The 55,855-nt window shown below is 72.2% G+C and carries 54 protein-coding genes and 1 riboswitch (1 of these 55 cut by a window edge); of the genes, 33 read left to right on the top strand and 21 right to left on the bottom strand.

All coding sequences use genetic code 11. The features are described from left to right. The 5 genes from ACWD11_RS12305 to ACWD11_RS12285 form a co-directional block, all read left to right on the top strand. Positions 1 to 961, top strand: partial view of an amino acid permease gene (locus tag ACWD11_RS12305; RefSeq protein WP_389420675.1) — the 3' portion only. Its footprint begins 509 nt before the window's first position; the window shows 961 of its 1,470 coding nt (coding positions 510-1,470); the start codon falls outside the window, past its left edge; its stop codon occupies positions 959 to 961. A gap of 10 nt (positions 962 to 971) precedes the next feature. Next, the gene (locus tag ACWD11_RS12300) at positions 972 to 1,424 is read left to right on the top strand and encodes an Lrp/AsnC family transcriptional regulator (RefSeq protein ID WP_048581051.1); all 453 of its coding nucleotides are present in this window, start codon (positions 972 to 974) and stop codon (positions 1,422 to 1,424) included. 189 nt (positions 1,425 to 1,613) lie between these two features. Beyond that, on the top strand, positions 1,614 to 2,804 hold the full coding sequence (locus tag ACWD11_RS12295; RefSeq protein WP_389420674.1) for an MFS transporter: 1,191 nt from the start codon (positions 1,614 to 1,616) through the stop codon (positions 2,802 to 2,804). A gap of 152 nt (positions 2,805 to 2,956) precedes the next feature. Then, entirely contained in the window at positions 2,957 to 3,745 is a 789-nt protein-coding gene (locus ACWD11_RS12290; RefSeq protein ID WP_451282807.1) for a carbon-nitrogen hydrolase family protein, read from the top strand. A 47-nt stretch (positions 3,746 to 3,792) separates the two neighbouring features. Further along, on the top strand, positions 3,793 to 5,493 hold the full coding sequence (locus ACWD11_RS12285; protein WP_389420672.1) for a flavin monoamine oxidase family protein: 1,701 nt from the start codon (positions 3,793 to 3,795) through the stop codon (positions 5,491 to 5,493). Positions 5,494 to 5,519: 26 nt separating this feature from the next. Here ACWD11_RS12285 and ACWD11_RS12280 read toward each other — a convergent pair whose 3' ends face one another. After that, complete coding sequence (locus ACWD11_RS12280) at positions 5,520 to 6,206, bottom strand: DUF5995 family protein (RefSeq protein WP_451282805.1); 687 nt, start codon at positions 6,204 to 6,206, stop codon at positions 5,520 to 5,522. Positions 6,207 to 6,372: 166 nt separating this feature from the next. Between ACWD11_RS12280 and ACWD11_RS12275 the strand changes: the two genes are divergently transcribed. After that, on the top strand, positions 6,373 to 7,512 hold the full coding sequence (locus ACWD11_RS12275; RefSeq protein WP_389420701.1) for a glycoside hydrolase family 6 protein: 1,140 nt from the start codon (positions 6,373 to 6,375) through the stop codon (positions 7,510 to 7,512). Here ACWD11_RS12275 and ACWD11_RS12270 read toward each other — a convergent pair. Continuing rightward, positions 7,491 to 8,132: a Pr6Pr family membrane protein gene (locus ACWD11_RS12270; RefSeq protein ID WP_451282803.1), complete on the bottom strand. Its 642-nt coding sequence runs from the start codon at positions 8,130 to 8,132 to the stop codon at positions 7,491 to 7,493. The genes ACWD11_RS12275 and ACWD11_RS12270 overlap by 22 nt on opposite strands. A gap of 347 nt (positions 8,133 to 8,479) precedes the next feature. Here ACWD11_RS12270 and ACWD11_RS12265 point away from each other — a divergent pair, with 347 nt between their 5' ends. Continuing rightward, the gene (locus tag ACWD11_RS12265; RefSeq protein WP_451282802.1) at positions 8,480 to 8,908 is read left to right on the top strand and encodes a hypothetical protein; all 429 of its coding nucleotides are present in this window, start codon (positions 8,480 to 8,482) and stop codon (positions 8,906 to 8,908) included. 17 nt (positions 8,909 to 8,925) lie between these two features. Here the strand turns inward: ACWD11_RS12265 and ACWD11_RS12260 are convergent, their stop codons facing one another. Further along, positions 8,926 to 10,137 (bottom strand): MFS transporter, encoded by a 1,212-nt coding sequence (locus tag ACWD11_RS12260; RefSeq protein WP_451282800.1) that lies wholly within the window; start codon positions 10,135 to 10,137, stop codon positions 8,926 to 8,928. A gap of 116 nt (positions 10,138 to 10,253) precedes the next feature. Here ACWD11_RS12260 and ACWD11_RS12255 point away from each other — a divergent pair, with 116 nt between their 5' ends. After that, positions 10,254 to 11,444 (top strand): ROK family transcriptional regulator, encoded by a 1,191-nt coding sequence (locus ACWD11_RS12255; RefSeq protein WP_451282798.1) that lies wholly within the window; start codon positions 10,254 to 10,256, stop codon positions 11,442 to 11,444. Between the two features lie 88 nt (positions 11,445 to 11,532). On the opposite strand, the gene ACWD11_RS12250 is transcribed toward ACWD11_RS12255, so the two are convergent. Together ACWD11_RS12250 and ACWD11_RS12245 are read right to left on the bottom strand one after the other, a co-directional pair. Further along, positions 11,533 to 12,276, bottom strand: a complete 744-nt coding sequence (locus tag ACWD11_RS12250; RefSeq protein ID WP_451282796.1) for an SDR family oxidoreductase — start codon at positions 12,274 to 12,276, stop codon at positions 11,533 to 11,535. An 89-nt stretch (positions 12,277 to 12,365) separates the two neighbouring features. Then, complete coding sequence (locus ACWD11_RS12245) at positions 12,366 to 14,705, bottom strand: chitinase C-terminal domain-containing protein (protein WP_451282794.1); 2,340 nt, start codon at positions 14,703 to 14,705, stop codon at positions 12,366 to 12,368. A gap of 176 nt (positions 14,706 to 14,881) precedes the next feature. Then, positions 14,882 to 15,012: riboswitch (FMN riboswitch) on the top strand. Between the two features lie 151 nt (positions 15,013 to 15,163). Here ACWD11_RS12245 and ACWD11_RS12240 point away from each other — a divergent pair. From ACWD11_RS12240 to ACWD11_RS12200, 9 genes are all read left to right on the top strand, one after another. Beyond that, complete coding sequence (locus tag ACWD11_RS12240; protein ID WP_389420664.1) at positions 15,164 to 15,757, top strand: riboflavin synthase; 594 nt, start codon at positions 15,164 to 15,166, stop codon at positions 15,755 to 15,757. Next, positions 15,754 to 16,395, top strand: coding sequence for a nicotinamide mononucleotide transporter family protein (locus ACWD11_RS12235; RefSeq protein ID WP_389420663.1), 642 nt, complete (start codon positions 15,754 to 15,756; stop codon positions 16,393 to 16,395). Before ACWD11_RS12240 ends, ACWD11_RS12235 begins: the two co-directional genes overlap by 4 nt. Next, positions 16,392 to 17,681, top strand: coding sequence for a bifunctional 3,4-dihydroxy-2-butanone-4-phosphate synthase/GTP cyclohydrolase II (locus ACWD11_RS12230; RefSeq protein WP_451282792.1), 1,290 nt, complete (start codon positions 16,392 to 16,394; stop codon positions 17,679 to 17,681). Before ACWD11_RS12235 ends, ACWD11_RS12230 begins: the two co-directional genes overlap by 4 nt. 22 nt (positions 17,682 to 17,703) lie before the next feature. Then, entirely contained in the window at positions 17,704 to 18,189 is a 486-nt protein-coding gene (gene ribH, locus ACWD11_RS12225) for a 6,7-dimethyl-8-ribityllumazine synthase (protein WP_389420661.1), read from the top strand. 34 nt (positions 18,190 to 18,223) lie between these two features. Next, entirely contained in the window at positions 18,224 to 18,496 is a 273-nt protein-coding gene (locus tag ACWD11_RS12220) for a phosphoribosyl-ATP diphosphatase (protein WP_186285040.1), read from the top strand. Positions 18,497 to 18,543: 47 nt separating this feature from the next. Beyond that, positions 18,544 to 19,392, top strand: coding sequence for an ATP phosphoribosyltransferase (gene hisG, locus ACWD11_RS12215; RefSeq protein WP_389420660.1), 849 nt, complete (start codon positions 18,544 to 18,546; stop codon positions 19,390 to 19,392). A gap of 11 nt (positions 19,393 to 19,403) precedes the next feature. Continuing rightward, positions 19,404 to 19,847: a PH domain-containing protein gene (locus tag ACWD11_RS12210; RefSeq protein WP_389420659.1), complete on the top strand. Its 444-nt coding sequence runs from the start codon at positions 19,404 to 19,406 to the stop codon at positions 19,845 to 19,847. A gap of 153 nt (positions 19,848 to 20,000) precedes the next feature. Continuing rightward, positions 20,001 to 21,326, top strand: a complete 1,326-nt coding sequence (locus ACWD11_RS12205) for a hemolysin family protein (RefSeq protein WP_451282789.1) — start codon at positions 20,001 to 20,003, stop codon at positions 21,324 to 21,326. Next, positions 21,323 to 22,384 carry a hemolysin family protein gene (locus ACWD11_RS12200; protein ID WP_451282787.1) on the top strand — a complete coding sequence of 354 codons (1,062 nt, stop codon included), beginning with the start codon at positions 21,323 to 21,325 and terminating at the stop codon, positions 22,382 to 22,384. Before ACWD11_RS12205 ends, ACWD11_RS12200 begins: the two co-directional genes overlap by 4 nt. Before the next feature lie 31 nt (positions 22,385 to 22,415). On the opposite strand, the gene ACWD11_RS12195 is transcribed toward ACWD11_RS12200, so the two are convergent. Beyond that, positions 22,416 to 24,278, bottom strand: a complete 1,863-nt coding sequence (locus ACWD11_RS12195) for an AAA family ATPase (protein ID WP_389420656.1) — start codon at positions 24,276 to 24,278, stop codon at positions 22,416 to 22,418. A gap of 432 nt (positions 24,279 to 24,710) precedes the next feature. Next, the gene (locus ACWD11_RS12190; RefSeq protein ID WP_389420655.1) at positions 24,711 to 25,361 is read right to left on the bottom strand and encodes a uridine kinase family protein; all 651 of its coding nucleotides are present in this window, start codon (positions 25,359 to 25,361) and stop codon (positions 24,711 to 24,713) included. A 167-nt stretch (positions 25,362 to 25,528) separates the two neighbouring features. Here ACWD11_RS12190 and ACWD11_RS12185 point away from each other — a divergent pair, with 167 nt between their 5' ends. From ACWD11_RS12185 to ACWD11_RS12175, 3 genes are all read left to right on the top strand, one after another. Further along, positions 25,529 to 26,893 (top strand): peptidase C39 family protein, encoded by a 1,365-nt coding sequence (locus ACWD11_RS12185; protein ID WP_389420654.1) that lies wholly within the window; start codon positions 25,529 to 25,531, stop codon positions 26,891 to 26,893. A 95-nt stretch (positions 26,894 to 26,988) separates the two neighbouring features. Further along, entirely contained in the window at positions 26,989 to 27,129 is a 141-nt protein-coding gene (locus ACWD11_RS12180) for an SCO1431 family membrane protein (protein WP_389420653.1), read from the top strand. A 77-nt stretch (positions 27,130 to 27,206) separates the two neighbouring features. Further along, positions 27,207 to 27,866 carry a TetR/AcrR family transcriptional regulator gene (locus ACWD11_RS12175; RefSeq protein ID WP_389420652.1) on the top strand — a complete coding sequence of 220 codons (660 nt, stop codon included), beginning with the start codon at positions 27,207 to 27,209 and terminating at the stop codon, positions 27,864 to 27,866. 51 nt (positions 27,867 to 27,917) lie between these two features. On the opposite strand, the gene ACWD11_RS12170 is transcribed toward ACWD11_RS12175, so the two are convergent. Continuing rightward, on the bottom strand, positions 27,918 to 29,171 hold the full coding sequence (locus ACWD11_RS12170; protein WP_451282784.1) for a glycoside hydrolase family 18 protein: 1,254 nt from the start codon (positions 29,169 to 29,171) through the stop codon (positions 27,918 to 27,920). Positions 29,172 to 29,494: 323 nt separating this feature from the next. Here ACWD11_RS12170 and ACWD11_RS12165 point away from each other — a divergent pair, with 323 nt between their 5' ends. Next, complete coding sequence (locus tag ACWD11_RS12165; RefSeq protein WP_451282782.1) at positions 29,495 to 30,667, top strand: acyl-CoA dehydrogenase; 1,173 nt, start codon at positions 29,495 to 29,497, stop codon at positions 30,665 to 30,667. Here the strand turns inward: ACWD11_RS12165 and ACWD11_RS12160 are convergent. Then, positions 30,630 to 30,869, bottom strand: coding sequence for a hypothetical protein (locus ACWD11_RS12160; protein ID WP_389420649.1), 240 nt, complete (start codon positions 30,867 to 30,869; stop codon positions 30,630 to 30,632). The genes ACWD11_RS12165 and ACWD11_RS12160 overlap by 38 nt on opposite strands. 156 nt (positions 30,870 to 31,025) lie before the next feature. Next, the gene (locus ACWD11_RS12155; RefSeq protein WP_389420648.1) at positions 31,026 to 31,466 is read right to left on the bottom strand and encodes a hypothetical protein; all 441 of its coding nucleotides are present in this window, start codon (positions 31,464 to 31,466) and stop codon (positions 31,026 to 31,028) included. Positions 31,467 to 31,735: 269 nt separating this feature from the next. On the opposite strand from ACWD11_RS12155, the gene ACWD11_RS12150 reads away from it, so the two are divergent. The 4 genes from ACWD11_RS12150 to fxsA all read left to right on the top strand — a co-directional run bounded on the left by ACWD11_RS12150 (position 31,736) and on the right by fxsA (position 35,811). Continuing rightward, positions 31,736 to 32,176, top strand: a complete 441-nt coding sequence (locus ACWD11_RS12150) for an Lrp/AsnC family transcriptional regulator (protein ID WP_125508282.1) — start codon at positions 31,736 to 31,738, stop codon at positions 32,174 to 32,176. Positions 32,177 to 32,224: 48 nt separating this feature from the next. Continuing rightward, entirely contained in the window at positions 32,225 to 33,823 is a 1,599-nt protein-coding gene (locus ACWD11_RS12145) for an amidohydrolase (protein ID WP_451282779.1), read from the top strand. A 548-nt stretch (positions 33,824 to 34,371) separates the two neighbouring features. Further along, the gene (locus ACWD11_RS12140) at positions 34,372 to 35,181 is read left to right on the top strand and encodes a polyprenol monophosphomannose synthase (protein WP_451282777.1); all 810 of its coding nucleotides are present in this window, start codon (positions 34,372 to 34,374) and stop codon (positions 35,179 to 35,181) included. Positions 35,182 to 35,253: 72 nt separating this feature from the next. After that, complete coding sequence (gene fxsA / locus ACWD11_RS12135; protein ID WP_451282775.1) at positions 35,254 to 35,811, top strand: FxsA family membrane protein; 558 nt, start codon at positions 35,254 to 35,256, stop codon at positions 35,809 to 35,811. Positions 35,812 to 35,912: 101 nt separating this feature from the next. On the opposite strand, the gene ACWD11_RS12130 is transcribed toward fxsA, so the two are convergent. From ACWD11_RS12130 to yczE, 4 genes are all read right to left on the bottom strand, one after another. After that, complete coding sequence (locus ACWD11_RS12130; RefSeq protein WP_003977404.1) at positions 35,913 to 36,287, bottom strand: RNA polymerase-binding protein RbpA; 375 nt, start codon at positions 36,285 to 36,287, stop codon at positions 35,913 to 35,915. 256 nt (positions 36,288 to 36,543) lie between these two features. Further along, positions 36,544 to 37,893 (bottom strand): MFS transporter, encoded by a 1,350-nt coding sequence (locus tag ACWD11_RS12125; protein WP_389420644.1) that lies wholly within the window; start codon positions 37,891 to 37,893, stop codon positions 36,544 to 36,546. Positions 37,894 to 37,936: 43 nt separating this feature from the next. Beyond that, complete coding sequence (locus tag ACWD11_RS12120) at positions 37,937 to 38,704, bottom strand: glycerophosphodiester phosphodiesterase (RefSeq protein WP_389420643.1); 768 nt, start codon at positions 38,702 to 38,704, stop codon at positions 37,937 to 37,939. After that, positions 38,701 to 39,354, bottom strand: a complete 654-nt coding sequence (gene yczE / locus ACWD11_RS12115) for a membrane protein YczE (protein ID WP_389420642.1) — start codon at positions 39,352 to 39,354, stop codon at positions 38,701 to 38,703. The genes ACWD11_RS12120 and yczE overlap by 4 nt, the downstream gene beginning before the upstream one ends. 99 nt (positions 39,355 to 39,453) lie before the next feature. Between yczE and ACWD11_RS12110 the strand changes: the two genes are divergently transcribed. Beyond that, a complete protein-coding gene (locus ACWD11_RS12110; RefSeq protein ID WP_389420641.1) occupies positions 39,454 to 40,953 on the top strand; it encodes an SCO1417 family MocR-like transcription factor in 1,500 nt (499 codons plus the stop codon). Between the two features lie 13 nt (positions 40,954 to 40,966). Here ACWD11_RS12110 and ACWD11_RS12105 read toward each other — a convergent pair whose 3' ends face one another. Together ACWD11_RS12105 and ACWD11_RS12100 are read right to left on the bottom strand one after the other, a co-directional pair. Then, positions 40,967 to 42,892, bottom strand: coding sequence for a hypothetical protein (locus ACWD11_RS12105; protein ID WP_451282772.1), 1,926 nt, complete (start codon positions 42,890 to 42,892; stop codon positions 40,967 to 40,969). A gap of 40 nt (positions 42,893 to 42,932) precedes the next feature. Beyond that, positions 42,933 to 43,127 (bottom strand): hypothetical protein, encoded by a 195-nt coding sequence (locus tag ACWD11_RS12100; protein WP_015661880.1) that lies wholly within the window; start codon positions 43,125 to 43,127, stop codon positions 42,933 to 42,935. A gap of 262 nt (positions 43,128 to 43,389) precedes the next feature. On the opposite strand from ACWD11_RS12100, the gene ACWD11_RS12095 reads away from it, so the two are divergent. The 5 genes from ACWD11_RS12095 to ACWD11_RS12075 all read left to right on the top strand — a co-directional run bounded on the left by ACWD11_RS12095 (position 43,390) and on the right by ACWD11_RS12075 (position 48,777). Further along, complete coding sequence (locus ACWD11_RS12095; RefSeq protein WP_389420639.1) at positions 43,390 to 43,782, top strand: ankyrin repeat domain-containing protein; 393 nt, start codon at positions 43,390 to 43,392, stop codon at positions 43,780 to 43,782. A 298-nt stretch (positions 43,783 to 44,080) separates the two neighbouring features. Then, entirely contained in the window at positions 44,081 to 45,499 is a 1,419-nt protein-coding gene (locus ACWD11_RS12090; protein ID WP_389420638.1) for a HEAT repeat domain-containing protein, read from the top strand. 139 nt (positions 45,500 to 45,638) lie between these two features. Beyond that, positions 45,639 to 46,772, top strand: coding sequence for a glycosyltransferase family 4 protein (locus ACWD11_RS12085; protein ID WP_451282770.1), 1,134 nt, complete (start codon positions 45,639 to 45,641; stop codon positions 46,770 to 46,772). After that, positions 46,769 to 47,929, top strand: a complete 1,161-nt coding sequence (locus ACWD11_RS12080; RefSeq protein ID WP_451282768.1) for a glycosyltransferase — start codon at positions 46,769 to 46,771, stop codon at positions 47,927 to 47,929. Before ACWD11_RS12085 ends, ACWD11_RS12080 begins: the two co-directional genes overlap by 4 nt. Beyond that, entirely contained in the window at positions 47,926 to 48,777 is an 852-nt protein-coding gene (locus ACWD11_RS12075; RefSeq protein ID WP_451282766.1) for an SGNH/GDSL hydrolase family protein, read from the top strand. Before ACWD11_RS12080 ends, ACWD11_RS12075 begins: the two co-directional genes overlap by 4 nt. A gap of 49 nt (positions 48,778 to 48,826) precedes the next feature. Here ACWD11_RS12075 and ACWD11_RS12070 read toward each other — a convergent pair whose 3' ends face one another. Genes ACWD11_RS12070 through ACWD11_RS12050 form a run of 5 tightly spaced genes read right to left on the bottom strand, consistent with a single transcriptional unit; the run spans position 48,827 to position 53,246 of the window. Further along, positions 48,827 to 49,705 carry a 5-oxoprolinase subunit C family protein gene (locus ACWD11_RS12070; RefSeq protein WP_451282764.1) on the bottom strand — a complete coding sequence of 293 codons (879 nt, stop codon included), beginning with the start codon at positions 49,703 to 49,705 and terminating at the stop codon, positions 48,827 to 48,829. Beyond that, the gene (gene pxpB, locus ACWD11_RS12065) at positions 49,702 to 50,364 is read right to left on the bottom strand and encodes a 5-oxoprolinase subunit PxpB (RefSeq protein WP_451282762.1); all 663 of its coding nucleotides are present in this window, start codon (positions 50,362 to 50,364) and stop codon (positions 49,702 to 49,704) included. Before pxpB ends, ACWD11_RS12070 begins: the two co-directional genes overlap by 4 nt. After that, positions 50,361 to 51,119 (bottom strand): LamB/YcsF family protein, encoded by a 759-nt coding sequence (locus ACWD11_RS12060; protein ID WP_451282760.1) that lies wholly within the window; start codon positions 51,117 to 51,119, stop codon positions 50,361 to 50,363. The genes pxpB and ACWD11_RS12060 overlap by 4 nt, the downstream gene beginning before the upstream one ends. A gap of 10 nt (positions 51,120 to 51,129) precedes the next feature. Further along, positions 51,130 to 51,960 (bottom strand): putative hydro-lyase, encoded by an 831-nt coding sequence (locus ACWD11_RS12055; protein ID WP_389420631.1) that lies wholly within the window; start codon positions 51,958 to 51,960, stop codon positions 51,130 to 51,132. After that, the gene (locus ACWD11_RS12050; RefSeq protein ID WP_389420630.1) at positions 51,957 to 53,246 is read right to left on the bottom strand and encodes an MFS transporter; all 1,290 of its coding nucleotides are present in this window, start codon (positions 53,244 to 53,246) and stop codon (positions 51,957 to 51,959) included. Before ACWD11_RS12050 ends, ACWD11_RS12055 begins: the two co-directional genes overlap by 4 nt. Before the next feature lie 173 nt (positions 53,247 to 53,419). On the opposite strand from ACWD11_RS12050, the gene ACWD11_RS12045 reads away from it, so the two are divergent. Further along, positions 53,420 to 54,127, top strand: coding sequence for a GntR family transcriptional regulator (locus ACWD11_RS12045; protein ID WP_389420629.1), 708 nt, complete (start codon positions 53,420 to 53,422; stop codon positions 54,125 to 54,127). 88 nt (positions 54,128 to 54,215) lie between these two features. Then, a complete protein-coding gene (locus ACWD11_RS12040) occupies positions 54,216 to 55,742 on the top strand; it encodes a hypothetical protein (RefSeq protein ID WP_389420628.1) in 1,527 nt (508 codons plus the stop codon). Positions 55,743 to 55,855: the final 113 nt, after the last annotated feature.

Here is a 55,855-nt window from a genome sequence, read left to right as displayed (position 1 = left end):
CTCGGCGCCCGGCGAGGGCGGCATCATCAACCTGCCCGGGCTGCTCGTCGTCGTGCTGGCGATGGTCTTCCTGCTCGGTGGCGTCCGGGAGTCGGCCCGCGCCAACACGATCATGGTCGCGGTGAAGATCGCCGCACTGGTGCTGTTCTGCGCGGTCGGCTTCATCGGCTTCAAGTCCGGCAACTACGAGGACTTCATGCCGCTCGGCATGGCGGGCGTCAGCGCCGCCGGTGCCACCCTGTTCTTCTCCTACATCGGCTTCGACGCCGCCTCCACCGCCGGTGAGGAGGCCAAGAACCCCAAGAAGGACCTGCCGCGCGCGATCATGCTCTCGCTGATCATCGTCACCGCGCTGTACGTCCTGGTCGCCGCCGTCGCCGTCGGCGCCTGGAACTGGACCAAGTTCGAGGGCTCCGAGGCCTCCCTCGCGGCGATCATGAACGACGTCAGCGGCCAGTCCTACTGGGGCACCCTGCTCGCGCTCGGCGCGGTCATCTCCATCGCGTCGGTGGTCCTCACCGTGCTGTACGGCCAGACCCGCATCCTCTTCGCGATGTCCCGCGACGGCCTGGTGCCCAAGGCGCTCGGCAAGGTGGACCGCAAGACCGGCACCCCTCGTCTGAACACGGTCCTTGTCTCGCTGTTCTGCGGTGTCCTCGCCGCGCTGATCCCGCTCGGCAAGCTCGTCGACGCCACCAGCATCGGCACGCTGTTCGCCTTCGCGCTGGTCAACATCGCGGTGATCGTGCTGCGCTACCGGCGCCCGGAGCTGGAGCGGACCTTCAAGGTGCCGTTCGGTCCGGTGTTCCCCGTCCTGGGCTTCGCGTTCTGCGCGTACAACATGTTCAGCCTCGACACCGTGACCTGGGTGGTCTTCGGGTGCTGGATGGCGGCCGGTCTCGTGTTCTACTTCCTGTACGGCTACCGCCGGTCCCGTCTTGCCGTGTCAGAAGTGAAGTGAACCACCCGCAGTGCTGAACGATCTCGACGAACGCATCGTGCACGCCCTCGCCGAGGACGCCCGTCGCTCCTACGCGGACATCGGGCAGCTCGTCGGCTTGTCCGCGCCCGCCGTGAAGCGGCGCGTGGACCGGCTGCGCGCCACCGGAGCCATCACCGGATTCACGGTGCGGGTGGACCCGTCGGCGCTCGGCTGGGAGACCGAGGGGTTCGTCGAGATCTACTGCCGGCACAACACCTCGCCGGACACCATCCGGCGAGGGCTCGAGCGCTATCAGGAGGTCGTGGCCGCGTCCACCGTCACGGGTGACGCGGACGCGGTCGTGCAGGTCTTCGCCTCCGACATGCGCCACTTCGAGCGGGTGCTGGAGCGGATCGCCGGGGAGCCGTTCGTGGAGCGGACCAAGTCGGTGCTGGTGCTGTCACCACTGCTGAGGCGCTTCTCCTCGGGCTCGCCCACCTAGCCGGGGCGCCCTTCCGCGGCCTGTGGTGCGGCGGTGGCGTCCCTCCCGGAAATCTCCGTGCACGGGAGGACCGGACCGGCCTACTATCGAGCCATGACCTGGCGACATTGATCCATAACCCGTCGTGCCTCCCGAGGGCCGCCTCGGACGCCGTACCCCGCGTCCGATCCGCCCCTCAGGGAAGGCCTCATGACACTTTCACCCGCGCGCGTGCCCGCCACCGGCAGCCTTCGCCGGCTCACTCGCACGCTGTACGGTTACGCGTTCCTCGACGATCTCGTCCTGCTCTACCCGCTGTACGCCCTGCTCTTCGCCGACAGCGGGCTGTCGCTGTGGCAGATCTCCTCGCTGTTCGCCCTGTGGTCGCTCACCGGCGTCGTCCTGGAGGTGCCCTCCGGCGCCTGGGCCGACGCCGTCTCCCGCCGGGCGCTGCTGTGGCTGGGCCCGCTGCTCAGCGCGGCCGGCTTCGCCCTGTGGGTGCTCGTCCCCTCGTACTGGGCCTTCGCGGCCGGCTTCGTCCTGTGGGGCATCAGCGGAGCGCTGGGCTCCGGTGCGCTGGAGGCCCTGGTCTACGACGAACTGGACCGGCTCGGCGCCGCCGACCGCTACGCGCGCGTCATGGGCCGGGCCCGGGCGGCGGGGCTGCTGGGCGTCATGGCCGCCATGGCGGCGGCCGGTCCGGTGTTCGCGCTCGGCGGCTACCAGGCCGTGGGCGCGGCCAGCGTCGCCGTCTGTCTGCTGGCCGCGCTGACGGCGAGCCGGTTCCCGGAGGACCCGGCCCGGTCCAGCGACGGCGAGGGCTGGGCGGCGACCCTGCGCACCGGCCTCACCACCGCCCGCCGGGACCGCTCGCTGCGCGGCGCGCTGCTGCTCGTCCCGGCCGTGGCCTGCGTGTGGAGTGCCCTGGACGAGTACTCACCGCTGCTGGTCCGCGAGACCGGCGTGCCCGACGGGTTCGTGCCCTACGCCCTGCTGCTGATCTGGGCCGCGGTCACCGCCGTCAGCCTGCTGGCGGGCCCCGCCGAACGGCTCGGCACGACCGGCTTCACCTGGTTGATCGCGGCCTCCGCCCTGGCCCTGGCGCTCGGCGCGCTCACCCGCACCCCGGCCGGCCTCGCGCTGATCGCCGTGGCCTTCGCGGGCTTCCAGCTGGCGACCGTCCTCGCCGACGCCCGCCTCCAGCACCGCATCGAGGAGGGCGGCCGAGCCACCCTCACGTCCGTCGCGGGCCTGGGCACGGAACTGCTGACGGTCCTGGTGTACGGCGCCTACGCGGCGGCCGGTGACCACGCCTCCCACGGCACGGTGTTCGCCCTGTTCGCGCTGCCGTACCTGGTGGGGGCGCTGATCCGAGGGGCGGCCGCCAAGGCCCGGCGCTGACCGGAGGCCGCGCAACGAATCGCCGCGCCCGGCCCGGAGCACGCAACGTTCCGCTCACGAGCGCGCAACGGCTCCTGCTTGTCCGGCCGAGCGCGGCGACCGTACCGTCTAGAGGACCCCTTGAACCCCCTTCCGCCCGGTGAGGATCACGCATGCGCACCGCCCTGCTCCAGAGCTCCGGCCGTCCCGGCTCGGTCGTCGAGAACCTCAAGGTGCTCGACGAGGCCGCGGGCCGTGCCGCCGCGGCGGGCGCCGGGCTGCTCATCACGCCGGAGATGTTCCTGACCGGGTACGCGATCGGCGAGGACATCGCGCGGCTCGCCGAGCCCGCCGACGGGGACAGCGCGGACGCCGTCGCGGAGATCGCCTCGCGGCACGGTCTCGCCCTCGCCTACGGCTACCCCGAGCGGGACGGCGAGACCGTGTACAACTCCGCGCAGCTGATCTCCGCCGACGGCACCCGGCAGGCCAACTACCGCAAGACCCACCTCTTCGGCTGCTTCGAGCGCGACCACTTCACGCCGGGGGAGCGGCAGGTGGTGCAGGCGGAGCTCAACGGCCTGCGCGTCGGCATCCTGATCTGCTACGACGTCGAGTTCCCGGAGAACGTGCGCGCCCACGCCCTGGCCGGCACCGACCTGCTGGTGGTGCCCACGGCGCAGATGCACCCCTTCCAGTTCGTCGCCGAGTCGATGATCCCGGTGCGCGCCTTCGAGAACCAGATGTACGTCGCCTACGTCAACCGGGCCGGGCAGGAAGGGGAGTTCGAGTTCATCGGCCTCTCCGCCCTGGCCGGTCCCGACGGTGTCGCCCGCGCCCGCGCCGGACGCGGTGAGGAGCTGGTGTTCGCCGACACCGACCCCGCGTTCCTCGCCGCCGCCCGCGAGGCCAACCCGTACCTGAAGGACCGCCGCCCCGGCCTCTACGGGTCCCTCGTCTGAACCTCCCCCTCCCAGCTTTCTCAGCTTTCGCAAGGAGTCCGTACCCCATGACGTCCACGGTGCCCACCGCCGTCCAGCACGCCGACGAGCAGCAGCCGCCGATCACCATGTTCGGGCCGGACTTCCCGTACGCGTACGACGACTTCCTCGCCCACCCCGCGGGCCTCGGCCAGATACCCGCGACCGAGCACGGCACCGAGGTCGCGGTGATCGGCGGCGGTCTGTCCGGCATCGTGGCCGCCTACGAGCTGATGAAGATGGGCCTGAAGCCCGTCGTCTACGAGGCCGACCAGATCGGTGGCCGGCTGCGCACCGTCGGCTTCGACGGCCCGGGCACGGAAGGCCTCACGGCCGAGATGGGCGCGATGCGCTTCCCGCCCTCCTCCACCGCCCTCCAGCACTACATCGACCTGGTGGGCCTGGAGACCCGGCCCTTCCCCAACCCCCTGGCCGAGTCCACCCCTTCGACGGTGGTCGACCTCAAGGGCGAGTCGCACTACGCCGAGACCGTCGACGACCTGCCCCAGGTGTACCGGGACGTCGCCGCGGCCTGGAACAAGTGCCTCGAAGAGGGCGCCGACTTCTCCGACATGAACCGCGCGATGCGCGAGCGGGACGTCCCGCGCATCCGCGAGATCTGGGCGCAGCTCGTCGAGAAGCTCGACAACCAGACCTTCTACGGCTTCCTCTGCGAGTCGGAGGCCTTCAAGTCCTTCCGGCACCGCGAGATCTTCGGCCAGGTCGGCTTCGGCACCGGCGGCTGGGACACCGACTTCCCCAACTCCATCCTGGAGATCCTGCGCGTCGTCTACACCGAGGCCGACGACCACCACCGCGGCATCGTCGGCGGCTCCCAGCAGCTGCCCCTGCGCCTGTGGGAGCGCGAGCCGGAGAAGATCGTGCACTGGCCCTACGGCACCTCGCTGGCGAGCCTGCACGACAACGGCGCGCCCCGCCCGGCGGTGACCCGCCTCAACCGCACCGCGGGCAACCGGATCACGGTGACCGACGCCAACGGCGACATCCGCACCTACCAGGCCGCGATCTTCACCGCGCAGTCCTGGATGCTGCTCTCCAAGATCGCCTGCGACGACTCGCTCTTCCCGATCGACCACTGGACCGCCATCGAGCGCACCCACTACATGGAGAGCTCCAAGCTGTTCGTGCCTGTGGACCGGCCGTTCTGGCTGGACAAGGACGAGGAGACGGGCCGGGACGTCATGTCGATGACGCTCACCGACCGGATGACGCGCGGGACGTACCTGCTCGACGACGGCCCGGACAAGCCGGCCGTCATCTGCCTCTCCTACACCTGGTGCGACGACAGCCTGAAGTGGCTGCCGCTGTCCGCGAACGAGCGGATGGAGGTCATGCTGAAGTCGCTCGGCGAGATCTACCCCAAGGTCGACATCCGCAAGCACATCATCGGCAACCCGGTGACCGTGTCCTGGGAGAACGAGCCCTACTTCATGGGCGCGTTCAAGGCCAACCTGCCCGGCCACTACCGCTACCAGCGGCGCCTGTTCACGCACTTCATGCAGGACCGGCTGCCCGAGGACAAGCGGGGCATCTTCCTCGCCGGTGACGACATCTCCTGGACGGCCGGCTGGGCCGAGGGAGCGATCCAGACCGCGCTGAACGCGGTGTGGGGCGTCATGCACCACTTCGGCGGCGAGACCGACGCCACCAACCCCGGGCCCGGCGACGTGTACGACGAGATCGCCCCGGTGGAGCTGCCGGAGGACTGACCTGCCGGAGGACTGACCGCCCGGGGTCAGTCCGGCAGGGGGGTGAGCAGCATGCGGCCCGCGAACCCCACCGCCGCGTCCAGCCGCTCGGTGAACTCCCCGGCCAGCTCGGGGAGTCGGCGCAGCGCCCACAGCGCCCGGGCCGCCGACCAGGTGGCGTCCCGGGCCCGCTCCAGGCTCCACGAGCCGAGCAGATGCGTCAGCGGATCGGCGATCTGGAGCAGGTCCGGGCCCGGCATCAGATCCTCGCGGATGCGCTCCTCCAGCGAGACGAGGAGATCGCCCACCCGATCGAACTCGTCCTCCAGATCGGTGGGTTCGCAGCCGAGGGTACGACAGGCGTCCACGACGGCGAGCGCAAGATCGTGACCGATGTGCGCATTGATGCCCGCCAGCGCGAACTGCAGCGGTCGTACGCCGGGATGGCGGCGGAACTGGAACAGCGGCCGCCAGCAGGCGGGCGGGCGGCGCTCGTCGGCGACCGTGCCGACCGCCGCGAGATAGTGCTCCGCGAACCGCACGTCCAGCGTGATCGCGGCCCCCGGATCCGCGAAGTGGCCCGCGTCGATCCGCCGGTCCACCGCCTCGGTCACCGCCAGGTAGACACGGTTGAAGACGGCCACGCCGTCCCGGGCGGGCAGGGCCGCGTCCAGGGCGCGCATCCGCGAGACGACCGCGTCTACGGGGGTGGTGAGTTGTTCGCATTGCGCCATGGGGGCAGAGTCGCAGCTTTAGGGTGACGGGAGGGTCTGCGGGCCGATCCTTCCCCAGAACGGGGGAACGCGCCCGCCACGGGGGGAGTGAGCAGTGGCAGGGCAACGTGCCCGGCGTCAGGCCGCGCGCAGGTCGGTGCGGCGACGGTCCGCACGGCGGGGAGCCATGGTCGTGGCGGCCTCCGTCGTGGTCGCCATCGCTACCGCGGCCGGGATGATCTCGGCGCTGGAGGAGGAGGGCGGCTCCGACGAGGCCCGCCCCGAGGTGACGCACTCGCCGCGCCTGCAGTCGCTGCCCGTGCGGCCGCCGGTGTCCGCGTCGCCCAGCGCGTCGCCCTCCGCCACACCCTCGCCGACGGAGAAGGCGAAGAAGAAGCGGGCGGCGAGCCCCACGCCCTCGCCCACGAGGACCGAGCCCGAGCGGCGCACGGCCGCCGTGTCCACCCGGCTGTACCGGCACCCCGAGTCCCAAGTGCTGGACTGGGTACGGGAGAACACCGGCGATCCGCGGCACGGCGTCATACAGTCCCGGATCGCCGCCCAGCCGGCCGCGGTGTGGTTCGCCGACTTCACCCCGGACACCATCACCGCCCGGGTCCGCGCGGTCACCTCCGGCGGCGCCGCCCTCGGCCGGGTGCCGGTCGTGGTGGCGTACGCGATACCGGACCGCGACTGCGGAGGGGCCAGCCAGGGCGGGGCGCCCGACCTCGACGCCTACGACGACTGGATCGACCGCTTCGCCGCGGGCCTCGGCTCCGGCGATGTCATCGTCGTCCTGGAACCCGACTCCGTCGCCCAGGCCGAATGCCTCTCGGGCGGCCAGCGAGCCGACCGCTTCGCCTCGCTGGCCCGTGCGGGGCGCGTCCTGAAGGAGGCCAACCCGAGAGCACGCGTCTACTACGACGCCGGCCACTCCGGCTGGCACGCCCCCGCCAAGCAGGCGGGCTGGCTGAAGCAGGCCGGAGCCGCCTCACCCGCCTCCTCCGACGGCATCTTCAGCAACGTCTCCAACTTCCACACCACGGCCGACGAGAGCGCCTACGACCGACAGGTCCTCGACGCCCTAGGCGGCCCCGCCTCGCTCGGCGCCGTGATCGACACCAGCCGCAACGGCAACGGCGCCCCGGCCGACGGCGAGTGGTGCGACCCGGCGGGACGGAGGATCGGCCGGGCGCCCACCCTGAGCACGGGAGAGGCACGGATCGACGCCTACCTGTGGGTCAAGCTGCCGGGGGAGTCCGACGGCTGCAAGGGGACGCCGGGGACGTTCAGCGCCTCGTACGCCTACGACTTGGCCTCGTCGTAGGAGGACGTGCCCTCGTCCAGCTCTTCAGGTGGGCCGGGCGAACGACCGAGGAGGCGGTCGATCCACCGCAGGGCCAGTGCGAGCACCGCGCCGATCGTCAGCACCACGGCGACGTTCCGCAACGCCACCGGGTAACCGAGGGCACCGACGTCGAGGAACGGGTACGGGTACCAGCCCGTCGTCGCGCCGCGCACCAGGGTGTATCCGATCCACCCCAGCGGCCAGGCGAACGACCACGCGAGCGTGCGCCCGTCCGTCTGCCCCCGTGGGCCGAACACCAGCCAGCCCAGGAACGTGGCCGGTGGTGCCACGTAATGGAATGCGATCGTGCACCACAGCGCGGCACCCGACAGGTGCACCTTGGACGCCAGCACGGTCACGAACACGAGCCCCGTGATCAGGATGGCGAGCAGCGAGGTCAGCCGCAGCGCCCGCCATACCCGCCCGTCCCGGTCCGGACCGAGTGCGAGTCCCACGCAGGCCATCGCGACCAGCACATTCGAGTCCACCGTGAAGAAGGAGAAGACCCGCACCAGACGCGAGGCGACACTGGACTGTGGGTCGACCCGGCCCGAGTTGGCGTCCGCTCCCCCCAGGACCAGGAGAACGATCTGAGTCACCAGCGCCGCAATGATCACCGCGGCCAGAGCGCCATGCCAGACCCGCGACGCCGTCAGATACCCAGAACTGGTCGCGCAGCCCGCGCGGTATGAAGCCCCACAGTGGCCGTCTGCTCCGGTTTGCCCCTTTGGTTCCACCAGGCAAGTACACCACTATCCCCGCCTGTGCCCCGATGGCAGCGCCATGGCCGGGGTGGTGAACGCAGCCGGTGCGCGCCCCCCTTCGTGCGCTCGCGCTATCCGGCTCGACCCTGACTCATCCACTAGCGGCACCCGACACCCGGCGCCCTCGGATGAGAGTGCGCCGCGGTCGATTCCGGTTCTGCACCACGGAAAGGGAACTCCGCATGCTCACTCGTCTTCGCGCTGTCCTCGGTGTGCTGGCGGCGGCTCTGCTGCTCGGCCTCACCGTGGGTGCGGCTCCCGTCCAGGCCGATCCCGCCAACGCCAACACCGCGACGGTGCAGGATCCGACCGGCACCTTCGGACTCAGCGTCACACCCGCCAGCGCCTCGGTGGGTGACACGGTGTACGTGACCCTCGACTACACGAACAAGGGGTCCGCCACGGTCCAGACGAACTTCGGCTACACCGGCTCCCCTGTGGGTTCCTACGCGATCGGGGCCCCCACCGGTGACACCGCGGTCTGCGGCGGCCCTCTGATCGTCGAGGGCGGCTGCACCTACCTGCTGGTTCCGGGCGGCGACTCCCGGCGCGCCACCTGGCCCGGCCAGTCGTTCTACTTCCTCCCGCCGCTGGTGCTCTGCGTCCACTGACGCGCAGCCAGTTGCTTTCAGGGCCGGGGGTCGGGCACGGCCGCGTCCGGGTGGCTGATCCGGGTGGACTTGCGCTCCGCGGTGCGCAGGACGCCCGCGAAGCCGGCGAGGCCGGTGGACAACAGCGTCACCAGGGCGAACGACACCACCAGGCTGGTCAGCTGGGCCAGCCCCCCGATCGCGCTGGGCGCGACCAGACCGGAGGTGTACGTGATGGTCGCGACGCCCGCGATGGCCTGACTGGGGTTGGGGCCGCTGCGGCCGGCCGCAGCGAAGCACAGCGGCACGACCACCGCGATGCCGAGCCCCATCAGCGCGAACCCGGTCATCGCCACGGCGGGATGGTCCGCCAGGACGATCAGCAGACCGCCGAAGGTGGCGAGGACACCGCCGGAGCGGACGGTGCGCACGGCGCCGTACCGGTCCACCACCTTGTCGCCCGCGATCCGGGCGATGGCCATGGTGAGCGTGAACCCCGTGGTGCACGCGGCGGCGAGCCCGGCCGAACTGCCCAGCTCGTCGCGGAGGTAGACGGCCGACCAGTCCAGGCTCGCCCCTTCCGCGAACACCGCGCAGAACCCGACCGCGCCGATGAGCAGCGCCGAGCGCGGCGGCAGCGCGAACCGGGGCGGCGGTTCCTCGTCCTGGGCGGGCTGGAGGTCGAGCACCCAGGTGCACGCGACTATTCCGGAGACGGTCAGGACTGCCGCCGCCAGCGCGTGGTGCACCCGGGCGTCCGTGCCGAGGTGCGCGGCGAGCGTGCCGCCGAGCGAGCCGAGGACCGCGCCCGCGCTCCACATGCCGTGCAGCCCGGACATGATCGACCGGCCCAGGCGGTTCTCCACCTCGACGCCGAGCGCGTTCATCGCCACGTCGGCCATGCCCGCCGTGGCGCCGAAGACGAACAGGGCGAGGCAGAGGGTGAGCAGGTTCGGGGCGAGGGACGGCAGCACCAGGGCGAGCGTCCACAGCGCCATCAGCGCGCGCAGGGCGGCGCGGGCGCCGAAGCGGTGGGTGATGCTGCCGGCGAGCGGCATCGCCACCGAGGCACCCAGCGCGGGGAAGGCCAGGGCCAGCCCCAACTGGCCCGCGCTCACCGACGCGTGGTCCTGGATCCACGGCACCCGGGTCGCGAACGACCCGGCCACGGCTCCGTGCACGGTGAAGACCGCGGCCACGGCATAGCGCGCCCGCTTCACCTCGCGTCCGTCGTAGACCCCGTCACTCATGCTCAGGCCCCTCCCTGTGGCTGCCGATGCCGTAAACTATCAGGAAGCCTGCCTGATAGATAGGGGATTACATGGCCGCGCCCCGCACGGCCCCGCCGATCTGGAAGGATCCCGGCATGTCCGCATCCCCCAGCACCGCCCGGGCCATCAACGACCGGCTCGCCCTGCGCCTGCTCCAGCAGGAGGGCCCCCTGACGGCGGGGCGGCTGAAAGAGCTGACCGGACTGTCCCGGCCGAGCGTCGCCGACCTCGTCGACCGCCTCATCGCGGCCGGACTGATCGAGGTCGTGGGGGAGTCGGGGGAGCAGCGCCGCGGCCCCAACGCCAAGGTGTACGGCATCGTCGCCGCCCGGGCCCATCTCGCGGCCCTCGACGTGCGCACCGAGGGCGTCGCGGTGGCCGTGTCCGACCTGGTCGGCGTGGTGCTGGCGGAGGCGTCGGCGCCGATCGACGGCGGCGTCGGCACGGGCCCCGCGGTCGAGCAGGCGGTGGCCCTGGTGGAGCGGGCGGTGAAGGAGGCCGGCGTGGACCGGCCGCACACGGTGGGCATCGGCACCCCGGGCCTGATCGACCCGGCGACGGGTGAACTGCGCCGCACCACAGGGCTGCCGGAGTGGCACCGGCGTCTGGTGGCGGCGCTTCAGGAGCGGCTGCCCGAGGCGCGGGTCAGTGTCGAGAACGAGACGAACATGGCGGCGCTGGCCGAGCAACGGGACGGCGCCGCGGCGGACCGCGACACCTTCGTCCTGCTCTGGCTCGGCATGGGCGTCGGCGCCGCCGTGGTGCTGGACGGCGTGCTGCGCCGGGGCGCCTCGGGCGGTACGGGCGAGATCGGCTTCCTGCCGGTGCCGGGCACCACGGGCCTGCCGTCCGCGACGGACTGCGACGGCGGCTTCCACTCGCTGGCGGGGGCGGCCTCGATCGCGGAACTGGCGGCGCGGCACGGAGTGACGGCGCCGGAGAGAGCGGGCGAACCGCATGCGGCGACGCTGGTCCGCACGGCGGTCCAGGCCGCGGACCCGGCTGCGCACGCAGGCTTCCTGGACATCCTCGCCGACCGCCTGGCCCTCGGCGCCGCGGCGGTCATCTCGGTCCTGGACCCCGGCTGCGTGGTCCTGGGGGGCGAGGTCGGCCGGGCGGGCGGGGCGGAGCTGGCCGCCCGGGTCCAGGACCGCCTGGTGCGCATGTCGCCGCTGCCCACGGAGGTGCGGGCGAGCACCCTGGGCGGGGCGGCGGTGCTGAGGGGCGCGCTGCTGACGGCACGGGACCGGGCCCAGGAGGAGCTGTTCGCTCCACCGGCCCGTTAAATCGACTCAGCGACTCAGCGACTCAGCGACTCAGCGGCTCGCGCGCAGCGGCTCAACGGCTCAGATCCGCTCATCGGCTCGGAACCCCTCAGCGCCCGAAGCGCACCGCCAGATACTCCTCGAAGGTCCCCGTCCCCACCGCCCGCTCCGGTGCCAGATGCCCGCCCGCCTTGAAGGCCCGGTACGCCTTGCCCGCCAGGGGGAGGTTCACCACCCGGCGCTTTCGGCCCGTGGCCTTCAGATAGGCGCGGGCCAGGGAGTCGAACGGCCGTACCTCCGGGCCCGCCATGTCCGGGACCCGGCCCGCGGGAGCGGCCAGTGCCAGTTCCACCAGACGGTCCGCCACCTCGGCCACGTCGACCGGCTGGTCCCGCACCCCGGCCGGCACCAGCATCACCGGAGGCTTGGCCAGGATCTCGAACACCCGCGCCAGCAAGTCGTGGAACTGGGTGGCCCGCAGGATCGTCCAGCCGAGGCCCGACTCCTCGATCAGCTTCTCCACCGCGAGCTTGCTCCGGTAGTAGCGGAACGGCACCCGGTCGACCCCGACGATCGAGATGTAGGCGAGGTGTCCCACCCCGGCCCTGCGCGCCGCCGCGATCAGCTGCGCCGCCGCCTTGTCGTCCCCACCGCCCGGCGTGCTCGCGCAGTGCACGATCGCGTCCACGCCCGACACGGCCGCGTCGAGCACGGGCCCGCCCTTGCGCAGGTCCACGGCGTACGGCTGAGCGTGCCTGCTGAGCACCCGCACCTCGTGCCCGTCCGCGAGCAGTCGCTCCGCGACGAGCCGGCCGAGGGTTCCGGTACCGCCGGTCACCAGGATCGTTGTCATGTCCGGCATCCTGCCAGAGCAGGAGGTTGAAGGCCCGGCGGCGGGCAAGGGCCGTCGTCACCGCCGCCGGGCCGGTCCGAGCGCGGGGCTCAGCAGGCGCCGAGGTCCTGCCACACACCCCATTCACCGGTGGTTCCGGGCTCCTCGCCCTTCGTCCACCACTTCGCCTTCCACGAGTGCCCCTTGTGCGCGACCTGACTACCGCCGCCGTACTCCGTGGCGGAGTTCCAGCCGGGCGCGGTGCAGGCACCGGGCGTCGGGGTCGGCGTGGGAGTCGGGTTCGTCGGGTCCGGGGCGGGCCCGGTGCCCGATCCCGGTTCCACCAGCGTGGTGCCGCGGGCCAGGTCGCCGGCGAGGGCGTACGTCGTCCCGTTGATGTTCACCGTCCAGTTCCACGGCGTGGACACCGGCAGGTAGTAGTTGAACGACAGCTCCACCGACGCGCCCGGCGCCACCGACTGCCAGCTCGGCAGCTTCAGCGAGACCCGGTGGAAGTCGCCCTTCAGCCCGCCCACGTTGGAGCCGGTGTGGTCGCTGCTGATCACCTTCGTGCCGAAGCCCGACTGGTCGGAGGCGTTGGCCGGAGCGGCGGTCGCGTAGTCGAACTGGAACTCCGTACCGCCCGGCAGCGTCGACTTGGTGCGGTTGGTGATCTTCACCTTGGGCGTGATCGGGTAGTTGGAGTCACCGAGCTTGAACTCCCCGAACTCCACGCCGATGTCGACGGCCTTCGCGGGCAGCGCCTTGTTCGAGACCCGCGCGCCGTACGGGGAAGCGGACTTGAACTTCTCGTACATCGCGGTCGTCAGCGTCGACCCCGGCTCGTACTGGCCCTTCGCCGCGTTCCAGCGGTAGTCCCCGGCCAGCTCCCACACCATCGTGCCGCCGATGCCGTTGCGGACGACGTAGTCGGCCTTGGCGTTCACCGACTGCTCGTCCTCGGTGGACAGGAACACCTTCTTCTCGGCGTTCCACAGCCACGGCGCGACCAGCGTGGAGTCGTACTTGCGGGCGTACGTGCCGGTCAGCTTCGTGTCGGCGGGGAAGCCGTACTTGGTGACGTAGTCGCCGACGACGCCCTTCTCCAGGTTCTTGGCGTGCCACATCGGGTTCGAACCCGCGGGCGACTCCTTGCCGTTGGTGTCGAGGTCGTGCCAGAGGTTGTCGATCCCGGTGGCCCCGTCACCGCACTTGGTCAGCCCGGACCCGGCGGGGCAGTTCGTGGACGTAGCCCTGCCCCACAGCCCGTCGGTCCCGCCGGTGACGTTCTTGAACCCCCGGGTGTAGTAGGGGAGTCCGATGTTGATGCGCCCGGCCGGCATCGAACCGCGGAAGTAGTGGTACGCCCAGTCGGTGTTGAGATACCCGATTCCGCCGTACTGGGAGGCCGAGTACACGCCCGCGGCGGCCAGTTCGGCGTCCTTGCCGTCGTCGAAGAGCGAGGCGTTCGGGCCGACGTACTCGTTCCAGGCGCCGTGCAGGTCGTACGACATGATGTTGACGTAGTCCAGGTACTTCTGGACCTGGAAGGTCTCCATGCCGCGCAGCAGGTAGCCGGAGGAGGGGGCCGCGACCGAGAGCAGATAGTGCTTGCCGTCCGCCGCGCCCGCCCGGTCGAGCTTCTCGCGCAGGGTCTTCATCAGGACCGCGTAGCCCTTGACCAGACCGGCCCTGCGGGCGTTGGCGAGGGACCAGTCGAGCGGGTTGCCCGCGTCCTTCATGGTCGTCGGGTACTCGTAGTCGATGTCGACGCCGTTGAAGCCGTACTTCCTGATGAAGTCGACGGCGGACGTCGCGAAGGTGTCGATGCCCGCCTGGTTGACCGAGCCGTCGGCGTTGGTGGCCATCGAGTAGAAGCCGCCCGAGTTCACCCGCGTGCCGTCGGCCGCGAAGTAGCCGCCGGTCTCGGCCCAGCCGCCCACCGAGATCAGCGTCTTGACGTTCGGGTGCTGCTTCTTGAACTTGTTCAGCAGGTTGAAGTGGCCCTTGTAGGAGAAACCGGGGTCCATCTCCGCCCCGCTCACCCCCGGCCAGGTCATCCCGGTCGCCGGGTTGGTCGCGCCGTCCGCGCCGACCGAGAGCTTGTTGGCGCCGTCGACGTGCGCGAACGCGTAGTTGAGGTGGGTGACCTTGCCCCACGGGATGTTTGGGGCGAGGTAGGCGGGGGTGCCGTCCTTGCCGGTGCGCCAGCCGGTGAAGTAGCCGATCACCCGGCGCTGGTGGTCGGCGCCCATCTTCTCCCGGCCCTCGGCGTCGTAGACCGAGCAGTAGGGGACGTCGACGCCGGGCGTCTTGTAGAGGCCGTCGGGGCGGCAGGACTCCTGGTCGGCGGCGTGCGAGGCGGTGGCCGGGAGCCCGGCGAGCACCAGGCCGGCGACCGTGGCCGCCGCGGCGAACAGGGCGGGTCTCGCTCGGTTGCGTGACAGCAAGTCGGTTCCTCTCCAAGGAAGTTGCGCAGACCCTAGGGAGGACTAGACCAATGCGTCAATAGGTATGGACCAATTAGGGTCGAGGAGACGTCCGGCCGGGCCGCCTGTGAGCCACCCCACAACCGTCACCCGCATGGACGTCGTCGCGGCGTGGCAGACTGGCCCTGTACCAGTAGCAGCGCACTCCGGGGTCGGTGAAAGTCCGAACCGGCGGTTACAGTCCGCGACCCGGTCGCCTCCAGCGACCGGTTGACCAGGTGAAATTCCTGGACCGACGGTTAAAGTCCGGATGGGAGGCAGTGCGCGGCGGGCGGGCATTCGTGCGCGCCGCCGATCTGAGCTCGTCCTTTGCGGACGGGTTTTTTCCGGCGTCGCTCCCGGTGTCGTCGTCCGCGGTCTCTGTCGTTCCGCGACAGCCCCCGGAGTCCGTGCCCCGATGTGGCAGGAGGACCCGGGACGTGTTCACCGGAATCGTCGAAGAGCTGGGCGAGATCACCGCCGTCGAGAACCTCGGCGACGCCTGTCGCTTCCGGCTGCGCGGCCCCGTCGTCACCGACGGCGCCCAGCACGGGGACTCCATCGCGGTCAACGGCGTCTGCCTCACGGTCGTGGACCACGAGGGCGACGAGTTCACCGCCGACGTGATGGCCGAGACCCTGAACCGCTCCAGCCTGGGCGCCCTCGGCGTCGGCTCCCGCGTCAACCTGGAGCGCCCCACCGCGGTCGGCGCCCGGCTCGGCGGGCACATCGTGCAGGGCCATGTCGACGGCACCGGCGAAGTGCTGGAGCGCAAGCCGTCCGAGCACTGGGAGATCATCAAGATCTCGCTCCCCGGTGACCTCGCCCGGTACGTCGTGGAGAAGGGCTCGATCACCGTCGACGGCATCAGCCTCACCGTCGTCGACGCGGGCCCCGACCACTTCACCGTCAGCCTCATCCCCACCACCCTCGCCCTGACCACGCTCGGCCACAAGCAGCCCGGCGACCCGGTCAACCTCGAGGTCGACGTCATCGCCAAGTACGTCGAGAGCCTCCTCGGAGCGGCCAAGTGAACTGGCTGAACTCCGAGGCGTTCGTCCTGTTCGGCCAGCACATCATCTGGTCGGACATGGTCGGCAACATCCTGGGCCTGATCACCCTCGCCCTCGGCTTCCGGCGCTCCCTGTGGACCTGGCCGGTGCAGTTCCTCTCCGGCCTCGTCCTCTTCGGCGCCTTCTACGGCCATCTGACCGGCAGCGCCGGCAAGCAGGTCGTCGTCATGGCCGTCGCGCTGTACGGCTGGTGGCAGTGGAACCGCGGCACCGCCCGGGCCGCGGACGGCAAGGTCGCCGTCCGCTTCGCCACCTGGACCGAGCGCGCCGTGATGGCCGCCGCGGCCGCCGCCGGCACCGTCGGGGTGGCCCTGCTCTTCAAGGCGTACCCGAGCCTGTCCTGGGACCCTTGGCCGGACGCCTACATCTTCGTCGGCACCATCGTCGCGATGTACGCCCAGGCCCGCGGCATGGTCGAGTTCTGGTTCGCCTGGCTCCTCGTCGACCTCGTCGGCGTCCCGCTGAACTTCGCGAACGGCTACGCCTTCTCCGGCTTCGTCTACGTCATCTACGGCGCACTCGTCCTGTGGGGCATGCGCGACTGGTGGCTGCGCTCCCGCAGGGACACGCGGCCCGTCCTGGAAGGAGCGCCCGCATGAGCAGGGTCCCTGTCCTGTACAGCAGCGACAACATCGAGAACTGGTCGCTCGACCCCATCGAGCAGGCCATCTCCGACATCGCGGCCGGCCGCCCGGTCGTGGTCGTCGACGACGAGGACCGGGAGAACGAGGGCGACCTCGTCATCGCCGCCGAGAAGGCGACCCCCGAGATCGTCGCGTTCATGATGAGCGAGTGCCGCGGTCTGGTCTGCGCCCCCATGGAGGGCGAGGAGCTGGACCGGCTGCGCATCCCCCAGATGGTCGAGAACAACACCGAGTCCATGAAGACCGCGTTCACCGTCTCCGTGGACGCCTCGGGCGCCCACGGGGTGACCACCGGCATCTCGGCCGCGGACCGCGCCACCACGCTCCAGCTGCTCGCGAGCGGTGAGGCGGCAGCCGACGACTTCGTGCGGCCCGGCCATGTCTTCCCGCTGCGTGCCAAGCCCGGCGGCGTCCTGGCCCGCAACGGCCACACCGAGGCCGCCGTCGACCTGGCCCGCCTCGCCGGTCTGCGCCCGGCCGGCGCCATCGTCGAGATCGCCGGCGAGGACGGCCGGATGCTCCGCCTGCCCGAGCTGATCCCCTTCGCCCGCAAGCACGGCCTGACGATCATCTCCATCGAGGACCTGATCGCCTACCGCCGCTCCGCCGAGCCCACCGTCCGCCGCGAGGCCGAGGTCCACCTGCCGACCTCGCACGGCACCTTCACGGCGTACGGCTACCGCTCCACCGTCGACGGCGTCGAGCACGTCGCCCTGGTGCACGGCGCGATCGGCGACGGCGAGGACGTGGTGGTCCGCGTCCACTCCGAGTGCCTCACCGGCGATGTCTTCGGCTCCCTGCGCTGCGACTGCGGCCCCCAGCTGGACGCGGCCATGGACCGCATCCAGAGCGAGGGCCGGGGCGTCGTGGTCTACCTGCGCGGCCACGAGGGACGCGGCATCGGCCTGCTGTCCAAGCTGCGCGCCTACGAGCTCCAGGAGCGCGGCCGCGACACCCTGGACGCCAACCTGGAACTCGGGCTGCCCGCCGACGCGCGGGACTACGCGGCCGGGGCTCAGATCCTGGCTGACCTGGGCGTGCGCAGCGTCCGCCTGATGACCAACAATCCCGACAAGACCGACGCGCTCGTCCGGCACGGCATCAAGGTCACCGACCGGGAGCCGATGCCCGTCACCGCGGGCGAGCACAACCTCCGGTACCTGCGCACCAAGCGGGACCGGATGGGACACGACCTGCCCTGGCTGGAGGCGGCCCCCGTCTCCGCGTGCGGCAACCAGTAAGCAAGGGACACCGAGGAGAGACGTGAGCGGCAAGGGTGCACCGGAACTGTCCGTACAGGGCGTGGGCGATCTGCGGGTCGCCGTCATCGCGGCGCAGTGGCACGAGAAGGTGATGGACGGCCTGGTGGACGGCGCCCTGCGCGCCCTGCACGACCTCGGCATCGACGAGCCGACCCTGCTCAGGGTCCCCGGCAGCTGGGAGCTCCCGGTCGTCGCCAAGGTCCTCGCGGGCCGCGGCTACGACGCCGTCGTCGCGCTCGGCGTCGTCATCCGGGGCGGCACCCCGCACTTCGAGTACGTCTGCCAGGGCGTTACCCAGGGCCTCACCCAGGTCTCCGTGGAGACCGGCGTCCCCATCGGCTTCGGCGTCCTCACCTGCGACACCGAGGAGCAGGCCCTGGACCGGGCCGGGCTGACCGGCTCCAGCGAGGACAAGGGGCACGAGGCGGTGACCGCGGCGGTCGCGACCGCGGCCACGCTGCGTTCAGTATCCGAACCCTGGCGCTGACGAACCGGGTGCGTGGCATAGGCTGAGCGTCACCATGTCCAAGAAGACGTTCGAGGAGCTCTTCACCGAGCTCCAGCACAAGGCCGCCAACGGCGATCCCGCCACGTCCCGCACCGCGGAACTGGTCGAAAAGGGTGTCCACGCCATCGGCAAGAAGGTCGTCGAAGAGGCCGCCGAGGTGTGGATGGCCGCCGAGTACGAGGGCAAGGACGCGGCCGCCGAGGAGATCTCGCAGCTGCTGTACCACGTCCAGGTGATGATGGTCGCGCGCGGGATCTCCCTCGACGACGTCTACGCCCACCTCTGAGCCGCTGCCGCACCCCCCGTACATCTCACGCAAAGGAAGCCGACCTCATGCTGCGCATCGCCGTCCCCAACAAGGGTTCCCTGTCAGGCCCTGCGGCGGAGATGCTGCATGAGGCCGGCTACCAGCAGCGCCGCGAGTCCAAGGAACTGCGCATCGTCGACCCGGAGAACGAGGTCGAGTTCTTCTACCTCCGCCCCCGCGACATCGCGATCTACGTCTCCTCGGGCCGCCTCGACATCGGCATCACCGGCCGTGACCTGCTGATCGACTCCGCCGCCGACGCCGAGGTGATCCTCCCGCTCGGCTTCGCCCGCTCCACCTTCCGCTTCGCCGCCAAGCCCGGCACCGCGCAGGACGTCCAGGACCTGAAGGGCAGGACCGTCGCCACCTCCTACGAGGGCATCGTCGAGGGATACCTCGCCGACCAGGGCGTCGACGCCTCCGTCGTCCACCTCGACGGCGCCGTCGAGACGGCCATCGAACTCGGCGTCGCCGAGGTCATCGCCGACGTCGTCGAGACCGGCACCTCGCTGCGCAACGCGGGCCTGGAGGTCTTCGGCGAACCGATCATGAAGTCCGAGGCCGTCGTGATCCGCCGTACCGGCGCCGACGCCGAGGACCCCAAGGTGCAGCAGTTCCTGCGCCGCCTCCAGGGCGTCCTGGTGGCCCGGACGTACGTGATGATGGACTACGACTGCCGAGTCGAGCAGCTGGAGAAGGCCGTCGCCCTCACGCCCGGCCTGGAGTCCCCGACCGTCTCCCCGCTGCACAACGAGGGCTGGGTCGCCGTCCGGGCGATGGTCCCCGCCAAGGAGGCCCAGCGGATCATGGACGACCTGTACGACATCGGCGCGCGGGCCATCCTCACCACGGCCATCCACGCCTGCCGCCTCTGAAAGCACACCAGATGTCCGACCTCCCCGCACTCCCCGTCACCTTCCGGCCCGGCCGCACCCGTGCGGTCCTGCTCACCGCCGGGGCCGCGATCTTCGTGGTGATCACCGCGGTGGCCCTGCTGCTGGAGAACCTCGGCCCGGGTGAGCGCCTCAGCTTCATCCTCACCGGGGCGCTCATGTTCGGCGTCCTGGCGCTGCTCGCCCGGGTCAGGGTCGTCGCCGACGACACCGGCGTCACCGTGGTGAACATCGCCGGCAGGCGCCGGCTGGAATGGGCCGAGATCATCCAGGTGAACCTCCGGCCCGGCGACCCCTGGGTCTTCCTCGACCTCAGCGACGGCACCAGCCTGCCCGCCCTCGGCATCCAGCCCGGCATCGCCAAGCAGCAGGCCATCGCCGACGCCCGCGCGCTGCGGGCGCTCGTGGAGGCCCGCGGCACGAGGGATCTGCCCTAGACGGCCCGGTCGTGATTAATCTGTTGGCGGAGGCGTTCTCGTGACGCCTCCGCCGCTGATGTTCCTGCTACCCGAGGAGTGACTCCCTCCAGCGATGGACGGATCGTCCTGTAGTACCTGCGCCGCCCCCTCCCGGGATACCGAGGCGGCGGCATGACCACCCCCCTGCTCCTGCTCGCTGCGGCCTTCCTGCTGATCCTCGCCAACGGCTTCTTCGTGGCCGCCGAGTTCGGCCTGGTGACGGTCCAACGCCCCGACGCCGAGAAGGCCGCCGCCGAGGGCGACCGCCGCGCCCGTACCGTCGTCGAGTCGCTGAAGGAACTCTCCTTCCAGCTCTCCGGCACCCAACTCGGCATCACCATCACCTCCCTCGTGGTCGGCATGCTCGCCGAACCGGCGCTCGCGGAACTGCTCAACGGCCCCGTCACCGCCGTCGGCATCCCCGACGCCGCCGTCTCCGGGGTCGCCGTGATCGTCGGCATGCTGCTGGCGTCGGCCGTGCAGATGGTGATCGGCGAACTCGTCCCCAAGAACTGGGCGGTCTCCCGCCCCTTGCAGGTCGCCCGGTTCGTCGCGGGCCCGCAGCACCTGTTCGCGCGGGTCTTCCGGCCGGTGATCGCCGCCCTGAACTCCGTGGCCAACCGGCTCGTCCGCGCGCTCGGCATCGAGCCCACCGAGGAGCTGGCCTCCGCCCGCACCCCCGGTGAACTCGTCTCCCTGGCCCGCCACTCCGCCCGGGCCGGCACCCTCGAACAGGACACGGCCGACCTCTTCGTACGGACCCTCTCGCTCGGCGGGCTCACCGCCCAGCATGTGATGACCCCCCGGGTGAAGGTCAGCGCCCTGCAGTCGTCGGCGACCGCCGAGGACGTGGTCAACCTGACCCGCGCCACCGGCCTGTCCCGCTTCCCCGTCTACCGGGACCGGATCGACGAGGTCGTCGGCATGGTCCACCTCAAGGACGCCCTCGCCGTCCCCGCGGCCGACCGGCTGCGCACCCCGGCCGGCCGGATCGCCCGGTCCGCCCTGCTGGTCCCCGAGACCCTGCCGGTCCGGCCGCTGCTCGCCCGGCTGCGCAGCGAACAGCCCATCGCCGTCGTCGTCGACGAGTACGGCGGCACCGCCGGGGTCGTCACCCTGGAGGACATCGTCGAGGAACTCGTCGGTGAGGTCCGCGACGAGCACGACGGCCAGGACATCCCCGAACTCGCCGCCGCCCCGGCCGAGGAGGGCCGGCCCGCCTGGGACGCCGAGGGCAGCTGCCGCGTCGACATCCTCCGGCGGATAGGACTCGACGTGCCCGAGGGCCCGTACGAGACCGTCGCCGGTCTGGTCGCCGACCTGCTCGGCCGGATCCCGGTCCCCGGTGACAGGGCCGAACTGCCCGGCTGGCGGCTCTCGGTGCGCCAGGTCGGTCACTACCGCGCCGAGCGGGTCCGCCTCGTGCGCACCGCCCCCGTGGCGGAGGCCGCCCGATGAGCGTGCTCCAACTCCTCTTCGCCGCACTGCTCGTGCTCGCCAACGGCTTCTTCGTCGGCGCCGAGTTCGCCCTGGTCTCCGTCCGCCGCAGCCAGATCGAACCGCTCGGCACGGCCCGCGCCCGGCAGGTGCTGTACGGCCTGGAACATCTGCCGCAGATGATGGCGGCGGCCCAGTTCGGCATCACCGTCTGCTCGCTGACCCTCGGCGCGGTCGCCGAACCGACGGTCGCCCACCTCCTGGAACCCTTCTTCGCGTGGGTCCATCTCCCGCACGCGATGATCCACCCGCTGGGGTACGTCATCGCCCTCGCGACCGTCGTCTTCTTCCACCTCGTCGTCGGCGAGATGCTCCCGAAGAACCTCGCGATGGCCGCGCCCGAGAAGGCCGCTCTCTGGCTCAGCCCGGGCCTGGTCGCCTTCGCCCGCCTGTGCCGGCCTCTCACCGCCGCCCTCGGCGCCTGCGCCCGGGGCATCCTGCGGCTCTTCCGGGTCGAGCCCAGGGACGAGGTCGAGGCCGTCTTCACCAGCGAACAGCTCAACCGGCTGGTGGAGGACGCGGGACAGGCGGGCCTGCTCGACCCCGAGGAGCAGGAACGCCTGGAGGACGCCCTGGAACTGGGCTCCCGCACGGTGACGGACGTCCTGCTGAGCCGCGAGTCCCTGATCACGGTGCCGCCCTCGGTCACCCCGGGCCGGATCGTCGGCCTGACCGCCCGCACCGGCTACTCCCGCTTCCCGGTGGTAGCGGACACGGGCGCCTTCATGGGCTACCTGCACGTGAAGGACGTACTGGACCTGGAGGACTCGGAGCGTGCGGTGCCCCAGCAGATCTGGCGCCCGATGACCACGCTGCGCCCCGAACTCCCCCTGGACGACGCCCTGACGGTGATGCGGCGGGCGGCCACCCACTTGGCGCAGGTCGCGGACGCGTCCGGCCGGGTGCTGGGCCTGGTCGCCCTGGAGGACGTCCTGGAGCTGCTGGTCGGCGAGGTGACGGACCCGGCGCACCGGGAGGTGCCGAAGCAACCGGAACCGGAACAGGTACTGGCGTCCTAGCGGGTGCGGGTGGGCACGGGGTCCGTCCCCCTCACAGGGTCGGCGGATCCTGCGGCCCGCGCCCCGACAGCACCTCTCCGTACGCCTGCATCAGATCCGGCAGCCGCAGCGTCGACAAGTCGTCCCGGGTCAGGGTCCCCGGGTACGTCGACAACCGCAGATCCCGGTACGCGCAGCTCTTCTCGTACAGCGTCCGCAGGAAGCGGCCGTTGCCGAGCTCGTCGATCCACCCCTGGTCCACGACGTGCCCGGCGATGGAGCGCAGCTCGTCCAGGGCCTCCTCGTCCCAGACGTCGCCGTTGTCGCCGGCGAGCACCTCGCCGATGGAGGTGAGCTCCTGGGGCCGGTAGGAGGGGAAGTCCACGCGGGTGGTGAAGCGGGAGGACAGACCGGGGTTGGCGGCCAGCAGGCGGTCCATGCCCTCGGGGTAGCCGGCCAGGATCACCACCAGGTGGTCCCGGTTGTCCTCCGCCCGCTTCAGCAGCACCTGCAGGGCCTCGTCGCCGTAGGCGTCGCCCTTGCCGTAGCCGGTGTTGGACAGCGAATACGCCTCGTCGACGAAGAGCACCCCGCCCAGTGCGGAGTCGATCAGCTCGTTCGCCTTCACGGCCGTCTGGCCGAGGTACTCGCCCACGAGATCGGCCCGTTGCGCCTCGACCAGGTGGTCACCGCCGAGCAGCCCGAGGGCGTAGAAGACCCGGCCCAGGATGCGCGCGACCGTGGTCTTGCCGGTGCCGGAGGGGCCGGAGAAGACGAAGTGCCGTTTCGGCGGCTGGACCGGCAGCCCCTGCCCCGCCCGCAGCCGTGCCATGTTCAACTGGGCGGACAGCGCCTTGACCTGGCGCTTGACCGGCTCCAGGCCCACCATGCGCTCGAGTTCGGCGAGCGCCTCTTCGAGTAACCCGGGGTCCGTGGGGCCCGCGAGCGGCGGCTGCCCGGGCAGGCCCGCCCGCTCGCGCACCGCCGGGTCGGGCACGGGCGGCAGCGGGCCGGGCGACGGCAGATCCGGCCCGGAGAGCTTCAGCTCACGCCCCTCGCCGAAGAACGGGTCGAGGGTGTCGGGGCCGTCGACGGAGTCCTGGCCGAACCCGGTGAGGGTGATCGGCGCGAGATCGCCGGCCTCGTCGTACCCGTCGCCCTCGGCGATGGCGGCGAGCCGGGCCGAGGTGTCCATGAAGGCGGGGTCGACCCGGTGCACGGCCCGGTACAGGGGGAGTGCGGCGGCCGACCGGCCGGTGCCCTCGTGCGCCCGCGCCAGCCAGTACCGCAACTCCTTGCGCTGCGGCTGCTCGCTGCGGCAGCGCATCAAGGCCGCCGAGAGCAGCGGTTCGGCCTGGCCGTACATCTCCAGCCGGACCCGGGCCATGCCGCCGAACAGTCCGGCCTCGATGCCGAGCATGGGGTCGTCGAGCAACGGGTCGGTGTGCCGGACGAGTTGCTCCCAGTCCTTGACCAGATAGGCCCGGCAGGCGTGCAGGAAGCGGACCTGGGCGTCGGCGTCCACCGGCGGCAGTCCGGCGAGCGCCCGGTCCAGCTCCGGCACATGCCGGCCGTCCAGCCAGTGCGAGGCGTGCGCGAGCAGCAGATCGCGCGGGCTCTCCAACACCGGCTGCACCCACCAGCCGAGCCAGTACCAGGAGTTGAGGGTGCGGCGGTGCCGGGCGCGCTGTTCGCCGAAGCGGTCCCGGTGCCGGAACATCCGCAGCAGCGCGGTCGTCGTGTCGACGCGCAACGCGTGCAGGCCGAGCCAGCCGTCGGCCATGCCCGGATCCATCCGCACCGCGGTGCGGAACTCCTCCTCCGCCTGCGGATAAGCGCCCATGGTGTAGGCGTCCACGCCTCGCAACCAGGCGAGGTCGGCCGGGGCCTCCGGGCCCTGCGTGCCGAAGTCCATCACGTCCCCCACAAACCGTGCCCCCGTCGGTTGACCACCGGGCCGTCGCCCGTCGGCCTCGAGAACAGAACCGCCGTACTGCGGACCGGAGTTGCAACGGTGCGTGGAGCTGCAGTCCCAGGTCGCACCGAGGGCATCGTACCTGCGGGGGTGCGGCCCGCCCCAGGGTGCCGCACCGGCCGTTTGGCGAGGTGGGAGCAGTCGGGGGCGCGGCGGCCGGTAACCGAGGGTGAGCGAAACACGGCTCGGCGCGGCCGGAAAACGGGGGTGAGGGCAGAACGAAGCCCCCGATCACGGGGGAACAACCGGGGGCTTCGCGTCTGGCGGGCGGTCCGCATCGACCGCACATTGAGAACGTAAGACCTGTACGGCCCTTGGGTCAAGCGGAGTTGGGGCCCTGCGGCGAGTTCTCGCCGACCCCTCTTCACCACTTCACCACAGTGCGGAGGGGTCCTCACTCAGCGTGATGGCGTGGTCCGTTTTCAGGGTCCCGGCGGGTCCGGAACGCAGCTCGTACCCCTGGGCGCACTGCCGTACCAACCCGTCCGCGAAGGGTCGTGAGGGGTCCTCGGTGAAGTGTTTCTCTTCCGCTGCGACCCAGCCGTCCCAGAACTCCCGCTGCTCCTCACCGTCCCGCGACCGGCCGCGCGACCAGGCCTCGGCCGGCGGCAGCTCCATCCACAGCAGAAAGGCCAGATATGGCCGTAGCGCGCGCCGCCCGGCGCCGACGCCCTCGACGAGGACCACCGGGGCGGGCGGCAGGGGCACGGGGTCCCGGAAGCGGCGGGCGTGCCAGTCGTAGGGGGCGTAGTGGGCGGTTCCGCCGCGGGAGAGGGGCTCGATCACCTGGGACACGAGCCGGCCCGTCCAGTCGAAGAGCTCGTCATGGCAGGCGATGTCGTCGAGCCGCAGCACCGGCGCCCCGCCCAGCGCCCGCGCCAGCCGCCCGGCGAAGGTCGACTTCCCGGAGCCGGCGTGCCCGTCGATCCCGATCAGCCGGACGGGACCGCAGGACGCGGGGAGGCGGTGGAGGAGTGCGGTGAGGTGGTGGATGGCGGTTCCCGGGGTGAGTGGGGCGGGCACCGGAAGTCTAGTGACGCGGCACCCCGGGTGACGTCAGTGGTCGAGGCCAATATTGCTGGCGCGGCATGCCCGGAAGTGCTGGCAGGAGGCGTCGGCTGCGGCCATAGTTGGCGCACACACCGTGCACTGGACCTGCCCCGACTCGGACACCTGGGGGTCTTTCGCCCATGAGCAGATCCGAACAGCCGTCCCGCAGAACCGTCCTGACCGCCGCGGTCGCCGCGGCCGTGACCGGCACAGCGGGCGCGGTCCCGGCCGTGGCCGCCCCCACCGGAGCGGCCGGCCCCGCGCACTCCGCGGCCGGCCAGATCGACAACCGCGCCTGGACGACGTACACCGACTGGCGCTCGGGCACCGGCAAGGGCACCCGTGCCGTCGCGGGCCCCCGTCCCGGCGTGGCGATCGGCGCCCCCGTCGGCCTCGCCGACTACACCGACCCGCACACCGGCACCACCGCCACCTGGGAGTACGCGACCTGGACCTCGCCCGTCCACCGGCTCGCGGTGCCCTCGACCGAGGCCATCGCCTCCTGGAACGCGCACACCCCGGACGGCACCTGGCTCCAGGTCGAGCTGAAGGGCACCTACTCCGACGGCACCGACACCCCCTGGTACGTCATGGGGCGCTGGGCCGCCGGTGACCAGGACATCAGGCGGACCTCCGTCGACGACCAGACCGACGACAAGTCCACGATCTGGACCGACACCTTCGCCATCGACGACCCGGCGACGGGCCTGCGGCTGACCTCGTACCGGCTGCGGCTGACCCTCTACCGCAAGCCGGGCACGAAGCGGACCCCGACCGTGTGGCGGCTCGGCGTCATGGGCTCCGACGTCCCGGACCGCTTCACCGTCCCGGCGAGCACGCCCGGTCTCGCCCAGGAACTGGCCGTTCCGCGCTACTCGCAGGAGATCCACGTCGGCCAGTACCCCGAGTACGACAACGGCGGCGAGGCCTGGTGCAGCCCCACCTCCTCGCAGATGATCATCGAGTACTGGGGCGGCCGGCTCACCGAGGAGCAGCTGGCCTGGGTCGACCCGGGCTTCGCCGACCCGCAGGTGTGCCACGCCGCCCGGTTCACCTACGACTACCAGTACGCGGGCTGCGGCAACTGGCCCTTCAACGCGGCCTACGCGGCCACCTTCAAGGACCTCCAGGGCGTGGTCACCCGGCTCGGCTCGCTGACCGACCTGGAGACGCTGATCGCGGCCGGGATCCCGGCCATAACGTCCCAGTCGTTCCTGAAGGAGGAGCTGACGGGGGCGGGCTACGGCACCTCGGGGCACCTGATGACGGTGATCGGCTTCACCGCCGAGGGCGATGTGATCGCCAACGATCCGGCCTCGCCGAGCAACCCGGCGGTGCGGCGGGTGTACCGCAGGCGGGAGTTCGAGAACATCTGGCTGAGGACCAAGCGGTACAACGCCAGCGGCAAGGTCGCCTCGGGCACCGGCGGCGTCTGCTACCTGTACTTCCCGGCGCGTCTGTCCGCGCGGCAGTGCGCGGCGCTCGCGGCGGTGGGTGTGCGCTGAGACGTCGTAGGACGGCCCCCGGACTCCCCCCGGGGGCCGTTCGCTGTGACCAAGCTCTCGGCCACAAAAGCCCTGCTCGGTGGCAAGGTGGACGGATGACCACGAATGCAGCCACGGTCGCCCGCGTCCGCACCGGCGGCCCCACGGAAGACGGACCGAAGATCCTCGAACACGTCATGGGGTGGACCCTCGTCGTGGTCGTCGCGATGCTGGTGACCCAGCTCGGCCTGCTCTGACTTGATGTGATCTGACACATATTCGAACCTGCCATACTGCGGGGGTCCCGCCGCCCCGCTCGAGACCAGGGTCGACATTGAAGAGTGAGCAGCACGCTGCCGTCCTCCGCCCCCGGGCGCGCGGCACCGAGCGATCGGCGGCCCGCCGCGCCGAACTCATCGCCATCGGGCGGAGGTTGTTCGCCGACACCTCCTACGACGCCCTGTCGATGGACGACATCGCGCGGCAGGCGCAGGTGGCCAAAGGGCTGATCTACTACTACTTCCAGTCCAAGCGCGGCTACTACCTGGCGATCATCAAGGATTCCGTCGACGACCTGGTCACCTACGCGGCGAGCGGCGTCGAACTGCCCCCGGTGGACCGGGTCCACCGCACGATCGACAGCTATCTGCGCTACGCCGAGCACAACCAGGCCGCCTACCGCACGATCGTCAGCGGCGGGGTCGGCTTCGACACCGAGGTGCACGCCATCCGGGACGGGGTGCGCGAGGCGATCGTCGCGACCATCGCCGAGGGCGCGTACGGCCGTACCGACATCTCCCCGCTCGCCCGGACGGGCCTGCTGGCCTGGGTGTGCGGCGTCGAGGGTGCCGCCCTGGACTGGACGGGCCGGCCCGGCCTCTCCCGTGACACCATGCGCGAGCTGCTGGTGAAGACCCTGGGCGGCGCCCTGCGCGCCATCGAGGAGCTGGACCCCGCCTACCCGGCCCCCGGGCCCGCTCGCCGCGAGGCATGACGAAGGGGCGGAGTCTCGTGGTCTCCGCCCCCAGGCCCCCCGTGTCAGGGGTCAGTTGATCGCCTTGATGAGCTCACCGTTCGCGGTGTCCCCGCTGAGCTCCCAGAAGAAGGTGCCGGCCAGCCCCTGCCGGTTCTTGTACGCCATCTTGGCCGCGATGGTCGCCGGGGTGTCGTAACTCCACCAGTCGGAGCCGCACTTGGCGTACGCCGTGCCGCCCACGGTGCCGGTCGCCGGGCACTTGGACTTCAGGACCTTGTAGTCTTCGATGCCCTGCTCGTACGTACCCGCCGCCGGGCCGGTCGCGGTGCCGCCGGGGGCCGACTGGGTCACTCCGGTCCAGCCGCGGCCGTAGAAGCCGATGCCGAGCAGGAGCTTGGAGGCGGGGATGCCGAGGCTCCTGAGCTTGGCGATGGTCGCCGAGCTGTGCATGCCGGCCTTCGGGATGCCCGGGTAGGAGGTCAGCGGGGAGTGCGGAGCCGTCGGACCCTTGGCGTCCCAGGCGCCGAAGTAGTCGTAGGTCATGGGGTTGTACCAGTTGACGTACGGGGCCGCGCCCGCGTAGTCGGCGGCGTCGATCTTGCCGCCGGCGGTGGCGTCGGCGGTGATCGCCGCGGTCACCAGGTTGCCGGTGCCGAACTTCGCGCGCAGCGCCTGCATCAGGTTCCTGAAGGCCGCCCGGCCGCTGGTGTCGCAGGTCAGGCCGCAGGCGTTCGGGTACTCCCAGTCGATGTCGATGCCGTCGAAGACGTCCGCCCACTTGGAGTTCTCGACCAGGTCGTAGCAGGACTGGGCGAACGCGGCCGGGTTCTGGGCCGCCTGGCCGAAGCCGCCGGACCAGGTCCAGCCGCCGAAGGACCACAGCACCTTGAGGTTCGGGTGCTTCTTCTTCAGCTCGCGCAGCTGGTTGAAGGTGCCGCGCAGCGGCTGGTCCCAGGTGTCGGCGACGCCGTCGACCGACTCGGCCGCGGTGTAGGTCCGCTCGGTGGCCGCGTAGGAGTCGCCGATCGCGCACTTGCCGCCGGTGACATTGCCGAAGGCGTAGTTGATGTGCGTGAGCTTGGCCGCGGAACCGGACGTCTCGATGTTCTTGACGTAGTACTTGCGGTCGTAGGTGCCCCATTCGGTGAAGTAGCCGATCACCTTGGAGCCGGCCCCGGCCCCGGGAGCGCTCGCTTTCGAGGGGGCCGCAGCGGGGGCCGACGCGGTGGCCGAACCCGCCCCGGCGAGCAGTCCGGCGCCGAGGACGGCCGCACAGGCGGCGGAGACCAGCGCCCGGAACCGGGTGCGGTGGGGAATGTGCATCGGGTGTCTCCTCGTGGGGGAGAGGGGGACGTGCGCCGATTGGCATGAACGCGGTAAGCGTTGCCCGCACAGTAGGAGGACTAGACCAGTCGGGTCAATGGTTCGGACCAATTTCGCGCGGCTTGAGTTTTCTTGGAGTAAGCGGTCGTTAACTGGTGACTCGGTGCCTCCGATCGGGCATACTCACAGCGCACAGCCGCTGGTCAGCAGCTTCCGCGACCCGGGAGTGCGAGCCGTCGGCCGCACCATGTGAGACCTGGCGGAGCCGCCCCACCCAAGGCGCACGTCCGCCGATGCGCCCGACAAGGGAGGAGAGCGTCGCCATGCCCGACCGCGCCCCGCAGCCGGTGGACCGGCAACTGCCCACGGACGAGGCCCGGGATCTGATCTCGCTCGTCCGCGACATCGCCCAGCGCGAGATCGCCCCGAAGGCGGCCGAGGAGGAGGACGCCGGACGCTTTCCGCGCGAGGTCTTCTCCCTGCTGTCGGAAGCGGGCCTGCTCGGACTGCCCTACGACGCCGAGTACGGCGGCGGCGACCAGCCCTACGAGGTCTACCTCCAGGTCCTCGAAGAGCTCGCCATGGCCCGGCTCACCGTCGGCCTCGGCGTCAGCGTGCACACCCTGGCCTGCTACGCCCTCGCCGCCTACGGCACCAAGGAGCAGCAGGTCGAGCACCTGCCCGCGATGCTCGGCGGCGGCCTGCTCGGCGCCTACTGCCTGTCCGAGCCGTCCTCCGGCTCCGACGCCGCCTCCCTGCGCACCAAGGCGGTGCGCGACGGCGACCACTGGGTGATCACCGGGACCAAGGCCTGGATCACCCACGGTGGCATCGCCGACTTCTACACGGTCATGGCCCGCACCGGCGAGGAGGGCCCGCGCGGAATCACCGCCTTCCTGGTGCCCGGCGACGCCGAGGGGCTGAGCGGGGCCGCGCCCGAGAAGAAGATGGGCATGAAGGGCTCGCCGACCGCACAGGTCCACTTCGACGGAGTGCGGGTGCCGGACGAGCGGCGGCTCGGCGAGGAGGGGCAGGGCTTCGCCATCGCGCTGTCCGCGCTGGACTCCGGGCGGCTCGGCATCGCGGCCTGCGCCATCGGCGTGGCCCAGGCGGCGCTGGACGAGGCGGTGGCCTACGCCTCGGGGCGGCGCCAGTTCGGGCGGCCGATCTCCGACTTCCAGGGGCTGCGCTTCATGCTGGCCGACATGGCGACCCAGATCGAGGCGGGCCGGGCGCTGTACCTGACGGCGGCCCGGCTGAGGGACGCAGGGCGGCCGTTCGCCAAGCAGGCGGCCATGGCCAAACTGCACTGCACCGACACCGCGATGCGAGTGACCACGGACGCCGTGCAGGTCCTCGGCGGGTACGGCTACACCGCCGACTTCCCGGCCGAGCGCTACATGCGCGAGGCCAAGGTGCTCCAGATCGTCGAGGGCACCAACCAGATCCAGCGCATGGTCATCGCCCGTCACCTAGCGGGTCCCGAAGGGCGCTGAACTCACCCGGCCGCACCGTCGGCGCCGCCAGCCGGATCCACTCCGGGTCGTGGCGGCCCGGCAGCGTGCGGCCCCGGTCCGCCCAAGTGCGCATCAGATCCCGGTAGATGGGCGGGTCCTGAGGCGGCGGCGGAACCGATTCTGCGGGGGGCGGCACGAAGACGCGCCGCGGACGCCCGGTCGTCGAATAGGTGGGGGTCATACCGGGGCAACGCGGCGGCGACCGGACAGGTCACCGATCCGGCGAATCGGCTCTGCGTTCGCCCATGTCCCTGCCTCCGCGGGCACACCAGTCCCGCACCACGGCAACCTGCGCGCGGGGTGCGGGACTTCGGTGTGCTTCCGGTACGAGGACCGCTCAGGCGGCGTGGCGCCGCATCACCGGCACGCGCATCGGGCGGGAGCCCGGGCCGCCGACGTGCGAGAAGGGCTGCGTCCGCCAGTCGAGTCCCTGAGGGAGCGTCAACAGCAGGGCGGTGTCCTGCTCCTGGGGTTCGGCCGACTCGTCCGCGGGGCGGGCGTCGGCGGCGCGACGGCCGGTGCCGGCGCACACCGTCAGACCGAAGGGGTTCCACGGCGAGGCGCACAGCGCGTGCTCGGGCAGTACCTCCTCGTCCGCCAGCAGCGCGATGGGCTGCGCGCAGTCCGGGCAGATCACCCGGTACATCTCGAAGGTGTCGTACGCGTCGAACTCCTCGTCGGCGAAGTCGGCGTCGGGTTCGACGCCCTCCGGCTCGGGCTCGATGACAAGCTGCGGGCGCTTGGGTGCGGTACGACCAGGGCGCTTAAGACTCTGCATGGGATTCTCCCCCTCGGGCTGGGCCGTTCAGGCACTGCGGCCTCGACCACAGCAAGCACTTCCCGTCCCGCCTGGGCGGTAATCACGAGAACATCACGGAGCCGGTCCGAGGGCTGTGGTGTTCGTCACATGCCGCTCGCAGGTGCCCGAGGCGGCCGGTTTGTCCCCTCGGGCGGCTCACCGGCCGCTCCCGGTCACATCACGAACCGGGTATGACTGGGGCCGCTCAGGTATCCGAGGAGGTCAGGGGCACTGTAGGTTCTAGCGCCATGGAGGAGCTGGACCGACAGATCGTGCAGCTGCTCGTCAAGGACGGGCGGATGAGCTACACAGACCTGGGCAAGGCCACGGGCCTGTCCACGTCGGCCGTGCACCAGCGGGTGCGACGGCTCGAACAGCGTGGCGTCATCCGTGGCTACGCCGCGGTCGTGGACCCCGAGGCCGTCGGGCTGCCCATGACGGCGTTCATCTCGGTGAAGCCGTTCGACCCCAGCGCGCCCGACGACATCGCGGAACGGCTGGCCGGGGTTCCCGAGATCGAGGCCTGCCACAGCGTCGCCGGCGACGAGAACTACATCCTCAAGGTGCGGGTGTCCACGCCCCACGAGCTGGAGGAGCTGCTGGCGCGGGTGCGTTCGCTGGCGGGGGTGTCGACCCGGACGACGGTCGTGCTGTCGACTCCGTACGAGGCCCGCCCGCCGCGCATCTGACCCCACCTGCGTGCCGGGCGGCCGGGGCGAGGCGGGAGACTGTTCCCCATGAGTGAGCGCAGCCCCGAGCCCCAGACCGTCCTGCTCCGCCAAGGAGAGGTCCACAGCCCCGCCGACCCCTTCGCCACCGCGATGGTCGTCGAGCGCGGGCAGGTCGCCTGGGTCGGGTCCGAGGGGGCCGCCGACGCCTTCGCGGACGGGGTCGACGAAGTGATCGACCTGGACGGCGCGCTGGTCACCCCGGCCTTCACCGACGCCCATGTGCACACCACCGCCACGGGCCTCGCCCTGACCGGCCTCGACCTGTCCGCCGCCCCCACCCTGGAGGCGGCCCTGGACCTCGTACGGGCCTTCGCCGCCGCCCGCCCGGACGACCGCGTCCTGCTGGGCCACGGCTGGGACTCCGCCCGCTGGCCCGGCGGCCGTCCGCCGACCCGGGCCGAACTCGACGCGGCCACCGGCGGGCGGCCCCTCTACCTCTCCCGGATCGACGTCCACTCCGCGGTCGTGACCACCGCCCTGCTCGACCTGGCGTCCCTGAGCCGGGTCGACGGCCCCCTCACCGCCGACGCCCACCACGTCGTACGCGCCGCCGCGCTCGGCGCGGTCACCCCGGCCCAGCGCGCCGAGGCGCAGCGCGCGGCCCTCGCCCACGCCGCCTCCCTCGGCATCGGCACCCTCCACGAGTGCGCGGGCCCCGAGATCTCCTCCGAGGACGACTTCACCGGGCTGCTGCGGCTCGCCGCCGAGGAGCCCGGCCCCCGGGTCGTCGGCTACTGGGCCGAACAGAACGTCGCCAAGGCGCGGGAACTCGGCGCGGCCGGTGCCGCGGGCGACCTCTTCGTCGACGGAGCCCTCGGCTCGCACACCGCCTGTCTGCACCAGCCCTACGCCGACGCCGGGCACACCGGCATCGCGTACCTGGACGCCGCCGACGTCGCCGCCCATGTCGTCGCCTGCACCGAGGCGGGGCTCCAGGCGGGCTTCCACGCGATCGGCGACGCCGCCGTGACGGCCGTCGTCGAGGGGGTACGGGCCGCCGCCGAGCAGGTCGGCCTCGCCCGCGTCCGGGCCGCCCGGCACCGGGTGGAGCACGCCGAGATGCTCACCCCCGAGACGATCGCCGCCTTCGCCGAGCTAGGCCTCACCGCCTCCGTGCAGCCCGCCTTCGACGCCCTGTGGGGCGGCGAGGACGGCATGTACAGCGCTCGTCTGGGCGCCGAGCGGGCCCGCACCCTGAATCCCTTCGCGGCCCTGCTGCGGGCCGGTGTGCCGCTCGCCTTCGGCTCCGACGGCCCCGTCACGCCGCTGGACCCGTGGGGCACGGTCCGCGCCGCCGCCTTCCACCGGACGCCCGAGCACCGCGTCTCGGTCCGGGCGGCGTTCACCGCGCACACGCGGGGCGGCTGGCGCGCGACCGGACGGGACGACGCGGGGGTGCTGGTCCCCGGCGCACCCGCCGACTACGCCGTCTGGCGCACCGGCGAGCTGGTGGTGCAGGCCCCGGACGACCGGGTCGCCCGCTGGTCGACCGACCCCCGCTCCGGCACCCCCGGCCTGCCCGACCTCACCCCGGGCCGTGACCTGCCCGTCTGTCTGCGCACGGTGGTGGGCGGACGGACGGTGTTCGTACGGCCGGGCGAGTGATCTCCCGGGCGGTGCGTGCCGCGGATCCGGTGCCGCCGCGTCGTCGGTCGACCCCGGCGTCCGCCGCGCTGACCAGGGCATTGAGGGACGACCCGCAGGTCGAACGGCTGTTGACAGCCGACGGCAGGGGGCCGGTAGGTTCGGCCGAGTCCACCACCGGACGCCCGACCAGGAATGCGTGAACGTTCCGGTAACTCGTCGCTACGCCGCTGGGTCAGGGACGGTGTGCCGCACCGGGGCACCGCCACTGGCAGCCAGGCTCAGCGCCCGCACCACGGCGAGGGAACGTTCCGGCCGGTCGGGGAGGTGTGACCCGGGTGGGGCCCGGGCGCTCAGTAGACAACGGCTTTCGGTCGACCCGCAGCCAGCGGGCCCCAGGTCGGCCCGAAGGGCGCCGGGCCCCCATCCGCAGCGTGCGCACATGATCCGAAAAGCACATACGTACCCCGCTCTTGTGGAATCGACACCACCATACGAACGTGATGTCACGTAATCGCAGGCCGCGCCCACTATGGTGGACGTCTGCGGACGCACACGAAGGGGCAGTAGTGAACGACGGCGACGGGATCCGTGAGACGGAGGTCTCGGGGAGGCGGTTCGGTCCGCTCGGCACCGCGTTGGTGATCATTCCGACCTACAACGAGGCGGAGAACATCAAGGCGATCGTCGGCCGGGTGCGCTCGGCCGTGCCCGAGGCGCACATCCTCGTGGCCGACGACAACAGCCCCGACGGCACCGGCAAGCTCGCCGACGAACTGGCCGCCGGGGACGACCACGTCCAGGTGCTGCACCGCAAGGGCAAGGAGGGCCTCGGCGCCGCCTACCTGGCCGGATTCCGCTGGGGTCTGGAGCACGGCTACGGCGTCCTGGTCGAGATGGACGCCGACGGCTCGCACCGCCCCGAGGAACTGCCCCGGCTGCTGACCGCGCTGAAGGGCGCCGACCTGGTCCTGGGCTCCCGCTGGGTGCCCGGCGGCCGCGTCGTGAACTGGCCCAGGAGCCGTGAGTTCATCTCCCGCGGCGGCAGCCTGTACTCCCGGGTGGCCCTCGATCTGCCGCTGCGCGACATCACCGGCGGCTACCGCGCCTTCCGCCGCGAGACCCTGGAGGGCCTCGGTCTCGATGACGTCGCCTCGCAGGGCTACTGCTTCCAGGTCGACCTCGCCCGCCGCGCGGTCAAGGCCGGCTACCACGTCGTCGAGGTGCCCATCACCTTCGTCGAACGCGAGCACGGTGACTCCAAGATGAGCCGCGACATCCTCGTGGAAGCCCTGTGGCGGGTGACCACCTGGGGCGCCCAGGAACGCGCGGGCAAGCTCCTCAGCCGGGCGAAGCCGCAACCGCCCCGGTCCTCCTAGTGCTACGGCCGCTCAAGCCCCGTTGATCGTGCCCTTATCCCGCGCTGAGCCGGGTCCAGGCACACTGGACGCATGACGACTGGCGCACCGACTCCCACGCACCCCGCCCGGCCCCGGCGCTCCCGGCTGCGCACCTTTCTGCCGCTGGGCATCGTCGCCTGGCTGGTGCTGGAGATCTGGCTGCTGACCCTGGTCGCGGGGGCGGCGGGCGGCCTGACCGTCTTCCTGCTGCTGCTCACGGGTCTGGTGCTCGGCACCATGGTGATCAAGCGGGCGGGTCGGCGCGCCTTCCAGAACCTCAACGAGGCGCTTCAGCGGGGCGGCACCCCGGCCCCCTCCGGCGGGGGCAACGGCCTGATGATGCTCGGCGGTCTGCTCCTGATGCTGCCCGGCCTGATCTCGGACGCGCTCGGTCTGCTCCTGCTGATCCCGCCGGTGCAGAAGGCCCTCGGGCGGTACGCGGAGCGCACCTTCGACCGCAAGCTCCGCGAGGCCGGGGCGGGCTCCCTGGGCGGCGCCTTCCAGCAGGCTCGCATGCAGCGGCCCGGCGGGAAGGTCGTGCAGGGTGAGGTCATCAGGGACGAGCCCGGGGACACCCGCGAGGGGCCGCGCCCGCCGCTGACGTACTGAGCCGGGGGCACGCGGAAAACCGCGGGCGCCGTACGAAGAACGTACGGCGCCCGCGGTTCATTGCTGTCTTGTGCTGGATCGGGGTTCCGGCCCCGGGGGGACTAGGCCGACTTGCGGCTGTCCCTCGGGTGGACCGCGATGTTCATCGCGCCGGAACGCAGTACGGCCAGGCGCTCCTCGAGGACCTCTTCGAGCTCCTCACGGGTGCGCCGCTCCATCAGCATGTCCCAATGGGTACGCGCGGGCTTGGCCTTTTTCTCCTCAGGGCCGTCGCCGTCCACGAGGAGTGCCTGGGCCCCGCAGACCTTGCACTCCCACTCCGGCGGAATCTCCGCCTCGACCGAGAAGGGCATCTCGAAGCGATGTCCCTTCTCGCATGCGTACTCCACGGCCTGGCGCGGGGCCAGGTCGATGCCGCGGTCCGTCTCGTAGCTGGTCACCACGAGGCGCGTGCCGCGAAGAGCTCGCTCACTCATGAATCGTGCCTCCCGGGCTTGTCGCCCACAGGACAGGTGTCGCTGTCGTCGTCATCCGGTCAACGTCCGGTCGGCGGTAAAGATTCCCGTTCCGGGGTCATGCGTCGCCGTCGTAGCCGCCCCTTGTTGTACCCACCTGCGCCCGGTTTGTCACATCTGCTAGCAGATGTCACCCAGCGTTTCGGCATCTTTGACGCGCAGTAACGGTACGCCTGGCAGGCCAAACGCGTACACTACAGCCCTTTCGCGCCGAACGCTAAATCCTCGCCGGAACCGGGTTCCCCGCGTCGCTGATCGCCTGCCGCACCGGAACCCGCGCGAGCAGCACGAACCCGAGCGCGAAGAAGGCCACCAGCGAGATGATCGCGTCGCGATAACTCCCGGTCAGCTGATAGGTGAGCCCGAACAGCAGCGGCCCGAGCCAGCTCGTCCCGCGGTCGCTCACCTCGTACGCCGAGTAGTACTCGGCCTCCTTGCCCGGCGGTACGAGATGGGAGAACAGGGAGCGGGACAGGGCCTGGCTGCCGCCGAGGACCAGGCCGATCCCGGCGGCCAGCACGAAGAACCACACGGGTGCCCCGGCGGGCAGGAAGTACCCGGCGGCCAGGGTCACCGTCCAGGCGACCAGTGACCCGAGGATGGTGCGCTTGGCGCCGTACGTCCGGGCGAGGCGGCCCATGAGCAGCGCCCCCGCCACCGCCAGCACCTGGACCAGCAGCACCGCGCCGATCAGCGTGGACTGGCCGAGCCCCAGCTCCTTGGCGCCGTAGATCGAGGCCTGGGAGATCACCGTCTGGATGCCGTCGTTGTAGACGAGGTAGGCCAGCAGGAAGGCGAGGGTCAGCGGGTGGCGGCGCATGTCCCGCAGGGTCGCCGCGAGCTGCCGGAAGCCGGGGGCGGTGGTGCGCTCGGCGGGGGAGGAGCGGCGGTCGCGCAGTCGGCGCAGCGGCACCAGGGTGAAGGCCCCCCACCACAGGCCGGCCGCGGCCAGGCAGATCCGCACGGCCGTGGTCTCCGAAACGCCGAAGGAGTCGTGCGCCAGATACACCACCAGGTTCGCGACCAGCACCAGGGCGCCCGCCGCGTACCCGAAGGCCCAGCCCCGGGAGGACACCGCGTCACGCTCCTCGGGCGGGGCGATCTGCGGCAGATAGGAGTTGTAGAGCATCATCGCCACGGACTGGGCCGCGTTCGCGACGATCAGCAGAGCGCCGCCGAGCAGGTACCGGTCGCCGTCGAGCAGGAACATGCAGATCGTCGCCGTGGCCCCGGTGTAGGCGGCCGCGGCCAGCAGCGGCTTCTTCCGGCCGGAACGATCGGCGGCGGCGCCGACCAGGGGCATCACCAGGACGGCCACGATGACCGACAGGGACACCGAGTAGGCGAAGAAGGACCCCGCGCGCACCGGGATGCCGAGCGGGTGGACGAAGCCGTCCGCGTCGGCGGCCGCCTCGGCCACCGAGGTCAGATAAGGCCCGAGGAACACGGTGAGCACGCTCGTCGAATAGACGGAACACGCCCAGTCGTAGACGTACCAGCCGCGCTGCTCGCGCCGCCGCCCCGCGGCCTCCTCGGCCGCCGTCGTCACCGTGGTGCCGGTGTCCACCCCGCGCCCTCGCTTCCCCGTCCGGGCGCGGGTCGCAGAGGTCTCAGACCCAGACGCCCCGGTCCTCCATGACCTTGCGCAATGTCTCGATGTGATCGGTCATGATGCCATCGACCCCCAGGTCCAGGAGCCGGTGCATCCGGTCCTCTGCGTTGACCGTCCACACATGCACCTGGAGCCCGTACGCGTGGGCGGCGCGCACGAAGCGGTGGTCGACGACCTGGATGCCGGACTGCGTCTCGGGTACCTGCGCGGCGATCGCCGACCGGCGCACCGCCGCGGGCATCCCCCAGGAGCGCAGCCGCAGACCGAGCACCCCGCGCGTGCCGTACGACGTCGCCAGCCGGGGACCGGCCAGCCGCTGGGCCCGTACGACCCGTGCCTCGGAGAAGGAGCCGAGGCAGACGCGGTCCCAGGCGCCGGTGCGCTCCACCAGGTCGAGGAAGGGCAGCAGCGCGGACTCCGCCTTGACGTCCACGTTCCAGCGGGCCTCGGGGAAGGCCTCCAGCAGCTCCTCGAACAGCGGCACCGGCTCCTGACCGGCCACGCGCGCGTGCCGTACGTCCGCCCAGGGCAGGTCGGCGATCCGGCCGGCGCCGTCGGTCACCCGGTCCAGCGTGGCGTCGTGGAAGGCGACCAGCTTGCCGTCGCGGGTGCAGTGGACGTCGGTCTCCAGGTACCGGTAGCCCAGGTCCACCGCGCGCCGGAACTGGCGCAGGGTGTTCTCCAGACCGGCCGCCGCCCCGCCCCGGTGGGCGAAGGCGAGCGGACCGGGGTGGTCGAGATAGGGGTGGCGTATCGGCGTGCTCACCGTCGCAGTATCGCGCGCGGGGGTTGACCGGTGGCAACGACGGTGCTGCCGCCGGGTGCCGTGGGGACGGCGAAGACGCGCAGGAAGAGCTGGGCGAGCGGGCCGATGGTCAGCGCGTACAGCAGGGTGCCGACCCCGATCGTGCCGCCCAGGAGGAAGCCGGTGACGACCACCACGACCTCGACGCCGGTGCGCATCAGCCGGATCGAGCGGCCGGTGCGCCGGTGCAGGCCCGTCATCAGGCCGTCGCGCGGCCCCGGTCCGAAACGGGCGGCGATGTAGAGGCCGGTGGCCACGCCGTTGAGGACGATGCCGGCGAGGAGAAGGGGTATCCGGACGGTGAGGGTGTGCGCCTCGGGAAGGGCGGCCAGTGTGCCGTCCATCGCGATGCCGACGACGAAGACGTTGGAGACGGTGCCGAGGCCCGGCCGCTGGCGCAGCGGGATCCACAGGAGCAGGACCGCGGCACCGACGACGATCGACACGACGCCGATCGTCAGACCGGTCAGCTCGGCCAGGCCCTGGTGCAGCACGTTCCAGGGTTCGAGGCCGAGGCCGGCTTCGACGAGCAGCGCCGAGCTCGCCCCGTAGAGCGCGAGACCCGCGTACAGCTGGATCAGCCGTCTCCCGAGACGGTCCGTAGTGGACAAGAGGGTCCCCCTGTGGTGGTAGTGGCCTGCCTCATGACACCCTGTGGCTTGAGGAGAACGGCCATCCAGGGCCAATCCGGGGAAGGTGGACTGATTTCCATGGCGCAGTGGACCTCAGCGGTGGGACCGGCTCAGCTCGCCCGGCTGCTCAGCTCCCAGCAGGACCGCCCGGCGGGCCCCGGCACGCGCCGCCCGCCCGCCTACCGGGCGCTCGCCGACGGGATCCGGCTGCTGGTCCTGGAGGGGCGGGTACCGGTCGCGGCGCGGCTGCCCGCGGAGCGTGAACTGGCGCTCGCCCTGTCCGTGAGCCGTACGACGGTCGCCGCGGCCTACGAGGCGCTGCGCGCCGAGGGCTTCCTGGAGTCGCGGCGCGGGGCGGGCAGCTGGACCGCGGTCCCGGCCGGGAACCCGCTGCCCGCGCGCGGGCTCGAACCGCTGCCGCCCGAGGCCCTCGGGTCGGTGATCGACCTCGGCTGCGCGGCGCTTCCCGCCCCCGAGCCGTGGCTGACCCGGGCCGTGCAGGGCGCCCTGGAGGAACTGCCGCCGTACGCCCATACGCACGGCGACTATCCGGCCGGGCTGCCCGCGCTGCGCGCGATGATCGCCGAGCGGTACACCGCGCGCGGGATCCCCACCATGCCCGAGCAGATCATGGTGACGACCGGGGCGATGGGCGCCATCGACGCCATCTGCCATCTCTTCGCCGGACGGGGCGAGCGAGTCGCCGTGGAGTCGCCGTCGTACGCCAACATCCTCCAGCTGATGCGGGAGGCGGGGGCGCGGCTGGTGCCCGTCGCCATGGCCGAGGGGCTCAGCGGCTGGGACCTGGACCGCTGGCGGCAGGTGCTGCGCGACGCGGCGCCCCGGCTGGCCTATGTCGTCGCCGACTTCCACAATCCCACCGGCGCCCTCGCCGGCGACGACCAGCGGCGGCAACTGGTGGAGGCGGCGCGCTCCGCGGGAACCGTGCTGATCGCCGACGAGACGATGACCGAGCTGTGGCTCGACGCGGACGTCTCCATGCCGCGGCCGGTGTGCGCGTTCGATCCGGCCGGGGCCACGGTGATCACCGTCGGCTCCGCGAGCAAGGCGTTCTGGGCCGGGATGCGCATCGGCTGGGTGCGGGCGGCGCCCGATGTGATCCGCAGCCTGGTCGCCGCGCGCGCCTACGCCGACCTGGGGACCCCCGTACTGGAGCAGCTGGCGGTGAACTGGCTGTTCAGCACCGGCGGCTGGGAGCAGGCCGTCGAACTGCGCCGCCGCCAGGCGCTGGAGAACCGGGACGCGCTGGTCGGCGCGGTGCGCCGGGAGCTGCCCGAGTGGGAGTTCGAGGTCCCCCAGGGCGGGCTCACGCTCTGGGTCCGCACGGGCGGCCTGTCCGGCTCGCGGCTCGCGGAGGCGGGGGAGCGGGTCGGTGTCCGGGTGCCGTCGGGGCCCCGCTTCGGGGTCGACGGCGCCTTCGAGGGGTATGTGCGGCTGCCGTTCACCGTGGGGGGCGCGGTCGCCGAGGAGGCCGCGGTACGGCTGGCCGCGGCCGCGCGGCTGGTGGAGAGCGGAGGGACCGGCGGTGGGGAGGCGCCGCGGACCTTCGTGGCCTGACTGATCGGGACGGCTAGGCCAGCTGTGAGGGCTTGGCCGTCACCGCCTCCGCGGGCACCGGCTCCGGCTTCAGCACGGGGACCGGTTCCGGCTTCAGCACCGGGACGGGTTCCGGCTCTGGCTTCAGTACCGGGACGGGATCCGGCTCCGGCTTCAGCACCGGGACCGGCTCCCGCTCCGGCTTCAGCACCGGGACCGGCTCCCGCTCCGGCCTCAGCACCGGGACCGGCTCCCGCTCCGGCCTCAGCACTGGGACCGGCTCCGGCTCCGGTTTGAGCACTGGGACCGGCTTCGGCTCCGGCTCCGGTTTGAGCACTGGGACCGGCTCCCGCTCCGGCTTCAGCACCGGGACCGGCTCCCGCTCCGGGACCGGCTGCGGCTCCGGTTCCAGCGCCGGGACGGGTTCCGGCTGCTGCTCCGCGTCCTCGGGGGTGTCGCGGGGTGGGAGCAGTTCCATTACCGCCTGACGGTGGGCGTCCGTGGTGGCGTCATCGTAGGGGTCCGGCGTGGCCGGGACCTGGAGGCGGAGCACCTGGCCCGCGCCCAGGCGGGCGTAGCCGCGGCCCGGGGGGACGTGGGTGGTCGGGGTGGTGTGCGGGGGCGCGCCCAGGAACGCCGTCAGCTGGGCCGCCGTCGCGGGGCCGAGGACGGCACGCGCGCGGGTGTGCTGCCGTACGGCGTCGCTCAGGAGCTCCGCGCTCTCGAACTGGTCGGCCACGACCACCGTGACGTTCGACGCGCGGCCGTGCCGCAGGGGTACCTGCAGCAGGGCCTGGGGGTCTTGGTGACCGTCCGTCGCGGCCAGGTGGGCGAAGGCCGTCGGGCGGTCCAGCAGGATCCACAGGGGGCGTTTGGTGTCCTCCGGCGGCGGGTGACCGGCCTGGCGGGCGCGGTTGGCCGCGATGAGCCGGCGTTCCGTCTCGTGCGCCGCCCACTCCAGGCTGGCCAGCGCTCCGGCCAGTGCGCACTCCACGGCGAGGACGCCGTCCCGGCCGGTCAGGCAGGCGTACTCGCCGGTGGCGCCGCCGTCGACGATGACGACATCGCCGTACTGCAGGGCCTGGAGGGCGATCGAGCGGAGCAGGGTGGAGGTGCCGCTGCCGGGCTGGCCCATGACCAGCAGATGGGGCTCGGTGGAGCGGATCCCGGTGCGCCAGACGACCGGGGGCATGTCGCGCTGCTCCTCGCCGTGGGTGAGCGGGAGCGTGCGCTGGACCTCGCCGGGGTCCGTGAAGCCGAGCACCGTCTCACCGGGGGACGTGACGAAGCGCTGGGCGGCGATGTCGGTGGGCAGCGGCGGCAGGACCGCGAGGGAGAGCCGGTTGCCCTCCTCGTCCCAGGCGAAGCGGTACTCCCGGCCGCGGCCCGACTTGGCGGCGAGCAGATGCTCGATCCGCGCGCGGGCCTCGGGCTCGCCGTCGGTGAAGTAGGCCGGGTAGCGGATCGTGAGGCTCGTGAAGCGTCCCGAGGCGTCGAACTCGTACTCGGGGAAGACGCTCTCCCACTCGCCGCCGTGGGCGTACAGGGGGGTGGGGTCCTCGGCGGTCGAGAAGTACGGAACCAAAGCCTCGTAGAGCGACTTCAGGCGTTCCGTCTGCGACTCGTCCGGACCTTCGGGGGCCGGCGGGGTGCGGTCCCGGCCCTGCCAGGCTGCCGCCGCCATCAGGGTGATGACGGCGAGCAGCGGGCCGTACGGGACGAGCGCGACGACCAGGATCACCGAGGCCACCAGGAACAGCAGTGGCCCGCGCCTGTCCTTGGGGGTGTCGGCCCACTTGCGCCGCCCGGCCGAGGCCAGCCGGCGCAGCCCGCGAGTGATCGTGATCAGCGGGTGGAGGACGTCGGTGGCGCTGTCGGCCGCCGTCCGGGCCAGCTCCCGGCTCCGGGCGATCTGCGCGCTGCCTGTGCTCAGGATGCGGGGGAGGGGGCGCCGGGCCACTGCTGTCTCCTGGAGGTGTGTACGGACGGGACGGGCGGGCTCAGAACTTGATGCCGCCGAGGAGGCTCGCCAGGCTCTCGCCGCCCGCCTTGATGCTCGGGGCGATGGCCGTACTCGCGAGATAGAACCCGAAGAGCGCGGCCACCAGGGCATGGGACGCCTTGAGGCCGTCCTTCTTGAAGAAGAGGAAGACGATGATGCCGAGCAGCACCACGCCTGAGATGGACAGGATCATTTGAGGTCTCCTGGTTCGTGGGGACAGTCACCATGAGTACTTCCAGGATCACAGGATGTATCCATACGATAAAAGGTGCAACTGGGTGAATTCCGGCAGATTTCCCTCAGTTGGCGGAGCCCGTCCTGGGCCGGGTGAGCTGGGCTCTTGCGTCCGACCGGGTTCCTGGTGATCTTTACCTCGGGCACATCGGGTCATGTGCCGCGCGAGCCAGTACCCTGGCGATTCACCTGAACGGTTGTAATGGAGAGGCGGACCGGCGATGAGTGAAGCCCCCGACCCCGAGGTCGTGGAGCTGGCGACCAAGATCTTCGATCTGGCCCGGCAGGGGCGGACCGAGGCGCTGGTGGCGTACCTCGACGCCGGTGTTCCGGCCGACCTCACCAATGACCGCGGCGACTCCCTGGTGATGCTCGCCGCCTACCACGGCCACGCCGAGGCGGTGCGCGCACTGCTGGCACGCGGTGCCGAGGCCGACCGGATCAACGACCGCGGCCAGACCCCGCTCGCGGGGGCCGTGTTCAAGGGCGAGGCGGACGTGATCCGGGCCCTTCTGGACGGCGGCGCCGACCCCTCGGCGGGCACCCCGTCGGCCGTCGACACCGCTCGGATGTTCGGCAAGACGGAACTGCTCGAATTGTTCGGCGCAGCCTGATCCGTACGCTCTGACCAGCTACGACACAGAAAACGGGGGAGGCGGTAAAGGGCCGCCGAAATTTCGGTCGCGGCAGATGGAACTGCCGAGTCATCATGACGTCGTGATTCACGGACGCGATGGCCGGGCAGGTGTTGCCGCACCGCGCGGGCCGTGACGGTCCGCACGGGCCACCTACGAGAGGCAGAGGAAGATGGCTTACAGCAAGCAGGAAACGGCGGGCGCCCCGACGTGTTGTCACGCGGCCAGGTAGAGCACGTCCCCGGTTGCGTCGACGCTTGATGTGAGGCTGTTTCCCATGTTCGATCCGGTCATAGCGCCCAGCGGTACGCTGCTCGGCCTGCTCCAGCGGGGCCGCGGCGACGGCACCTTGCACGCGCTCACCGCCCCGCGCCCCGAAGCGCTCGCGGCACTGAACCACTGCGTGCTCAGCGACCCCCGCCACGACTGGCAGGTGGAGAACCGCTCCCTCTACTACGCCCGGCTCTTCCTCGACCTGAACGGCGAGCTGGACGAGATCGAGGCCCATCTCTTCGACGTCGAGGACGTCTTCGACACCGAGGAGTCACGCACCGGCCTCGCCCTGGCCGTCCTCGGCCACCTCGCCTCCTACGGCAGGCGGGACGCCCTCGCCCTGCTGCGCCGCTACGCCGCCACCGGCGCCAACTGGGCCTGGGCCCTGGACGAGCTGGCCCTGCGCGACGACGACGCCGGACTGCGCGCCCTCGCCGCACCCGTCCTGGCCCGCTTCTCCACCGACGCCGAGGGCGAGGCCGAGCTGGCCGCCGCCGTACGCGACGCTTTTGAGCCACGGCCCTGGCGGCTGTGGGCCGAGGATCCGCGTGAATCGGTCGCCACGCGCGTGCGTGCCGCTCAGGAGGCCGGCTGTTTCGACCGCTGGCAGCGGCAGATGCGCCCCGCCGGGCCCCGCCCCGGATGGAGCGTGCAGGCCGTCTTCGAGTGGGCGCAGCAGGGCGTCGACCGCGGCGCGGCGCTCCATGTGCCCGCCGCCCGCTGTCTCACCGCCGTCGCCGGCCCCGAGGACCGGCCGGAGATCGTGCGGGCCGCCCAGGACGGCACCGAGGGCGCCCGCTGCACCGCCCTGCGCTACCTCGCCGACAGCAACGACCCCGACGCCCTCGACCTCATCGAGGCGGCCGTGACGGCAGGGCCGCCGCCCGTCGTGGAGGCCGCCGTCGACGCCTTCGAACGGATGCGCAGTGTCGCCGCCGTCGACCGGGCCCGCGGCTGGGCCCGCCGACCCGATGAGCTGGGCGCCTCCGCCGGACGCGTGCTCGCCTGCCGCGGCGGGGCCCAGGACAGCGACCTGGTCCTCGCGGCGCTGCGGGAGGCCGTCCGGGGCGAGGGACCCGACGCCAAGACCCTGTGGACCCTCGTGGACGGCACCGGCCGGCTCGGCATCGCCTGCGCCGCCCCCGTCCTGCGCCACATCTACCGCGAGACCGCCTCCTCCCACCTGCGCGGCAGGACCGCCCGCGCCCTCGCCGCCACCGATCCCTCCTTCCGCTCCGGCTTCGCCGTCGAATGCCTCTGGGACTGCGAGGAGACCACCCGCGAGATCGCCGCCCGGCACGCCGAGACCGGGGACAACCGCGTCGTGGAGCGACTGCGCCGGCTCGCCGCCGACCCGGCCGAGGAGGCCGAGGTCCAGACGGCCGTGCGCAGCCGGATCGGGCCCGACGCGCCGACCGGATGAACGAGGGATGTCCCGCGGGTCAGGCGGGCATGGACACGGCCTGACCTGCCCGGTCGTGCAGCGCAACGCTCATGGGACGTTCCCTGTCCGGAAAGATCCACGTTGACGCGGCCACGTCCAGTACGGCGACAACACGGGTATGCGTGTCGTCATCGTGACCGAATCCTTTCCCCCCGACGTGAACGGCGTGGCCCACTGCGCGCTCCAGACCGCCCGACACCTCGTCGATCGCGGTCACGCCCCCGTCGTCGTCGCCCCGGCCCCCGCCCCCGGGAGCAAGCTCGGCGCCCTCGCGCCCTGCCCCGTCGTCCATGTGCCCTCCCTACCGCTCCCCGGCTACCCCCAGGTGCGCGTCGCCCTCCCCAGCCGGCGTCTCGCCGCCACGCTCATCGAGCACAACGCCGAGATGGTCCACCTGGCCAGCCCCTTCGTCATCGGCGTCCGCGGGATGGCCGCCGCCGCCCGGCTCGGCGTCCCCGCCGTCGCCGTCTACCAGACCGACCTGGCCGGATACGCCCGCACCTACATGGGCGCCGGCGAGGCCGCGGCCTGGCGCCGGATCCGCTCCGTCCACTCCGCCGCCGACCTCACCCTCGCCCCCTCCAGCGCCTCCCTGCACGACCTGGAGACCCATGGCGTGCCCCGGGTCAAGCTGTGGCCGCGCGGGGTCGACACCGTCCGCTTCCGCCCCGACCTCCGCAACGAGGAACTGCGCCGGGAACTCGCCCCGAACGGCGAGCTGATCGTCGGCTACGTCGGCCGGCTCGCCCCCGAGAAGCACATCGAACTGCTGGCCGACGCCTGCCGTCTGGAGGGCGTCCGGGTGGTGATCGTGGGCGACGGACCGAGCCGCCCCGGCCTGGAGCAGACGCTGCCCGGCGCGGTCTTCCTGGGCCGCCGCACCGGCGACGACCTCGCCCGGATCTTCGCCTCGCTGGACGTCTTCGCGCACACCGGCCCCTTCGAGACCTTCTGCCAGACCGTGCAGGAGGCCATGGCCAGCGGCGTGCCCGTCGTCGCGCCCGCCGTCGGCGGCCCGCTGGACCTGGTCGCCCACCGACGCACCGGCCTGCTCTTCCCGGCCGGTGACGCCGGCGCCGTACGCGAGGCCGTGCGCGCCCTCCAGGCCGACCCGGCCCTGCGCACCGCCTACGGCAGCGCCGCCCGCGCCATGGTCGAGGGGCGCACCTGGGCGGCCGTCGGCGACCAGCTCATCGGCCACTACGCAGACGTGCTGGCGGGCCGCAGGGCGAAGGCGGTGGCGGCGGCATGAACGAGTCACTGCGCATCGTCCGGCTCGCCAACTTCGTCGCGCCCGCCTCCGGCGGACTGCGCACCGCGCTGCGCGAGCTCGGCAAGGGCTTCAAGGCGGCCGGGCACGAACCGGTCCTCATCGTGCCCGGCGAACGCCACACCGACCGGGAGACCGAGCAGGGCCGCGTCATCACCCTGCCCGGCCCGGTGCTGCCCGGCACCGGCGGCTACCGGGTCCTGGCCGACAAGCGGCGGGTGGCCGCCCTCCTGGAGGAGCTCGGCCCCGACCGGCTGGAGGTGTCCGACCGTACGACGCTGAGGTGGACCGGCAAATGGGCGCGACGCGCGCGCGTGCCGGCCGTGATGGTCTCCCACGAGACCGCCGACGGCGTCCTGCGCACCTGGGGTGTGCCGGAGGGCGCTGCCCGGCGCACCGCGGACGCCTTGAACGTCCGTACCGCCCACACCTACTCGCGCGTGGTGTGCACCACGGAGTTCGCCGAGCGCGAGTTCGTGCGGATCGGCGCCCGCAACGTGGTGCGCGCGCCGCTCGGTGTCGACCTGGTACTGCGGCACCCGGCGCTGCGGGACGCGGGGCTGCGCGCCCGGCACGCGCGCGGGGACGAGGCGCTGCTCGTCACCTGCACCCGGCTGTCGGTGGAGAAGCGGCCCGGCACCGCGCTGGACGCCCTGGAGGCGCTGCTCGGCCGGGGCGGGCGGGCGGTACTGGTGGTGGCCGGGGACGGGCCGCTGCGGCCGCGTCTGGAGCAGCGGGCGCGGGAACGCGGGCTGCCGGTGACCTTCCTCGGGCATGTCTCCGACCGGGCCGTGCTCGGGGCGCTCCAGGCGTCGGCGGACGTGTGCCTGGCGCCGGGGCCCGCGGAGACCTTCGGGCTCGCGGCGCTGGAGGCGATGGCGTGCGGGACGCCCGTGGCGGTGAGCGCGTCGTCCGCGCTGCCGGAGGTGATCGGCTCCGCCGGGGCCGTCGCCGCGGACCACGGGGAGGCGTTCGCCGACGCCGTGGAGGAGCTCCTCGCCCGTCCCGAGGCCGAGCGGCGCGAGGCGGCACGCGCGCGTGCCGAGTGCTTCGGCTGGGACACGGCGGTCACCGCGTTCCTCACCGCGCACGACGCGCCCCTCCCCGGGCGGGACCGGGTGCCGGAGGGCGTGGCATGAGACCGCTGCGCTTCGCCGCCCTCGGGGACTCCCTGTCCGAGGGTGTGGGCGATCCCGTCGGGGACGCGTGGCGCGGCTGGGCCGCGCTGCTCGCCGGCGGGCTCGCCGAACAGCCCGTGGACTTCACCAACCTCGCCGTGAGCGGGGCGCAGACCCAAGACGTGCTGGAACGACAGCTGCCCCGGGCGCTGGCGCTGCGGCCGGACGTGGTGTCCGTCGTCGTCGGCGTGAACGACACGCTGCGCTGCACCTTCGACATCCATGCCGTCGCCGAGCGGCTGGACCAGGTGTACGGCGCCCTCACCGCGCGCGGGGCCGTCGTGCTGACGGCGTGTCTGCCGGATCCGGGGGCGATGCTCGGTCTGCCGGGGGCACTGGCGCGTCCACTGGCCCGGCGGCAGCGGGCGGTCAACACGGTGGTGCACGCGCTGTCCGAGCGCTACGACGCCGTGCATCTGCACGCGGCCGAGGGCGCCTGGATCACCGACCGCGCGATGTGGAGCGCGGACCGGCTGCATCCGGGGGAGCGGGGGCACCGGCAACTGGCGGTGCGGTTCCACGCCCTGCTCGCGGAGGGCGGGCTGGCCACCGGCGTGGCGCCCTCGCCGGAGCCCGAGTTCCCGGCTCCCTCCACGTCGGCCGGCCTGTGGTGGCTGGCGACGGCGGGGACGGGGTGGGTGGCCCGGCGGTGCACCGATCTGCTGCCGCAGCTCCTGACGCTGGCCATGGACGAGATGCGGCACCGCGCGCGGGGGACGAGTGCACGGCTGGATCTGCGGACGGCGCATGCGGTGTCGGCGGCGCTGGCGGCGCTGTCCGTGGCGGAGCGACAGCCGGATGCGGCGTAGTCGGTCGGCTGCGGGTGGGTGGGGGTCGGTCGCGCAGTTCCCCGCGCCCCTATCGACGCCGGGGTCCTCGTACGGCGGTGAAGCGGACCGGGGTTCCCGGTACCGCCTGGGCCGCCGCCGGCAGGTCCTGGGGGCGGACCACCGCGATCATCGGGTAGCCGCCGGTGGTCGGGTGGTCCGCCAGGAACACCACCGGCCTGCCGTCCGGGGGCACCTGGATCGCGCCCAGCACCATGCCCTCGCTGGGGAGTTCGCCGGGGACGGAGCGCGCCAGGGCGGGGCCCTCGGTGCGCAGGCCGATGCGGTTGCTCGCGGGGGAGACGCGATAGGCGCGGGAGGTGAAGGTCCGTACGGCCTCTGCGGTGAACCAGTCGTCACGGGGGCCCAGGGTCACGTGGAGGACCAGTTCCTCGGGCGGGGAGGGCTGGGGGGCCACGTCCACGCGCGCGGGGAGGCCGGCCGGCCGGCCCAGGGGGAGGACCATGCCGTCGGCCAGGGGCGGGGGGCCCAGACCGGACAGCAGGTCGGTGGAACGGCTGCCCAGGACCGGGTCCACGGTGATGCCGCCGGAGACGGCCACATAGCTGCGGACGCCCCTGACCGCCGGGCCGAGGTCCAGGACGGCCCCGGCCGGGACGCGCACCGGGGTGCCCCAGGCGACGGGGCGGCCGTCCACCGTGACCGCACAGGGGGCTCCGGCGACCGCCGTGGTGACCGCCGAACGCGGCCGTACGGCGACGCCATTGAGGGTGGTCTCCAGGACCGCCGCCCCGGGCGGATTGCCCACCAGACGGTTGACCAGGGCCGCCGTGGGCCCGTCCAGCGCACCGGAGCGGGGCACGCCGAGGTGGGCGTGACCGGGGCGGCCGGTGTCCTGCACGGTGGTCAGGGCCCCCGCGCGGACGACGGCCAGGGCGCGGTCCGTCATGAACGCCCCGTCACGTCGGAGGGGACGAAGCGCACGCGCGTGCCGGGTACTTCTGCCGGGACGAAGCGCACGCGCGTGCCCGGTGCCAGCAGCGCGGCCGGCACGCGCGCGTGGTCCCACAGCACCGCGTCCGTGGTGCCGATCAGCTGCCAGCCGCCCGGTGAGGAGCGGGGGTAGACGCCGGTGTACGGCCCCGCGAGGGCGACCGAGCCCGCGGGGACGGCCGTCCGCGGGGTGTCCCGGCGCGGTACGTCGTAGTGCGCGGGCAGACCGGTGAGGTAGCCGAAGCCGGGGGCGAAGCCGCAGAAGGCCACGGTGAACTCCGTGTCCGCGTGGATGCGGGCCACCTCCTCGGGGCGCACGCCCCAGTGCGCGGCGACGTCCGCCAGGTCCGGGCCGTCGTAGCGCACCGGGAGTTCGACGACCTCACGCGCGCGTGGGGGCGCCGGGGGGACCTCGGCGGCGGTGAGTTCGGAGGCCAGCCGGGCCGGGTCCGTGAGGCCGTCGAGGAGGACCGTACGGGCGGCCGGGACGATCTCGCGGACCGAAAGGGAGCCCTCCGCGCGGCGCCGCAGCAGCTCCGCGTGCAGTGCCTGGGCCTGCTCGCCCGAGGAGACCTCGACGAGCAGGGCGTCGCCCCCGACGCGCAGCGCCCTCATGCGAAGGCCTCCACCCGGACCCCGGACCGCTGGAGCTGGTCGCGGACCCGGCGGGCGAGGTCCACCGCGCCGGGGGTGTCCCCGTGCAGGCACAGGGAGCGGGCCCTGATCCGGATGCGTGCCCCGGAGTGGGCCTCGACCTCGCCGGAGCGGGCCATGCCGACCGAGCGGGCCACGACGGTGTCCGGGTCGGTGACGACGGCGCCCTCCCGGTCGCGCGGGACGAGGGTGCCCTCGTCGGTGTAGGCGCGGTCCGCGAACGCCTCGGTGACCGTCGGCAGCCCCGCCCCGGCGGCCAGCTCCAGCAGCCGGGAGCCGGGCAGCCCGAGCACCGGCAGCGTGGCGTCGGCGAGGAGCACCCCGTCGACGACGGCGCCCGCCTGCTCCTCGTCGCGCACCACCCGGTTGTAGAGCGCGCCGTGCGGCTTGACGTACGACACGCGCGTGCCAGCCGCGCGGGCGAAGACCTCCAGCGCGCCGATCTGGTACGCCACCTCGGCGGTGAGCTCCGCGGACGGCACGTCCATCGCGCGGCGCCCGAAACCCGCCAGGTCCCGGTAGGAGACCTGGGCGCCGATCCGTACCCCGCGCTCGGCCGCCAGCTCGCACACCCGCCGCATGGTGACCGCGTCCCCGGCGTGGAAGCCGCAGGCCACGTTGGCACTGGTGACGACGGACAGCAGCCCCTCGTCGTCGGTGAGCCGCCAGCGGCCGAACCCCTCGCCGAGGTCGGCGTTCAGATCGATCGAGGTCATGGGTCTCCTGTCAGGCGGCGTGCAGCACGCGGTACTGCTCGTCGCGGGCGTCGGTGAGGAACATCTGGCCCGGCGCGTGGGTGAGGGCGAACGGCGGGCGGGACGCCGCCACCGCCGCCTGCGGGGTCACTCCGCAGGCCCAGAACACCGGGATGTCGTCCGGCGCGGTCTCCACCGGGTCCCCGAAGTCGGGGCGGCCGAGGTCGTCGATGCCCAGAACCGAGGGATCGCCGCAGTGTACGGGGCCGCCGTGGACCGCCGGCAGCAGACTGCTCTCCCGGATCGCGGCCGCCAGATGCTCCGGCGGCACCGGACGCATCGACACCACCATCGGGCCGCGCAGCCGCCCCGCGGAACGGCACTGACGGTCCGTCACATACATCGGGACGTTCCGGCCCTGCTCGATGTGGCGGATCGGGACCCCCGCCTCGGTCAGCGCCCACTCGAAGGTGAAGCTGCAGCCGATGAGGAACGACACCAGGTCGTCCCGCCAGTACGCGCGCACGTCCGTCGGCTCGGCCACCAGCTCGCCGTCCCGCCAGACCCGGTAGCGCGGCAGATCGGTGCGCAGATCGGCGCCGTCGGCGAGGACGGTCGTCCAGGACCCGGCGTCCGTGACGTCGAGCACGGGACACGGCTGGGGATTGCGCTGGCAGAACAGCAGCATGTCGTACGCCCAGTCCGCGGGCACCGAGATCAGGTTGACCTGGGTGTGGCCCGCCGCGACCCCGGCCGTGGGGCCCGTGAGCCCCGCGCGGAAGCGGGTGCGGGCGTCCGCGGGCCGCCACGCGTGCGCGTGCTCGTCGACGAGGACCACGGGGTGGTCGTCCGTGCGGTTCACGCGAGCTCCTTCCCGCGCGTCTCCGGCAGCCCGAGCAGCGCCAGCGCGGCCAGCGCGTAGCCGATCGCGCCGAACACCAGCGCGCCGCCCACACCCCAGCTGTCGGCCAGGAAGCCGACCGTGGTCGGGAAGACGGCACCCACCGCGCGGCCCGTGTTGTACGTGAAGCCCTGTCCGGTGCCGCGCACCGCCGTCGGGTACAGCTCGCTCAGGAAGGACCCGAAGCCGCTGAAGATCGCCGACATGCAGAACCCGAGCGGGAAGCCGAGGACCAGCAGCAGGGTGTTGGCGCCGCTCGGGATGTTCGCGTACACCAGGATGCAGACCGCCGAGAGCAGCGCGAACAGCCAGATGTTGCGGCGTCGGCCGAGCCGGTCGGTGAGATGGCCGCCGGTCAGATAGCCGAGGAAGGCGCCCGAGATCAGGAAGGTCAGATAGCCGCCGGTGCCGACGACCGACAGGTCGCGTTCCGTCTTCAGGTAGGTCGGCACCCATGTGGCCAGGGTGTAGTAGCCCCCTTGGACCCCGGTGGAGAGGAGCACGGCGAACACCGTCGTGCGCAGCATGCCCGGCTGGAAGATCGCCCTGAAGGAGCCCTTGTGGGGGCTGTTCTCGCGTACGGCCACCGCCTGGGGCGCGTCCTGCACCCGGCGGCGCATCCAGACCACGAGCAGCGCGGGCAGCGCGCCGGTCCAGAACATCACGCGCCAGGCCAGATCGTCGTCGAGCAGCGAGAACACGAGTGTGTACATGATCGCGGCCAGCGCCCAGCCCACGGCCCAGGAGCTCTGGATCGCGCCCAGGGTGCGGCCCCGGTGCTTGGCGCTCGCGTACTCGGCGACCAGGATCGCGCCGACCGCCCACTCACCGCCGAAGCCCAGGCCCTGGAGCGCGCGGAAGACCAGCAGCGTCTCGTAGTTGGGGGCGAATCCGCAGGCGACGGTGAACACCGCGTACGTGACGACGGTGATCATCAGCGCCTTGACCCGGCCGATCCGGTCCGCGAGCACCCCGGCGAGGGCGCCGCCGATCGCGGAGACCACGAGCGTGACGGTGGTGAACAGGCCGGTCTGGCCGCTGTCCAGGCCGAAGTAGGCGGCCAGCGCCACCATGCTCAGCGGCAGCGTGAAGTAGTCGTAGGAGTCCAGCGCATAGCCGCCGAACGCGCCGGCGAAGGCGCGGCGGCCCCGCGGTCCCAGGGCGCGCAGCCAGCCCAACGCGCCGTCGTCGGGGGCGCCTTGGGCGGTCGGGGGAGGGGCGTCGGTGGTGGGACGGGTCGTGCTCATGTGCACCTCGCAGAGGGAGGACGAAGGGTGCCGGGAACTGAGCCGTGCCGTGCGGACGTGACCGGGTGCCGCGGTGAGGGAGGCGGCGCCGTGCGTAGCAAGGTAGAGGATCGTTGAACGATCCCTCAATACCCCCGTTGTTTCGTCCTTGTATCTGCGATTGAATTCCGGGCATGGCAGAGCAGTTGACGGGACTGGCCGGCGACCGGGCCCTCCTCGGGCGCACCAGCACCGCCGAGCGGGTCTCCGACATCCTCAGGACCCGGATCGCCGAGGGGTACTTCCCGCCCGGCACCCGCCTGTCGGAGGACAGCATCGGCGGCGCCCTCGGCGTCTCCCGCAACACACTGCGCGAGGCGTTCCGCCTGCTCACCCATGAACGGCTGCTGGTCCACGAACTGAACCGGGGCGTCTTCGTCCGGGTCCTGACCGTCGAGGACGTCGAGGACATCTACCGCACCCGTGCCCTCGTCGAGTGCGCCGTCGTCCGCGGGCTCGGGGAGCCGCCGTACGGCCTGGACGGCCTCGAGCAGGCCGTCGGGGAGGGGCAGCGGGCGGCGCGCGAAGGTGACTGGAACGCGGTGGGTACGGCCAACATCCACTTCCACCGGGAACTGGTGGCCCTGGCGGGCAGCGACCGCACCGACGAACTGATGCGCAGCGTCTTCGCCGAACTGCGCCTCGCCTTCCACGTCGCGGACGACCCGCGGCGGCTGCACGAGCCCTACCTCGCCCGCAACCTGGAGATCCTCCAGGCCCTTCGCGGCGGTGACCGCGACGAGGCGGAGCGGCTGCTCGCGGTCTATCTCGGCGACTCGCTCCAGCGGGTCGTGGAGGTGTACCGGCGCCGGGTGGGCGAGGACGGGAGCGGGCCCGCCTGAGGTCTGCCGCGGTCCGCGGCGGCGGTGTGAGGGCCGTCGTTCTGGGTCGTTTGGGCCGTTGTCAGACCTAGCGCCTAGTCTGTGCACCGTGACTTCGCCTGCATCGACGGACAGCGTTCCGCCCCAGCTCAGCGCGGGGCCGCGCCCCGCGCCGGGCCCGGCCGCCGACGAGGGCCTGGCGCGGCGTCTGCGCGCGCTCGCCTGCACCGCCCCGCTGCACGACCTGGACGCCCGCAAGGCCAACCTGGCCGGCGAGTACTCGGTGTACGGCATGGCGGAGGTGGCGCTCGCCGCCATCGACCTGGTCACCCTGAACATGGACTTCGACACGGGCGCGGACCACGACCAGATAGTGGCCCGGCTCGTCCCGCGCATCACCGCCCAAGCCCCGCACCGGCCCGCCGCCGAGCACGAGCGGGTGGCCCGCTGGGTGCTGGAGAACCTGATCAACGTCGGCAGCGTCGACCGCGGATTCCGTGCCGTTTACGGGACGTTCACCCCGGATGGCACCTATGTCCGACGCGACTACGACTTCAAGCTGATCGAAGAGGTGCCGGGCCCCGGTGGCACGGTGTACCTGCGGACGACGGACGAAGCGGTCAACGTCCTCGTCGGCGCGCTGGACACCGATGTCACCAGCGCCCAGATCGCCGCCGAGGTCAAGCTGGAGGTGCTGATCAGCCGCGGCCGCCTCGCCGACGCCCAGCTCGCCGCCGAGCAGGCCCGGTACCGGACCGTGCAGTACTCCGAAACCCTGCGCAGGGCCCTGGACGCGACCCGGCGCAACGTCCGCGCGGTGGACTGGCTCCGGACCGTGCCCGACATGATCGCCGAGGCGCTGGACCACGTCGCCGACCGCTACCGCCACGAGAACGCGATCCTGACCAACATCCGCAAGGCGCGGGACGAGTCCGAGGACCCCGAGCACAAGCGCCGGGCCGCCGAGCTCGTCGACATCGTCAAGGACTGCATCCGACGGCACACCCAGTTGCAGTCGCGCCTGCTGGAGGCCGGGCCGCTGTTCCGCGCGGAGCAGGACCGGCAGGCCTTCGCGACGCCGATGACGACCTCGGGGATCGATCTGTACGGCCATCTCGTCGCGCCCGTGCTGCCGCTCCCCGTGGCCGAGGCGGTCCGCGTCACCGACGCGTTCTTCGGACGCGGCACAGGGCTGCGGACACCGGTGTCGGTGCGGGTCGGGGACCTGGTGGACATACTGCTGACGCCCCCGGTGGAGCGCGAGCACCTCGGAGCCGAGATGCCCGAACCGGACCTCATCGCCACCCCGGACGACAGCCGGTTCAGCGAGGAACAGCTCGCCGCGGCGACGGAACTGCTGGACCTGCCCGCCGACGCGCCACGGCGCCTGTCGGGGCTGCTGGCCGAGGCGCGTCGAGCCGACCCCGAACTGCCTTACCTGGTGGCCCTGCTGGCGGTGCACGCGGCGAGTCCGCCGGTCGGCACCGCCTACCGGCAGGGCGAGCAGAAGCTGCTGTTCGCCGTGGACGACGGGACCGAACTGGACGACCCGGAGTTCGGCGGCGCGGATCTGATCGTCGGGACCGCCCTGCTGGACGCCGCGGGAATGGCCGCGGACCGGACGGAAGCAGCATGAACCGAGTGACAGCACAGCAAGGAGCTTCCCAATGCTGATGTCAAGCCGCCACTGTGACTGGTGGTGTGGCTTGGTAGTACGCTCCGTCGCGGATCATGGCCCACAGGACGTTG

This window comes from Streptomyces sp. NPDC002776, assembly GCF_053592195.1.
This window is presented reverse-complemented; position numbering and strand designations above follow the sequence as displayed.

Bases quoted from the DNA above. Each gene is read 5' to 3' on its own strand.
- ACWD11_RS12295 (WP_389420674.1), top strand. From the start codon at position 1,614: ATGACACTTTCACCCGCGCGCGTGCCCGCCACCGGCAGCCTTCGCCGG.
- ACWD11_RS12290 (WP_451282807.1), top strand. From the start codon at position 2,957: ATGCGCACCGCCCTGCTCCAGAGCTCCGGCCGTCCCGGCTCGGTCGTC.
- ACWD11_RS12285 (WP_389420672.1), top strand. From the start codon at position 3,793: ATGACGTCCACGGTGCCCACCGCCGTCCAGCACGCCGACGAGCAGCAG.
- ACWD11_RS12280 (WP_451282805.1), bottom strand. From the start codon at position 6,206: ATGGCGCAATGCGAACAACTCACCACCCCCGTAGACGCGGTCGTCTCG.
- ACWD11_RS12275 (WP_389420701.1), top strand. From the start codon at position 6,373: ATGGTCGTGGCGGCCTCCGTCGTGGTCGCCATCGCTACCGCGGCCGGG.
- ACWD11_RS12265 (WP_451282802.1), top strand. From the start codon at position 8,480: ATGCTCACTCGTCTTCGCGCTGTCCTCGGTGTGCTGGCGGCGGCTCTG.
- ACWD11_RS12260 (WP_451282800.1), bottom strand. From the start codon at position 10,137: ATGAGTGACGGGGTCTACGACGGACGCGAGGTGAAGCGGGCGCGCTAT.
- ACWD11_RS12255 (WP_451282798.1), top strand. From the start codon at position 10,254: ATGTCCGCATCCCCCAGCACCGCCCGGGCCATCAACGACCGGCTCGCC.
- ACWD11_RS12250 (WP_451282796.1), bottom strand. From the start codon at position 12,276: ATGACAACGATCCTGGTGACCGGCGGTACCGGAACCCTCGGCCGGCTC.
- ACWD11_RS12230 (WP_451282792.1), top strand. From the start codon at position 16,392: ATGAGCAGGGTCCCTGTCCTGTACAGCAGCGACAACATCGAGAACTGG.
- ACWD11_RS12220 (WP_186285040.1), top strand. From the start codon at position 18,224: ATGTCCAAGAAGACGTTCGAGGAGCTCTTCACCGAGCTCCAGCACAAG.
- hisG (WP_389420660.1), top strand. From the start codon at position 18,544: ATGCTGCGCATCGCCGTCCCCAACAAGGGTTCCCTGTCAGGCCCTGCG.
- ACWD11_RS12210 (WP_389420659.1), top strand. From the start codon at position 19,404: ATGTCCGACCTCCCCGCACTCCCCGTCACCTTCCGGCCCGGCCGCACC.
- ACWD11_RS12205 (WP_451282789.1), top strand. From the start codon at position 20,001: ATGACCACCCCCCTGCTCCTGCTCGCTGCGGCCTTCCTGCTGATCCTC.
- ACWD11_RS12200 (WP_451282787.1), top strand. From the start codon at position 21,323: ATGAGCGTGCTCCAACTCCTCTTCGCCGCACTGCTCGTGCTCGCCAAC.
- ACWD11_RS12195 (WP_389420656.1), bottom strand. From the start codon at position 24,278: ATGGACTTCGGCACGCAGGGCCCGGAGGCCCCGGCCGACCTCGCCTGG.
- ACWD11_RS12185 (WP_389420654.1), top strand. From the start codon at position 25,529: ATGAGCAGATCCGAACAGCCGTCCCGCAGAACCGTCCTGACCGCCGCG.
- ACWD11_RS12180 (WP_389420653.1), top strand. From the start codon at position 26,989: ATGACCACGAATGCAGCCACGGTCGCCCGCGTCCGCACCGGCGGCCCC.
- ACWD11_RS12170 (WP_451282784.1), bottom strand. From the start codon at position 29,171: ATGCACATTCCCCACCGCACCCGGTTCCGGGCGCTGGTCTCCGCCGCC.
- ACWD11_RS12165 (WP_451282782.1), top strand. From the start codon at position 29,495: ATGCCCGACCGCGCCCCGCAGCCGGTGGACCGGCAACTGCCCACGGAC.
- ACWD11_RS12160 (WP_389420649.1), bottom strand. From the start codon at position 30,869: ATGACCCCCACCTATTCGACGACCGGGCGTCCGCGGCGCGTCTTCGTG.
- ACWD11_RS12155 (WP_389420648.1), bottom strand. From the start codon at position 31,466: ATGCAGAGTCTTAAGCGCCCTGGTCGTACCGCACCCAAGCGCCCGCAG.
- ACWD11_RS12150 (WP_125508282.1), top strand. From the start codon at position 31,736: ATGGAGGAGCTGGACCGACAGATCGTGCAGCTGCTCGTCAAGGACGGG.
- ACWD11_RS12145 (WP_451282779.1), top strand. From the start codon at position 32,225: ATGAGTGAGCGCAGCCCCGAGCCCCAGACCGTCCTGCTCCGCCAAGGA.
- fxsA (WP_451282775.1), top strand. From the start codon at position 35,254: ATGACGACTGGCGCACCGACTCCCACGCACCCCGCCCGGCCCCGGCGC.
- ACWD11_RS12130 (WP_003977404.1), bottom strand. From the start codon at position 36,287: ATGAGTGAGCGAGCTCTTCGCGGCACGCGCCTCGTGGTGACCAGCTAC.
- ACWD11_RS12110 (WP_389420641.1), top strand. From the start codon at position 39,454: ATGGCGCAGTGGACCTCAGCGGTGGGACCGGCTCAGCTCGCCCGGCTG.
- ACWD11_RS12100 (WP_015661880.1), bottom strand. From the start codon at position 43,127: ATGATCCTGTCCATCTCAGGCGTGGTGCTGCTCGGCATCATCGTCTTC.
- ACWD11_RS12095 (WP_389420639.1), top strand. From the start codon at position 43,390: ATGAGTGAAGCCCCCGACCCCGAGGTCGTGGAGCTGGCGACCAAGATC.
- ACWD11_RS12090 (WP_389420638.1), top strand. From the start codon at position 44,081: ATGTTCGATCCGGTCATAGCGCCCAGCGGTACGCTGCTCGGCCTGCTC.
- ACWD11_RS12085 (WP_451282770.1), top strand. From the start codon at position 45,639: ATGCGTGTCGTCATCGTGACCGAATCCTTTCCCCCCGACGTGAACGGC.
- ACWD11_RS12080 (WP_451282768.1), top strand. From the start codon at position 46,769: ATGAACGAGTCACTGCGCATCGTCCGGCTCGCCAACTTCGTCGCGCCC.
- ACWD11_RS12075 (WP_451282766.1), top strand. From the start codon at position 47,926: ATGAGACCGCTGCGCTTCGCCGCCCTCGGGGACTCCCTGTCCGAGGGT.
- ACWD11_RS12070 (WP_451282764.1), bottom strand. From the start codon at position 49,705: ATGACGGACCGCGCCCTGGCCGTCGTCCGCGCGGGGGCCCTGACCACC.
- pxpB (WP_451282762.1), bottom strand. From the start codon at position 50,364: ATGAGGGCGCTGCGCGTCGGGGGCGACGCCCTGCTCGTCGAGGTCTCC.
- ACWD11_RS12060 (WP_451282760.1), bottom strand. From the start codon at position 51,119: ATGACCTCGATCGATCTGAACGCCGACCTCGGCGAGGGGTTCGGCCGC.
- ACWD11_RS12050 (WP_389420630.1), bottom strand. From the start codon at position 53,246: ATGAGCACGACCCGTCCCACCACCGACGCCCCTCCCCCGACCGCCCAA.
- ACWD11_RS12045 (WP_389420629.1), top strand. From the start codon at position 53,420: ATGGCAGAGCAGTTGACGGGACTGGCCGGCGACCGGGCCCTCCTCGGG.